This is a genomic window from Mycobacterium sp. NGS58 (assembly GCF_059812385.1).
Window position 1 is genome coordinate 173,014 of record NZ_JCALCO010000003.1, and the last position, 54,958, is coordinate 227,971.

The 54,958-nt window shown below is 66.8% G+C and carries 55 protein-coding genes, 1 tRNA gene, 2 pseudogenes and 1 riboswitch (2 of these 59 running past the window's edge); of the genes and pseudogenes, 28 read left to right on the plus strand and 30 right to left on the minus strand.

Going from position 1 to position 54,958, the window contains the following annotated elements; translation table 11 throughout:
* The 5 genes from AC5Y4H_RS04405 to AC5Y4H_RS04425 form a co-directional block, all read left to right on the plus strand.
* Window positions 1-503 carry the 3' portion of an Nramp family divalent metal transporter gene (locus tag AC5Y4H_RS04405; protein ID WP_499978863.1) on the plus strand. It extends 748 nt beyond the left edge of the window, so the window shows 503 of its 1,251 coding nt (coding positions 749-1,251); its start codon lies beyond the left edge, outside the window; its stop codon occupies window positions 501-503.
* Window positions 504-1,577: a poly-gamma-glutamate hydrolase family protein gene (locus AC5Y4H_RS04410; RefSeq protein ID WP_499978865.1), complete on the plus strand. Its 1,074-nt coding sequence runs from the start codon at window positions 504-506 to the stop codon at window positions 1,575-1,577.
* A gap of 7 nt (window positions 1,578-1,584) precedes the next feature.
* Window positions 1,585-2,409 carry an LLM class F420-dependent oxidoreductase gene (locus AC5Y4H_RS04415; RefSeq protein ID WP_499978866.1) on the plus strand — a complete coding sequence of 275 codons (825 nt, stop codon included), beginning with the start codon at window positions 1,585-1,587 and terminating at the stop codon, window positions 2,407-2,409.
* Between the two features lie 48 nt (window positions 2,410-2,457).
* A tRNA-Arg gene (locus AC5Y4H_RS04420) sits at window positions 2,458-2,530 on the plus strand.
* Window positions 2,531-2,802: 272 nt separating this feature from the next.
* A complete protein-coding gene (locus tag AC5Y4H_RS04425) occupies window positions 2,803-3,132 on the plus strand; it encodes a hypothetical protein (RefSeq protein WP_499978868.1) in 330 nt (109 codons plus the stop codon).
* A 34-nt stretch (window positions 3,133-3,166) separates the two neighbouring features.
* Here AC5Y4H_RS04425 and AC5Y4H_RS04430 read toward each other — a convergent pair whose 3' ends face one another.
* A complete protein-coding gene (locus AC5Y4H_RS04430) occupies window positions 3,167-3,514 on the minus strand; it encodes a WhiB family transcriptional regulator (protein WP_499978869.1) in 348 nt (115 codons plus the stop codon).
* 717 nt (window positions 3,515-4,231) lie between these two features.
* Here AC5Y4H_RS04430 and AC5Y4H_RS04435 point away from each other — a divergent pair.
* A pseudogene (locus tag AC5Y4H_RS04435) lies at window positions 4,232-4,978 on the plus strand (class I SAM-dependent methyltransferase); the annotation flags it as partial.
* A gap of 949 nt (window positions 4,979-5,927) precedes the next feature.
* Window positions 5,928-6,701 (plus strand): DUF4268 domain-containing protein, encoded by a 774-nt coding sequence (locus AC5Y4H_RS04440; RefSeq protein ID WP_499978871.1) that lies wholly within the window; start codon window positions 5,928-5,930, stop codon window positions 6,699-6,701.
* 7 nt (window positions 6,702-6,708) lie between these two features.
* Here AC5Y4H_RS04440 and AC5Y4H_RS04445 read toward each other — a convergent pair whose 3' ends face one another.
* From AC5Y4H_RS04445 to AC5Y4H_RS04455, 3 genes are all read right to left on the minus strand, one after another.
* Window positions 6,709-7,518, minus strand: a complete 810-nt coding sequence (locus tag AC5Y4H_RS04445) for a bestrophin-like domain (RefSeq protein ID WP_499978872.1) — start codon at window positions 7,516-7,518, stop codon at window positions 6,709-6,711.
* Between the two features lie 124 nt (window positions 7,519-7,642).
* Window positions 7,643-9,013 (minus strand): PPE family protein, encoded by a 1,371-nt coding sequence (locus tag AC5Y4H_RS04450; RefSeq protein WP_499978874.1) that lies wholly within the window; start codon window positions 9,011-9,013, stop codon window positions 7,643-7,645.
* A gap of 28 nt (window positions 9,014-9,041) precedes the next feature.
* Window positions 9,042-10,274 (minus strand): PPE family protein, encoded by a 1,233-nt coding sequence (locus tag AC5Y4H_RS04455; RefSeq protein WP_499978875.1) that lies wholly within the window; start codon window positions 10,272-10,274, stop codon window positions 9,042-9,044.
* A 928-nt stretch (window positions 10,275-11,202) separates the two neighbouring features.
* Here AC5Y4H_RS04455 and AC5Y4H_RS04460 point away from each other — a divergent pair.
* Complete coding sequence (locus AC5Y4H_RS04460; protein WP_499978877.1) at window positions 11,203-11,418, plus strand: hypothetical protein; 216 nt, start codon at window positions 11,203-11,205, stop codon at window positions 11,416-11,418.
* A gap of 171 nt (window positions 11,419-11,589) precedes the next feature.
* On the opposite strand, the gene AC5Y4H_RS04465 is transcribed toward AC5Y4H_RS04460, so the two are convergent.
* Entirely contained in the window at window positions 11,590-13,092 is a 1,503-nt protein-coding gene (locus AC5Y4H_RS04465) for a glycoside hydrolase family 183 protein (protein ID WP_499978882.1), read from the minus strand.
* An 830-nt stretch (window positions 13,093-13,922) separates the two neighbouring features.
* On the opposite strand from AC5Y4H_RS04465, the gene AC5Y4H_RS04470 reads away from it, so the two are divergent.
* Genes AC5Y4H_RS04470 through AC5Y4H_RS04480 form a run of 3 tightly spaced genes read left to right on the plus strand, consistent with a single transcriptional unit; the run spans window position 13,923 to window position 17,148 of the window.
* Window positions 13,923-15,149 carry an acetyl-CoA acetyltransferase gene (locus tag AC5Y4H_RS04470; RefSeq protein WP_499978884.1) on the plus strand — a complete coding sequence of 409 codons (1,227 nt, stop codon included), beginning with the start codon at window positions 13,923-13,925 and terminating at the stop codon, window positions 15,147-15,149.
* A gap of 2 nt (window positions 15,150-15,151) precedes the next feature.
* A complete protein-coding gene (locus AC5Y4H_RS04475) occupies window positions 15,152-16,666 on the plus strand; it encodes a carotenoid oxygenase family protein (RefSeq protein ID WP_499978886.1) in 1,515 nt (504 codons plus the stop codon).
* A complete protein-coding gene (locus AC5Y4H_RS04480) occupies window positions 16,666-17,148 on the plus strand; it encodes a VOC family protein (RefSeq protein ID WP_499978888.1) in 483 nt (160 codons plus the stop codon). Before AC5Y4H_RS04475 ends, AC5Y4H_RS04480 begins: the two co-directional genes overlap by 1 nt.
* A gap of 4 nt (window positions 17,149-17,152) precedes the next feature.
* Here AC5Y4H_RS04480 and AC5Y4H_RS04485 read toward each other — a convergent pair whose 3' ends face one another.
* The 8 genes from AC5Y4H_RS04485 to AC5Y4H_RS04520 all read right to left on the minus strand — a co-directional run bounded on the left by AC5Y4H_RS04485 (window position 17,153) and on the right by AC5Y4H_RS04520 (window position 25,113).
* Window positions 17,153-17,587: a hypothetical protein gene (locus AC5Y4H_RS04485; RefSeq protein WP_499978890.1), complete on the minus strand. Its 435-nt coding sequence runs from the start codon at window positions 17,585-17,587 to the stop codon at window positions 17,153-17,155.
* Window positions 17,588-17,673: 86 nt separating this feature from the next.
* Window positions 17,674-18,444: a VOC family protein gene (locus AC5Y4H_RS04490; RefSeq protein WP_499978894.1), complete on the minus strand. Its 771-nt coding sequence runs from the start codon at window positions 18,442-18,444 to the stop codon at window positions 17,674-17,676.
* A gap of 88 nt (window positions 18,445-18,532) precedes the next feature.
* Window positions 18,533-19,006 carry a type II toxin-antitoxin system Rv0910 family toxin gene (locus AC5Y4H_RS04495; protein ID WP_499978896.1) on the minus strand — a complete coding sequence of 158 codons (474 nt, stop codon included), beginning with the start codon at window positions 19,004-19,006 and terminating at the stop codon, window positions 18,533-18,535.
* Between the two features lie 3 nt (window positions 19,007-19,009).
* Complete coding sequence (locus tag AC5Y4H_RS04500) at window positions 19,010-19,195, minus strand: antitoxin (protein ID WP_499978898.1); 186 nt, start codon at window positions 19,193-19,195, stop codon at window positions 19,010-19,012.
* A gap of 66 nt (window positions 19,196-19,261) precedes the next feature.
* A complete protein-coding gene (locus AC5Y4H_RS04505) occupies window positions 19,262-21,649 on the minus strand; it encodes a cation-translocating P-type ATPase (protein WP_499978901.1) in 2,388 nt (795 codons plus the stop codon).
* Window positions 21,646-23,226, minus strand: coding sequence for a serine hydrolase (locus AC5Y4H_RS04510; protein ID WP_499978903.1), 1,581 nt, complete (start codon window positions 23,224-23,226; stop codon window positions 21,646-21,648). The genes AC5Y4H_RS04505 and AC5Y4H_RS04510 overlap by 4 nt, the downstream gene beginning before the upstream one ends.
* 40 nt (window positions 23,227-23,266) lie before the next feature.
* Window positions 23,267-24,376 (minus strand): MBL fold metallo-hydrolase, encoded by a 1,110-nt coding sequence (locus AC5Y4H_RS04515; protein WP_499978905.1) that lies wholly within the window; start codon window positions 24,374-24,376, stop codon window positions 23,267-23,269.
* Between the two features lie 5 nt (window positions 24,377-24,381).
* Window positions 24,382-25,113, minus strand: coding sequence for an enoyl-CoA hydratase (locus AC5Y4H_RS04520; protein ID WP_499978906.1), 732 nt, complete (start codon window positions 25,111-25,113; stop codon window positions 24,382-24,384).
* Window positions 25,114-25,140: 27 nt separating this feature from the next.
* Here AC5Y4H_RS04520 and AC5Y4H_RS04525 point away from each other — a divergent pair, with 27 nt between their 5' ends.
* The 3 genes from AC5Y4H_RS04525 (at window position 25,141) to AC5Y4H_RS04535 (ending at window position 28,776) form a co-directional block, all read left to right on the plus strand.
* Window positions 25,141-26,631 (plus strand): carboxyl transferase domain-containing protein, encoded by a 1,491-nt coding sequence (locus AC5Y4H_RS04525; protein WP_499978908.1) that lies wholly within the window; start codon window positions 25,141-25,143, stop codon window positions 26,629-26,631.
* A gap of 81 nt (window positions 26,632-26,712) precedes the next feature.
* A complete protein-coding gene (gene prrA / locus AC5Y4H_RS04530) occupies window positions 26,713-27,423 on the plus strand; it encodes a two-component system response regulator PrrA (protein ID WP_007777113.1) in 711 nt (236 codons plus the stop codon).
* 15 nt (window positions 27,424-27,438) lie between these two features.
* Window positions 27,439-28,776, plus strand: a complete 1,338-nt coding sequence (locus AC5Y4H_RS04535; RefSeq protein ID WP_499978909.1) for a sensor histidine kinase — start codon at window positions 27,439-27,441, stop codon at window positions 28,774-28,776.
* A gap of 4 nt (window positions 28,777-28,780) precedes the next feature.
* Here AC5Y4H_RS04535 and arfC read toward each other — a convergent pair whose 3' ends face one another.
* The 3 genes from arfC to arfA are packed head-to-tail and all read right to left on the minus strand — an operon-like array spanning window position 28,781 to window position 30,278.
* On the minus strand, window positions 28,781-29,260 hold the full coding sequence (gene arfC / locus AC5Y4H_RS04540; RefSeq protein WP_499978910.1) for a channel accessory protein ArfC, sunset domain variant: 480 nt from the start codon (window positions 29,258-29,260) through the stop codon (window positions 28,781-28,783).
* Complete coding sequence (gene arfB, locus AC5Y4H_RS04545; RefSeq protein ID WP_499978911.1) at window positions 29,257-29,370, minus strand: channel accessory protein ArfB; 114 nt, start codon at window positions 29,368-29,370, stop codon at window positions 29,257-29,259. Before arfB ends, arfC begins: the two co-directional genes overlap by 4 nt.
* An 11-nt stretch (window positions 29,371-29,381) precedes the next feature.
* Complete coding sequence (gene arfA, locus AC5Y4H_RS04550; RefSeq protein ID WP_499978912.1) at window positions 29,382-30,278, minus strand: channel-forming protein ArfA/OmpATb; 897 nt, start codon at window positions 30,276-30,278, stop codon at window positions 29,382-29,384.
* 87 nt (window positions 30,279-30,365) lie between these two features.
* On the opposite strand from arfA, the gene AC5Y4H_RS04555 reads away from it, so the two are divergent.
* Together AC5Y4H_RS04555 and AC5Y4H_RS04560 are read left to right on the plus strand one after the other, a co-directional pair.
* Window positions 30,366-30,629: a DUF2630 family protein gene (locus AC5Y4H_RS04555; RefSeq protein ID WP_499978914.1), complete on the plus strand. Its 264-nt coding sequence runs from the start codon at window positions 30,366-30,368 to the stop codon at window positions 30,627-30,629.
* The gene (locus AC5Y4H_RS04560; protein WP_499979178.1) at window positions 30,626-32,200 is read left to right on the plus strand and encodes a phytoene desaturase family protein; all 1,575 of its coding nucleotides are present in this window, start codon (window positions 30,626-30,628) and stop codon (window positions 32,198-32,200) included. The genes AC5Y4H_RS04555 and AC5Y4H_RS04560 overlap by 4 nt, the downstream gene beginning before the upstream one ends.
* A gap of 37 nt (window positions 32,201-32,237) precedes the next feature.
* Here AC5Y4H_RS04560 and AC5Y4H_RS04565 read toward each other — a convergent pair whose 3' ends face one another.
* Entirely contained in the window at window positions 32,238-33,536 is a 1,299-nt protein-coding gene (locus AC5Y4H_RS04565) for a citrate synthase (RefSeq protein ID WP_499978915.1), read from the minus strand.
* Between the two features lie 143 nt (window positions 33,537-33,679).
* Window positions 33,680-34,342: a pyridoxamine 5'-phosphate oxidase gene (gene pdxH / locus AC5Y4H_RS04570; RefSeq protein WP_499978917.1), complete on the minus strand. Its 663-nt coding sequence runs from the start codon at window positions 34,340-34,342 to the stop codon at window positions 33,680-33,682.
* Window positions 34,343-34,414: 72 nt separating this feature from the next.
* Between pdxH and AC5Y4H_RS04575 the strand changes: the two genes are divergently transcribed.
* Window positions 34,415-35,536, plus strand: a complete 1,122-nt coding sequence (locus AC5Y4H_RS04575) for a citrate synthase 2 (RefSeq protein ID WP_499978918.1) — start codon at window positions 34,415-34,417, stop codon at window positions 35,534-35,536.
* A gap of 129 nt (window positions 35,537-35,665) precedes the next feature.
* A complete protein-coding gene (locus AC5Y4H_RS04580; RefSeq protein ID WP_499978920.1) occupies window positions 35,666-36,124 on the plus strand; it encodes a VOC family protein in 459 nt (152 codons plus the stop codon).
* Here the strand turns inward: AC5Y4H_RS04580 and AC5Y4H_RS04585 are convergent.
* The gene (locus AC5Y4H_RS04585) at window positions 36,121-37,809 is read right to left on the minus strand and encodes a 4Fe-4S binding protein (RefSeq protein ID WP_499978922.1); all 1,689 of its coding nucleotides are present in this window, start codon (window positions 37,807-37,809) and stop codon (window positions 36,121-36,123) included. The genes AC5Y4H_RS04580 and AC5Y4H_RS04585 overlap by 4 nt on opposite strands.
* 17 nt (window positions 37,810-37,826) lie before the next feature.
* Window positions 37,827-38,852: an AurF N-oxygenase family protein gene (locus tag AC5Y4H_RS04590; protein WP_499978923.1), complete on the minus strand. Its 1,026-nt coding sequence runs from the start codon at window positions 38,850-38,852 to the stop codon at window positions 37,827-37,829.
* Between the two features lie 247 nt (window positions 38,853-39,099).
* On the opposite strand from AC5Y4H_RS04590, the gene serC reads away from it, so the two are divergent.
* Together serC and sepH are read left to right on the plus strand one after the other, a co-directional pair.
* On the plus strand, window positions 39,100-40,218 hold the full coding sequence (gene serC, locus AC5Y4H_RS04595; protein ID WP_499978924.1) for a phosphoserine transaminase: 1,119 nt from the start codon (window positions 39,100-39,102) through the stop codon (window positions 40,216-40,218).
* Window positions 40,219-40,340: 122 nt separating this feature from the next.
* Window positions 40,341-41,114, plus strand: a complete 774-nt coding sequence (gene sepH / locus AC5Y4H_RS04600; RefSeq protein ID WP_499978926.1) for a septation protein SepH — start codon at window positions 40,341-40,343, stop codon at window positions 41,112-41,114.
* Between the two features lie 10 nt (window positions 41,115-41,124).
* On the opposite strand, the gene AC5Y4H_RS04605 is transcribed toward sepH, so the two are convergent.
* Genes AC5Y4H_RS04605 through AC5Y4H_RS04615 form a run of 3 tightly spaced genes read right to left on the minus strand, consistent with a single transcriptional unit; the run spans window position 41,125 to window position 42,701 of the window.
* The gene (locus AC5Y4H_RS04605; protein ID WP_499978927.1) at window positions 41,125-41,403 is read right to left on the minus strand and encodes a DUF2537 domain-containing protein; all 279 of its coding nucleotides are present in this window, start codon (window positions 41,401-41,403) and stop codon (window positions 41,125-41,127) included.
* A 10-nt stretch (window positions 41,404-41,413) separates the two neighbouring features.
* Complete coding sequence (locus AC5Y4H_RS04610) at window positions 41,414-42,247, minus strand: TrmH family RNA methyltransferase (RefSeq protein WP_499978929.1); 834 nt, start codon at window positions 42,245-42,247, stop codon at window positions 41,414-41,416.
* Window positions 42,248-42,269: 22 nt separating this feature from the next.
* Entirely contained in the window at window positions 42,270-42,701 is a 432-nt protein-coding gene (locus AC5Y4H_RS04615; RefSeq protein WP_499978931.1) for an Rv0880 family HTH-type transcriptional regulator, read from the minus strand.
* A gap of 201 nt (window positions 42,702-42,902) precedes the next feature.
* On the opposite strand from AC5Y4H_RS04615, the gene AC5Y4H_RS04620 reads away from it, so the two are divergent.
* The gene (locus AC5Y4H_RS04620; protein WP_499978932.1) at window positions 42,903-43,178 is read left to right on the plus strand and encodes a DUF2530 domain-containing protein; all 276 of its coding nucleotides are present in this window, start codon (window positions 42,903-42,905) and stop codon (window positions 43,176-43,178) included.
* Between the two features lie 20 nt (window positions 43,179-43,198).
* Window positions 43,199-43,654: an SRPBCC family protein gene (locus AC5Y4H_RS04625; protein ID WP_499978933.1), complete on the plus strand. Its 456-nt coding sequence runs from the start codon at window positions 43,199-43,201 to the stop codon at window positions 43,652-43,654.
* Between the two features lie 164 nt (window positions 43,655-43,818).
* On the opposite strand, the pseudogene AC5Y4H_RS04630 reads toward AC5Y4H_RS04625, so the two are convergent.
* Window positions 43,819-44,631 (minus strand): annotated as a pseudogene (locus AC5Y4H_RS04630) (DUF3027 domain-containing protein); the annotation flags it as partial.
* 112 nt (window positions 44,632-44,743) lie between these two features.
* Here AC5Y4H_RS04630 and AC5Y4H_RS04635 point away from each other — a divergent pair.
* On the plus strand, window positions 44,744-46,393 hold the full coding sequence (locus tag AC5Y4H_RS04635) for an MFS transporter (protein WP_499978935.1): 1,650 nt from the start codon (window positions 44,744-44,746) through the stop codon (window positions 46,391-46,393).
* Window positions 46,390-46,890, plus strand: coding sequence for a DUF2771 domain-containing protein (locus tag AC5Y4H_RS04640; protein ID WP_499978937.1), 501 nt, complete (start codon window positions 46,390-46,392; stop codon window positions 46,888-46,890). The genes AC5Y4H_RS04635 and AC5Y4H_RS04640 overlap by 4 nt, the downstream gene beginning before the upstream one ends.
* Before the next feature lie 23 nt (window positions 46,891-46,913).
* Here the strand turns inward: AC5Y4H_RS04640 and AC5Y4H_RS04645 are convergent, their stop codons facing one another.
* From AC5Y4H_RS04645 to AC5Y4H_RS04655, 3 genes are all read right to left on the minus strand, one after another.
* Window positions 46,914-47,918 (minus strand): glutathione S-transferase family protein, encoded by a 1,005-nt coding sequence (locus tag AC5Y4H_RS04645; RefSeq protein WP_499978938.1) that lies wholly within the window; start codon window positions 47,916-47,918, stop codon window positions 46,914-46,916.
* A gap of 84 nt (window positions 47,919-48,002) precedes the next feature.
* The gene (locus AC5Y4H_RS04650; RefSeq protein ID WP_499978940.1) at window positions 48,003-49,931 is read right to left on the minus strand and encodes an acyl-CoA dehydrogenase family protein; all 1,929 of its coding nucleotides are present in this window, start codon (window positions 49,929-49,931) and stop codon (window positions 48,003-48,005) included.
* Window positions 49,932-50,071: 140 nt separating this feature from the next.
* Complete coding sequence (locus AC5Y4H_RS04655) at window positions 50,072-50,479, minus strand: cold-shock protein (protein ID WP_499978942.1); 408 nt, start codon at window positions 50,477-50,479, stop codon at window positions 50,072-50,074.
* 165 nt (window positions 50,480-50,644) lie between these two features.
* Between AC5Y4H_RS04655 and AC5Y4H_RS04660 the strand changes: the two genes are divergently transcribed.
* The 4 genes from AC5Y4H_RS04660 to AC5Y4H_RS04675 all read left to right on the plus strand — a co-directional run bounded on the left by AC5Y4H_RS04660 (window position 50,645) and on the right by AC5Y4H_RS04675 (window position 53,727).
* Complete coding sequence (locus AC5Y4H_RS04660) at window positions 50,645-51,052, plus strand: YccF domain-containing protein (RefSeq protein WP_499978943.1); 408 nt, start codon at window positions 50,645-50,647, stop codon at window positions 51,050-51,052.
* Window positions 51,049-52,131 (plus strand): GTP 3',8-cyclase MoaA, encoded by a 1,083-nt coding sequence (moaA, locus tag AC5Y4H_RS04665; protein WP_499978944.1) that lies wholly within the window; start codon window positions 51,049-51,051, stop codon window positions 52,129-52,131. Before AC5Y4H_RS04660 ends, moaA begins: the two co-directional genes overlap by 4 nt.
* A 4-nt stretch (window positions 52,132-52,135) precedes the next feature.
* Window positions 52,136-52,414, plus strand: a complete 279-nt coding sequence (locus AC5Y4H_RS04670; RefSeq protein WP_499979181.1) for a MoaD/ThiS family protein — start codon at window positions 52,136-52,138, stop codon at window positions 52,412-52,414.
* Between the two features lie 233 nt (window positions 52,415-52,647).
* Window positions 52,648-52,832, plus strand: a riboswitch (cyclic di-AMP (ydaO/yuaA leader).
* A 13-nt stretch (window positions 52,833-52,845) separates the two neighbouring features.
* Window positions 52,846-53,727 carry a transglycosylase family protein gene (locus AC5Y4H_RS04675; RefSeq protein WP_499978945.1) on the plus strand — a complete coding sequence of 294 codons (882 nt, stop codon included), beginning with the start codon at window positions 52,846-52,848 and terminating at the stop codon, window positions 53,725-53,727.
* Between the two features lie 92 nt (window positions 53,728-53,819).
* On the opposite strand, the gene AC5Y4H_RS04680 is transcribed toward AC5Y4H_RS04675, so the two are convergent.
* The 3 genes in view from AC5Y4H_RS04680 to moaC are tightly spaced (each overlapping or abutting the next) and all read right to left on the minus strand, a layout consistent with a single transcriptional unit that may run on beyond the window.
* Window positions 53,820-54,245 (minus strand): molybdenum cofactor biosynthesis protein MoaE, encoded by a 426-nt coding sequence (locus tag AC5Y4H_RS04680; protein ID WP_499978947.1) that lies wholly within the window; start codon window positions 54,243-54,245, stop codon window positions 53,820-53,822.
* Window positions 54,242-54,724, minus strand: coding sequence for a MogA/MoaB family molybdenum cofactor biosynthesis protein (locus AC5Y4H_RS04685; RefSeq protein WP_499978948.1), 483 nt, complete (start codon window positions 54,722-54,724; stop codon window positions 54,242-54,244). The genes AC5Y4H_RS04680 and AC5Y4H_RS04685 overlap by 4 nt, the downstream gene beginning before the upstream one ends.
* Window positions 54,721-54,958 carry the 3' end of a cyclic pyranopterin monophosphate synthase MoaC gene (moaC, locus tag AC5Y4H_RS04690; RefSeq protein WP_499978949.1) on the minus strand. The gene runs 293 nt beyond the window's last position, so only the last 238 of its 531 coding nucleotides appear in the window; its start codon lies beyond the right edge, outside the window; the stop codon is at window positions 54,721-54,723. The genes AC5Y4H_RS04685 and moaC overlap by 4 nt, the downstream gene beginning before the upstream one ends.

The window sequence follows — 54,958 nt, forward strand, 5'->3', positions numbered from 1 at the left end:
TGACTGTGGCCGGAACGGTGAACGCGGCGATGCTGCTGATCGCCGCGATCAACCTGCAACACCGCGACGTGAGCGCCTCCATCGAGGGCGCATATACCGCGATTCACAACACGCTGGGCGCGACCATCGCGGTGCTGTTTGCGGTCGGCTTGCTCGCATCGGGTCTGGCGTCGTCGTCGGTGGGTGCCTATGCCGGCGCCATGATCATGCAGGGGTTGCTGCACCGGTCGATTCCGATGCTGGTGCGCCGGGTGATCACCCTGGTGCCCGCCCTGGTGATCCTGGCGGTGGGGTTCGATCCCACCCGCGCGTTGGTGCTGTCGCAGGTGGTGCTGTCGTTCGGAATACCTTTTGCGGTGCTGCCTTTGATCAAGCTGACCAGCGATCGCGAGTTGATGGGTGGCGACGCCAATCACCGCATCACGACGATTGTTGGCTGGGCCGTCGGCGTATTGATTAGTCTGCTTAACGTGGTGCTCATCTGGCTGACGGTGACCGGCTGAATGCCGGCCCGCCGGCACCTCTACTTCGCATACGGGTCGAACCTGTGCGTCCGGCAGATGGCGCAACGCTGTCCCGACGCCGCGCAGCCACGACCGGCGGTATTGGCCGATCACGACTGGCTGATCAATCAGCGCGGCGTGGCCACCGTGGAACCACTCGCGGGCAACCAGGTATACGGGGTGGTTTGGCAGATCTCCGACGGCGACTTGGCGACGTTGGACAGCGCCGAGGGTGTGCCGGTGCGCTATCGGCGCGACGAGATGACCGTGCACACCGACGACGGGCCCGCGTCGGCCTGGGTGTACATCGACCACCGGGTGACGCCGGGCCCGCCCCGGCCGGGTTACCTGCCCAAGATCATCGACGGCGCCACGCAGCACGGGCTGCCGCAACGCTGGCTCGACTTCTTAAGCCGCTGGGATCCCGCTGGATGGCCCAGCCCGAAATCGTCGGCGTCCGGGCCTGGGCCACAGTCACTTTCGGCATTGCTGAGTGAGCCCGGGGTGAACGAGACGAGCCAATTGCGGTCGCGTTTCGGCTTTTTCGCGATCCACGGCGGCGGGCTGGAAGAGATGACCGATGTGATCGCCGAGCGCGCCGCCGAGGCCGCCGGCGCCTCGGTCTATGTGGTGCGCCATCCGGATCGCTACCCGCACCACCTGCCGTCGGCCCTTTTCGATCCGGCCGAGTCGCCGCGGCTCGCCGAATTCCTCGACCATGTCGACGTGGCGGTGTCGCTGCACGGGTATGGCCGCGATGGCCGCAGCACCCAGCTGTTGGCGGGTGGCCGCAATCGGGCATTGGCCGCTCACCTGGCCCGGCACATCCAGCTGACCGGCTATCAGGTGATCACCGATCTCGGCGACATCCCGCCGGAGCTGCGGGGCCTGCACCCGCGCAACCCGGTGAACCTGGTACGCGACGGCGGAACTCAGCTGGAGCTCTCGGCGCGGGTCAGGGGGATCAGCCCCCGCAGTCCGCTGCCGGGCGATGACGGCTTGTCGTCGGTGACCAGCGCGCTGGCCCAGGGACTGGTCGCGGCCGCCCAGAGTTGGTCAGTGTCGGATCGTTGAACGGAGAATGTTGGTGGCCAAGGATTTTCGCTTTGGAATGAGCATGCGGTTCTTCAAGTCGCGAGAGGCGCTGCTCGATAAGGCCAAGCGCGCCGAGGACGCTGGCTTCGACATTCTTTGTGTGCCTGACCATTTGGGTGCTGCGGCACCGTTCCCAACGCTGACCGCGGTCGCGATGGTGACGACGACGCTGCGGCTGAGCATGTACGTGCTGAACTCCGCGTTCTACAAGCCGGCCCTGCTCAGCCGGGACATGCAAGCCCTGGATCTGCTGAGCAACGGCCGCCTGGAAATCGGGCTTGGCACCGGTTATGTCCGTGAAGAATTCGAGGCCGCCGAGATTCCTTATCCCAGCGCAGGCGCCCGGGTCGACTACCTCGAGCACATGACGAAGTACTTGAAGGAACACCATCCGTCGACGCCACTCATCATCGCGGGCAATGGTGATCGGGTGCTGACCATCGCAGCCCGCAACGCCGACATCATCGGGTTGACGGGGTCCAAGGTACGCGACGTCGAGGATCCGTTCGCCGAACGCGTCGAGTTCGTCCGCAATGCGGCGGGAGAACGGTTCGACTCCCTCGAGCTGAACCTGGCGATCACGGCGATGCCACGTGACGGCGAGACCGAGCCCGACCTCAAGCTGACCCGCGCCTACTCGCCCAACCTGTCCGACGAGGAGATCCTGTGCCAACCATCGGTGCTCAGTGGTTCTCCCCGCGAGATCGCCGACACGTTGTCCGCGTACCGCGACAAATACGGCGTGTCGTCCTTCACCGTGCAGGACAACAACCTCGACAACTTCTCCAAGGTGATCGCCGAACTGCGCTGACCGCTGCGGCGATGACCCGCCGGCCTGCCGGTAAGCTCAGGCCGGTCCGCCCCCGTAGCTCAGGGGATAGAGCACGGCTCTCCTAAAGCCGGTGTCGCAGGTTCGAATCCTGCCGGGGGCACAAGCTTGCCGTATGACGTCGGTTGAAGCTGACGGCTCTATTTCGGGGGATGCCTGACAGTGTTTCGGCTGATCCTTGACAGTTGTTTCGGCTGATTCTTGAGACTCCATCAACCGACTCTGAACCGGGGCCAAAATCTGGCGGGCGGAAAACCTGGCATGTGCAAGATCGGCGCAATATCTGCCCGCGCTCGATTAGGTGCGTAATTCTGCGCATCGTGGCAATACCACAACGTTGAAAGAAAGATTGACGAGACGGGAGGACTGCGACGAATGAACCTCGGCATTTCGCGCGTTGGAGAACCCAAGCTGCTGCCCGGGTCGAGGGCCTTCTTCGGATCGATGTTGACGCAAGCGCGGAACGTGTACCAGATCGAGACCACACCGCTTCCCGCGTGGCCGAGAGGCGCCAACTGGCGCCAGCACTTCAAAAAGCAATTTTCCGGCGGCGACCGCTTCCGGGCTGAACATGACGGAGTCGACAAGATCGAGGCAGCATGTTGGCCGGACGATGATCCCCACTTGATCGAAGCGGTAGACGCTGCGATTGAGAAGGCCAACCAGGCAGAGGGAACCGTCCAGTACCCCGGCACGTCTGAATAGAGGCAGTTAAGCCGCTAGACAGCGGGCCTGGCCGTCATCCGACGGAGCGGGCATTGCGGCTTGTCGAAAAATCCACCCACGACACCACTTCGGGATGCTGCTTGAGCAGAGCCCTGCGCTGGCGCTCGGTCATGCCGCCCCATACCCCGAACTCGACCTTGTTATCGAGCGCCTCCGCCCCGCACTCCGTGATCACTGGGCAGCGACGGCAGATTGCCGCAGCCTCGCGTTGTTTTGCCCCCCGCACAAATAGTGCGTCGGGATCCGTTCCCCTACATAGCGCTTTCGCGGCCCAAGCGCGATCGTCTACGGCCACGACGCTCGCCCTATTGTTTGCGGGCACAAGATTTACGGGCCGTGCAACCCGTCTTTCTCCTGACAACGAGCCATTCCTTCGTCCCGGCCGGCCGCAACGAGTTGCCGCCGCCTCCCCTGCTGCTCGGGGTATGCGCCACATCGGCCCGGACGTGTGACTTGACCCACGTCACGTAAGTTATGCGATCCGGTGTCGATTGCGCAAACGATTGTGGCACGCACGTACCTTTCGGGGCGGGCGTTGGGATCAGCGAACGCAGTCGGCGCAGGCTCTGCGCCGTCCGGCTCGGTGGAGGGCGCGGGTTGCTGTGCTCGACAGACGGGGCGGATGGGCCGCCGCACGAGCGGTGGCATCGACCGAGGGGACGACCAACTCACCCCCAGAGATTTCACAAATCCCGTTGTAAGTAACGCCGGGGGCGCATAGGCTCCCCCTCGGCGCATCGGGAACGTCACCAAACGGCACCGTTGGGGGGCACGATGTCACCGCCCCCTTCATCGCAACAGGTATTGAGCGGGAGGGTGCCAGATGACCTTTCCCTATCCCCTGCTCGGTATATTTGCCGCCGTCACCGATTCGGCGAAATACAAACTGCGCCACGGGGGTCCTTCCAGGAACCGAAATAACGAATCCCTACACGAACAACTCGGTGTGTGTGCAGAAAAAACATTTCGCGTACGTGTAGGGTTCAGCTCCGCACGAATCGGGCAATGTCATGAGCTCACGAACGGGGTGCTTGGCTTGGTGTTGAACTTTTTGACCGGTTCAAAACGTGGTGCCAGGATGGCCGCGGAATGTTTCCAAATCGACCGCATGCCGCGCGGCGGGCCGGACGCGTCTTGGCTGGACCGGCGGCTGCAAACGGATCGCCTGGAATATCTCGACCGCGACGATACCGACGACCGCAAACGCAGGGTGGTCCGCTCCCTGGACCGCATGGAGAAGGCTTCCGGTTCGCAGAAGAAGTTCGCGCGCGTCGTGCTCGATGAGGTCGCGGACGTGCCCCACCCCAACATCCTCGAACTCGGTGCGGGCCACGGCGGGTTATCGCGAGCGATCTTGGAGATGCATCCCACCGCCCGAGTGACGGCCACCGACGTCGCTCCCGCATTTGTGGCCACCATCGCCGCAGGCGACCTGGGCAGTCACCCACGGGCGGTGGTTCGGGCGATGGACGCCACCAACATCGACGCGCCCAACGCGCATTACGACCTCGCAGTTTTCGCGTTGTCTTTGCACCACCTGCGGCCCTCCTTGGCTGCCCGGGTGTTCGCCGAAGGCACCCGCGTCGCGAACAAGTTGCTGATCATCGACGTGCCGCGCCCGCCGTCGTTACTGCACATTCTGCGATCGTTGCTGACCTTGCCGTTCGCGCCGATATCGCCGCTACATCACGACGGATTCATCAGCGGGCTGCGCGCCTACAGCCCGTCGGCACTGCGGGTGCTGGCAGGCCACGCCGATTCGGCGATCGCCGTCGAGCTGCGGGGTGGCAGGACATTCAGGCCGCAAATCGTGGTGGCGAGCCGCGTGCCCAGCCATCAATCGATGCCCACCCAGACTCAACTCCGTCGTCCAGAGGGCGCCAAGGGTCAGCCGAAGAAGCGTCGTCCGAAACTTCGCCGGGCGTCATCCGAGGACAAAATGCCGAGCACCACCTGACGTCATACGGCTGACACTTTCCCTTACACAGCGCCTTTCGGGGAAGTACCACTGTCGTATGGTGATCGCGGCCCGTGAGTCACCACTGAGAACCCCACAGCAACCAACGATCAACACCTTCCGAGCTGTGCGATTTTCAAGTCTTCCCGGGTCACCTGGGAATAACCTGCGATTATGAAACGAGAAATCGTTGGGTTAGCAACCATCATGCTAATGTCCGGCGGTTTGGGCGTGGCAGGCTTGGGGCCCGGCGCCGGAACCGCCCATGCATATACCTATGGCCCATTCCAATGGTGCCCAGGACAAGCCATGCCGAATGATCCACCGCGCTCGGATGCAGACCTGGTTTGGGATATGAGTGTCTGCCACACCTACTACTTCGCTTACGACGTGCGGACTCACGCCCCCGCGCACTATTGGGAGGGGCCCAACCTATTCCCAACGCCAATCCCGTCGCCGCCGCCGCAACCTCTACCACCGGATTGCCCGCCGTGGTCACCCATCTTGGCTCCCTCGCGGTGCGGTGGCCTCTGATCGGCAAGCGGGGAGGGACCGGGTTGCGCAAGTTTCGCAATTTCCCGTGTAACCGGCAGGGCAGGCACTTACGCTCGAATCGACGGGTCGGGCAACGTCACCAAGCTTGCATCACGAAAACCCGGAGGTTTGGGCGAGCATGTTGTCCCGCGGCGCATCTGACGACCACGACGACGTTCGGCAGTCACTCGTAGTAGCCGCCTCATGACCGCCCAGTCGATGAGCCGGCCTCGGTACGGATTTGCCGCTAGGTTCCGCCGGCTGGCTTTCGGGTGGTGACGTCATGGATGCGGCGAACTTCTTTTACATTCTGTTCCTCGTTTTCTTTGTCGCTATCGGCGGAATCGTGCTCGGGGCGTTAGTCGTTCAGACGAGGCCCGCGAAGGCGAGGGCCGCCAAGGCGAGGACCCGAGCGGCACGGGCTAGGAAAGCAGCCGCACCGGACGCCGATGTTCGCGCCGGCGGAGTCGAGACCGAGGTGGTTCAGGCCGATGGCTTCACCGTGGCGCCGGACTCCGACACGGTCAGGCAGCCAGCCAGGTTGGGAAGGCAGGGTAAGGCCGCGACGCTGACCGAGCGCTCCAAGCTGTATTGGGACTTCTGGGAGCAGTTCCTCAATCGCGTGGGCACGGAGCACCCCGGCTGGACAAAGCGGACAACACCGACACGCGCCGGGCGATACAACCTCCCCACCGGCACGAGCGCGGTTTCCTACTCCACCGCCTTCACTCACCACGGTCTCGTCGTGCAGCTCTACTTCAGCAGCCCCGACCCCCGCATCAACTTGGGCCGGTTCGAAGCACTCCGTGCGATAAAAGATGAATTCGAGCGGGCCCTGGGCCAGGTGGCCGAGTGGGACGACAAGCCGGGTAAGAAGGCCGCCGCAATCTGCGTGACATCGCGGTTCGACGATGTTGCGGACGTGGATCTTTGGCCCGCAATGCTCGACTGGGTGCTGGATCAGCATGGGCGGTTCAGGCAGGCGGTCGAAGCGGTCGGTGGGCTCGGGAGGCTCACAGCAACGACGCCCTCGTTGCGTTTGGCCGAAGCTGGTTAACTGGGCCTCACGTGGGACGAGGGATACCGTGCTCGTCGCACGGCGTGGTACCTCCGTGATCGATTCGCGCAAGCGTATGACGCATTTCGGTCGGTGCGATGCCGCCACTCTCTTTTGCGTACGGATGGTCGAGAAAAGCGACTACAAGCATGCCCGCGGTCACCATGGCGGTGACGAAACCGATGGGTATCGATTGCACGAAAAGCCCTTCGCGCCGGTCCGCCTGCGCGCACATGTAGACGATAGTGAGTGAAGCGCCGATTGCCAACACGAACCACAGGGAGAGCGGAACCAACGGGGTTGCCTCGGCAAGGCGCTCGCGCCGCCCTTCACGGCGCTGCGCCTGCTCGTCGAACCACTGTGAGTAGGCCGCCTCCTGCCGTGCCCCGTGAGGCTCTGCGCTTCGAAACGCTCCGTGCAACCTGTCAATCCACGACTCCACCCGCTCGCTGGAATGCCCTTCGCTCATCGCGGGCCATTCATCCTCGATTACCGCGCGCCCGTAGCAGATGAGTCCGCCCTGTAGCTGATCACGCGCCGGTGGCTCGAATACCGCAGCGACGGAATGGAGTTCGATAATGGCGATGGCTTCCTGACTCGACGCGTGCCGTGCTCGCTGGTAGCTCTGGAGCGCGAGGAAGATCACGAACGCGAGGATGACCGCGAACATCGTCCCGATAACCGACAGGGTGCCGGCGGAACGAGGTGAGTCGGCGAACCAGCCGCCCATGGGCGCGCGTCGACGGACAAGCAGCTTGACGGTGATCGCCCCGGCGACCACCAGCACGAGGATGAGTGCCGGGAGCCAGGTGCGCACGCCCAACTACTCTAAGCAAGCCGTCGGGTCCGCGGGCTCGCTTACACGAATCGAGTTGCGGTGACAGCGATGTTCCGGCCGCCGAATGAATCGGCCGACCGCAGCGCGGGTCCAGCGGGGTTTGTCATCCCCAGGTGGCCCGGGGCGGTGTGGCCTTGGATGTATCGGCCGAGGACAAGTGCACGGCATGGACGCCCGGCTTCTTGGACAGCTGATCTAACAAGCTTTCCAGATGCGCCTTGTCGGTGTGCCAATGCTGAACCGCCTCAGGAGCCTCCTGCAGTTCTGCGAGTACGGTCTTGAGCTTGTCCGGGGTCTTGTCATTGTCTGGCGAGCGGCGGCCCGGCGCCCGCACGGAGCCTCCGGTAAGCCCCCGGGGCACGGCACCGCCCAGGGCGCCTCCGACCAAGCCCGCCAACGCCATCTCGCTGGAGAAGCCACTCGCGGCCACCGTCACCGTCGGTGCGGCGCCGGTGCTAGTGCACTCCAACACGGTCGCGGCCAGCCTGACGGCGGGACTGGCCACGGCCCAGCTCGGCGGCACCGATAAGGCTCCTGCGAGGCCCGCGCTGCCGACACTCGCCGACACCGCACCGGCCGCGCCCACTGCCTGGGTGCTCGAGCCGAGCGCCGCGAACAGCGGCCCCTCCAGATCGACCGCTGTGTCACTCCAGGTCCGTGCCGTTGCCACCAGGCCCAAGCTGATGCTGAGCAAAGTGTCATTGACCGGCCGGATGCCTTTGGTGACGAATTCGATGTTCGCGGCAATCCTTGCCAACGGCGTGGAATTCAGGTTGTTCAGGAAGGTTGCCAATGACGACGGATCCGCCGCGGGCGCCGCCGCAGGCGATGCGAGGCTTTGCAGGGTTTGCGGAGTCGTCGACATCAACTGCGACAAGGCCGATTGTGCGTTGGCGGGCGCCGCGCCTGCGGCTTGGGCGACCGCGCCTGATTGCCGGACCACACCGGCGGGGTCGGTGGTTTGCGGCGGCTGGTTGAACGGCGACATCCCTGCGGCGGTCGCGGAGGAACCGGCATATCCGTACATGGCGGCCGCGTCCTGCGCCCACATCTGCCCGTACTCCGCCTCGGTGGCCGCGACCGCGGCGGTGTTCTGCCCCAAAATGTTTGTCGCAACCAGTGACGCCAACTGACTGCGATTTTCCGCGACCGCCGGCGGGGGAACGGTCGCCATGAACGCAGCCTCGTAGGCGGCAGCTGCCGCTCGGGCACGGGAGGCCGCCTGCTCGGCTTGCGCGGCGGTGACGCCCATCCATTCCACATACGCCGTCGCCGCAGCCGCCATGGCCGCCGACGACGGCCCCTGCCAACCGCTGGTCAGGTTCGAAATTACCGACCCATAGGCGGCTGCCGCGGAGTGCAACTGGGCGGCCAACCCATCCCATGCCGAGGCCGCGGCCAGCATCGATCCCGAACCCGGCCCGGCAAACATACGACCGGAGTTGAGCTCCGGTGGCAGCGCTCCGAAATCCATTGCTACTCCTTAGTGTTGGCGACCGCGACTATTCGTGCCCGTCGTCGGAGTTGATGACGATGATCGTGGCATGGGTGGCTGTCCGCCCGAAAGCGTTGCCCCCGAAGCTTATTCCGCGCGCAGGGCCAGCACCGGCACCTGCGGCGCGCCCGGCCAGACTGGAAGCGGCCATGTTGCTGAACAGCGAACCCTGCCCCTCCGCGGCAAGAGCCGCAGGAGCACCGGCAAGAGTGGACTGTGGCATCACCGCGGCGACCGTCCGGATTTCCGGGGCGGCGGCAACCCATCCCTGTGGCACCGACATACGCCCGACCACGCCGGCACGACCCATTCCCGTAGACATCCCGGCTCCGCCGGAGGGCATCGCGCGCACCGTCCGCGTCTCGGAGCCGAGGCCCCCGCCCAGCGACCGCAGCGCCGACCTATCCCTGTCGAGCCGCTGCCTCGCGCTGTTCACATTCGCCACGTTTTGGGGCACCAGATAGCTCTCGACGCCCAGCAGATAGGGACTGCCCCCGATGCCATACAACGAGACGGGACCCAAAGGACCCGTGAGAGCCGAGTTCAACGCTAACAGTAGCGACGGCGGGTCGGCTGCGGTTGCGGTCGGGGTTGTCAGGGATTGCAGAGACTGCGGGACGGCCGACATCAATTGCGGCAGTGTCGATTGCGTGTTGGTTACCACCGAGCCACCGGTGGCCTGTGCGACAGCGGCGGCCTGTCCCGCCGTCCCGGCCGGGTTGACGGTCTGCGGCGGCTGGCTGATCGGCGTCATCTCTGTGGCGGCCGCCGAGGAGCCTGCATAGCCGTACATCGCCGCGGCATCCTGGGCCCACATCTCGGCATATTCGGACTCGGTGGCCATAATCGCCGGTGTGTTCTGACCGAGAAGATTGGTCGCGATCAGCGCCATCAACCGCGCACGATTGGCCGCGACTATCGGCGGCGGCACAGTCGCAGCGAACGCGGCCTCGTAGGCGAGAGCCGCCGCACGCGCCTGGTTTGCGGTTTGCTCAGCCTGACCGGCGGTCGCACTCATCCAGGCCGTATATGGTGCCGCCGCGGTCACCATCGCAGTCGACGAAGGACCCCGCCAACCGCCGGTCAGGTTCGAGATCACCGACTCGTACGATGCCGCCGCGGAGTGCAGTTGGGCGGCCAACGCATCCCACGCCGCCGCGGCGGCCAGCATCGGCCCCGCCCCGGGGCCGGCGTAGATCCGGCCGGAATTGACCTCGGGTGGTAAACCTCCGAAATTCATTGCTATACCTCACGATTAATCGCGCTGCGAGCTTTCGTAAAGCGACTTGAGCGACGCCGCACCGCATCTTGATCTGATGCCCCCGCTTGTGACGCCGGGTTCCCTAACACCACTCCGCCGATGCGCTGTCGATACCCAGAGCTCCAACGCCGATTAGCTCGGCCAAAGCGCCACGCGCAGCGGAGAACCGCCTAGGCGAAGTTGATGTTCTGGCACGCGACAGTTCGGCGGATTACCCGCGGGTGAGGTGCCAGTGCCGTCGGAGTTGCTGCGCAAAGCCGACCAGGAAGTGAAAGCCTGACGCTCGAAAGGCTAGGATCCCCGGTTGCGCCACGGACGGTGTCGTCGGCGTTGCAGGTAGGACTCAACACGGCGGTTGTGCATCTTCGCAATGACTTCGATTGCGCGCCAGCTATCTTCGCGTGTCTGCTCGGAACTGACCGTGGCGAGGCAGGGACGTGCGTGCGTGACATGACGGGCGGCGGGCAGGCCGTGATTAAGGCGGCGCAAGGCTGACCCGGTGGCGCTCACGGCAAACGTCGATGGTGAGCTGCCATCGAGAGACCTCATCGCAATGCCCCTGCTTGCACGTCCCTGTGCCGCAACCAATTCCCCGCTCTCGAGGTTGATGACTGAAACCGATCGTACTTTTCGTTGTGACACCGTGTCCAGGTTGCGTTCATCAATTTCGCGTATTGTCCAGCGCTCTCGCCGAGGCGCCACCGGTATCAGGCCTCGACCGCTGCTATCGCCTCGGCGGCAACCCGCCGTCGGAGATATCGACACCGCGGGCGGCGACCGCACGCTGATCGGACAATCTCAAGTCCCACACAGCGCGGAAAAGAGGGCTAGCATCGATACCGTGCGTGTGAGGGAAGAAACGTAGCGCCCGACGCTTCGTCGGGGCATAAGACTCGTCGAGCTTGCGATGCGGAAGCTATTCGCGACACTGATGGCCCTTGGAGCCGTAACGTTCAGCGGGGCCATTGCCCACGCTGAGAACCAGCCGGCACCACCCCCTCCCGGCCCTTCGTTCTACGCACCGAAGTGCCTGAGTTTCGACCCCAACCCGCCGGCGCACTGGAACTACCTGCCGTGCGGTTGGACGACGGATGGCAAGCGGTGGATCCCGCTGCCGCCATAACCTCTGGCGCAGATCGCCGACGGCAGCGCCTGAAAAGCCTTCAGCGGATGGCTAAGTGCTTTGGCGGTGGATACCTGTTGGCAGCTCACGCCGCAGACGCCCGCATCCCCCCGGGCGTCTGCGGGCGACAGCGTTTGGCCACTCGACCGTCGTTGTTCGTCCGCAATGGGTCTACGGCAACACGGTGTGCATCAGCATGACGTCGTAGGCCGACCACAACGACAGGTTGAAGTACAAGTCTCGCCCCGACGACCAAGGATGGATCATCGGCGCATAGATACCCCCGGGCATCTGGAACGACGACACCAGCGGTTGCTCGGGGCTCCATGGTCCTTGCGGCGTCGGTGCGGTCCGTGCCACCACGTCGTTGCTGCCGCCGTCGGTGTACAGGACAAGGTATTGCTTGAGATAACTGTTGTACTGGGCCGACATTTCGCCAACCGGCCCCGGGAATATCGGCGTCGCCGCACCCGGGTTGTTCGCCACCCAATGGCCGCCGTTGTCGCCGTTCCAGTACTGGTACTTGGTCAGGTCGGGCAATTGGTTCGGCGGGACGCGCGAGAGAAAGGCCGCGCCGCCGCGTCCTGACGGGGTGCCGAACTGGTAGAGGTATCCGTCGTTCCCCTTCATGAACGCGCCCATTTGAAAGTTTTCATTTCCGGGCGTAAACCCTGCTCCGGGAATGGCATCCGGCGAGGCCGTACGAATGGTCGTCGGGAAGATCCCCCAGTTCTGGCCGTTGTCGTTGGACCTGGCGATCGCCGAGTAGTTCGTCGACCATTCGCCGTCACGGCCCCACTGGCGGATGGACATGTAGCTCATGTACTGGGTTCTGCCCATGGACATCGCCGCGGTCGGAATGATGCCCGTCTCGTGGGCGGCCTTGTGGATGGTGTTGACGACCTGCTTGGAAAGTCCGGGCGCCCACACCGGTGAACCTGAATACCTGTCATTCGGCACGCCGTCGGCGATGTGAATGCCCTTGGACAAGTCGTGATCGTTGCTGCGGAACAGGGTGTTGTAACGCCACTGCTGGCCGTGCACCTTGCAGTAGCCGAACGTGTCACCGAAAGCCATCAGCACCTGGCGGTTGGCGGGATCGCCGTTGTCCCAAGCAATCCCGAGGTCGGTGCCTGAGATGCTGAAACGTTGCAGGGTCTTGTTGGGGCCGTTCGGTCCAGTGACCCAGTCGACGAGCGACGTCGGGGCACCCGCGATCGACGGAGGCGGCGGTCCGGGCTCGGGCTGCGGCTGAGGCTGCGGCTGCGGAGGCGGCATCGGAACGGCGTTGGGCCGCAGCTGGTTTGCGTTGGGCGGTAGCGGGACTCCGGGCGCGGGCGGATTGGGCCCCGGCGGCAGCACCTCGGCTTGCGGGTGCAGCGGCGCGGCATACTGACGGCCCGGAGCAGCCGGTTTGAGCAGCGACGAGATCAGTGGGCCCAGCCTCGGTAGCGGCGCCTGGTCATTCGTGTGTGTGGGCCGCCGGCCGGTCGGCGGCTGCACGACCGGCTGAGGCGCGGGCATGGCCGGGGGCGCGGCGGGAGGATCCACGTTCGCTTCGGGTGCGCCACACGGTGTGGCGTTGGCAGTTGGCGCGGGCCCCACCACGAGGACGAAACCGATAGCGGCCGCCGACGCCATCGATAGCGACACACTTCGCAGAAACGCCGACATGAAGCACCTTTCGAGGGGTGGGACACCGCGTTGACGTCCCTTAGCTGGCCCATGTGACGATAGTGATCTACGGGGCGAATGTGACCAGTGATGAGCTGATAGGTACCCATCCGTGACCGTGTCGCAACGCCGCGTTTCCTGCTGCCGCCTCGCCCTCAACCGATTAGCTCACCGTCCATACCGCCAGATGGACAGCGTTGCGCGCTTTGCCAGTGCCGGCCCGAATCGGGCTAGCCGGTGCCCGACACGCTGCCAGGATGGACGCCGGGCGAGCGTCGTTGACTTAGCGGTGTCCGTGCGCCTTGGTGGGTTGCTGGTTGAGGCCGACCACTGATCGCAGGCCCTCCGGCATCCGGCGCGGCGGTCGAGGAACGCAGAACTAAGCGACATCGCCGCTTTGCTGGGCGGCCGCACAATCCGCCGACCGCACGGCCGCGCGCACAGGGGTGCGTGGCGCCCAGCCTCGGTCCGACACGAGCCGCCAATCGGTACAAGCGCACCACATTGCCGCAGCTCAGCCTTCCAGCGCCGCAACCATCGAAGCTCTATTGCACATGCGCGTAACGGAAATCGTCGATCGCCGGGCACAGTGCCGGCGGCATCTCGCATTCGAACAAGTTGCGGTCCGCATGTTTGTCGACCCTCCCGGGTGGCAATGATCCAACAGAGGCGTGTGCGTCGGCCGGCCTTCGCACCCGTCTAGGTCCCGTCGGTTCAGCCCGAGAGCCGACGGGGCCGCCCTTTTTTGGGGCCGCTTCTGACCTAGACCGCTCCGGGTCGGGTGCTCGATAGGCCTGAACAACCCCAGCCCGCGGGAGTACCGTCGGCGTATGGATCACTCGGCCGGTGTGTGGATTCTCGGTGGATATCAAAGCGATTTCGCTCGCAACCTCACCAGAGAAGGCCGTGACTTCGCCGCGTTGACCGCCGAGGTCGTCGACGCCACGCTGATCGCAGCCAAGGTCGACGCCGCCGACATCGAGGTGGTGCACGTCGGCAACGCCTTCGGCGAGCTGTTCGCGCGCCAGGGCCACCTTGGGGCGATGCCGGCTACGGTGTGCGACGGCCTCTGGGATACACCGGCTTCACGACACGAGGCGGCGTGCGCCTCCGGCAGCGTGGCGGCGCTCTCGGCATTGGCCGACCTTCGCTCGGGTGCCTACGATGCCGCACTGGTGGTGGGCATCGAGTTGGAAAAGACCGTCCCCGGCGACACCGCCGCGCAGCATCTGGGTGCGGCCGCGTGGACCGGGCACGAGGGGGCCGACGCCCGGTACCTGTGGCCATCCATGTTCGCTCAGGTGGCCGACGAGTACGCCCGGCGGTACGGCCTGGACGACGCGCACCTGCGGGCTATCGCACAGCTGAACTTCGCCAACGCGCGGCGTAACCCGAACGCTCAAACCCGGGAATGGGCCGTTCCCGACCCGATCGTCGACGACGACGCGAGCAACCCGATCACCGAAGGCCGGTTGCGCCGATTCGACTGCAGCCAAATGACCGACGGCGGCGCGGGATTAGTACTCGTCAACGACGCGTATCTGCGCGATCACCCGGATGCGCGCGCGATCGCCCGGATCGACGGGTGGGGCCATCGCACCGTCGGCTTGGGATTGCAACAGAAACTGGATCGCGCTGACGGCGACCCGTACGTCCTCCCCCATGTGCGCGTCGCGGTACTCGACGCACTGCGCCGGGCACAGCGCAGCCTCGACGACGTGGACGGATTCGAAGTGCATGACTGCTTCACCCCCAGCGAGTACCTGGCGATCGACCACATCGGGCTGACCGGCCCGGGCGAGTCGTGGAAAGCGATCGAGAACGGTGAGATCGAGATCGGCGGTCGGTTGCCGATCAACCCCAGCGGAGGGCTGATCGGCGGCGGACATCCGGTCGGAGCCTCCGGCGTGCGGATGCTGCTTGACGCGGCCAAGCAGGTCAGCGACGACGCCGGTGAGTACCAGGTCGAGGGCGCCCAGACCTTCGGCACCCTGAACTTCGGCGGCAGTACCGCCACCACAGTGAGTTTCGTCGTCAGCGGCACCGGAGGCGTGTGACCATGGATGTTGAAATCGTCGGTAAATTTCTGTCCACGCTGCCCGAAGACGACGAGCACCCGTACCGCACCGGCCCGTGGCGCCCCCAGACGACCGAGTGGGATGCCGACGACCTCATCGCTGTCGAGGGCGAAATCCCGAGCGATCTGGACGGTGTCTACCTGCGCAACACCGAGAACCCACTGCACCCGGCGCTGAAGACCTATCACCCGTTCGACGGCGACGGCATGGTGCACGTGGTCGGCTTCCGTGACGGAAAGGCCTTCTACCGCAACCGATTCATCCGCACCGATGGATTCCTGGCCGAGAACGAGGCCGGCGAGCCGCTGTGGCCGGGTCTGGCCGAGCCGGTGCAACTGGCGCGGCGGCAGCACGGGTGGGGCGCTCGTACCAAGATGAAGGACGCGTCGAGCACGGACGTCATCGTCCACCGCGGAATCGCGCTGACTAGTTTCTACCAGTGCGGTGACCTGTACCGGATCGATCCGTATTCGGGCGACACGCTGGGCAAGGAGTCCTGGAACGGCGGCTTTCCGGCCGAGTGGGGTGTATCGGCACATCCCAAGGTGGACAACAAAACCGGTGAACTACTGTTCTTCAACTACAGCAAGCAAGAGCCGTACATGCATTACGGCGTGGTCGACGACCGCAACGAGCTCGCGCACTATGTCGACATCCCGCTGCCCGGCCCGCGTCTCCCGCACGACATGGCGTTTACCGAGAACTACGCCATCCTCAACGATTTCCCGTTGTTCTGGGATCCCCAGCTACTCGAGCACGACGTGCACCTGCCGCGCTTCTATCCGGACATCCCGTCGCGGTTCGCGGTGATCCCGCGCCGCGGCGGCACTAGCGACATTCGCTGGTTCGAGGCCGACCCCACCTTCGTGCTGCACTTCACCAACGCTTACGAGGATGGCGACGAAATCGTGCTCGACGGCTTCTTCGAGGGTGACCCATCCCCGCTTGATACCGGAGGAACAAAGTGGGAGAAGCTGTTTCGCTTCCTCGCCCTGGATCGCCTGCAGGCCCGGCTGCACAGGTGGCGCTTCAATCTGGTCACCGGGGCGGTACGGGAAGAGCGGCTCTCGGAGTCCATCACCGAGTTCGGCACGATCAATCCCGAGTGCGCCGGCGGCGACTACCGCTACACCTATGCCGCAACCGGCAGGCCGGGCTGGTTCTTGTTCGACGGCCTGGTCAAACATGACCTGGGCACCGGAACCGAGGAGAGCTTCTCGTTCGGTGACGGCGTCTACGGCAGCGAGACCGCGATGGCGCCGCGCGTGGGGGCCACCGGTGAGGACGACGGTTACCTGGTCACCCTCACCACCGACATGAACAGCGACGCCTCCTACTGCCTGGTCTTCGACGCCGCCCGGGTGGGCGACGGCCCGGTCTGCAAACTTCAGCTGCCCGAACGCATTTCCAGCGGCACCCACTCCACGTGGGCGCCCGGTGCCCACTTGCGGCGCTGGGACACCGCCGAATCGGCCGCTAGCGCGATCGGACTGTAATGCGCACCGGCAAGCACCACCACACGACGCACTGGCCGATACAACTGGCGCCGATCGGCGCCATCCGTTTCGCGCGCCGCTCCACGCATTTCGCGGAAACGGTGCAGTTCTACCGCGATCTGGTGGGGCTGCCGCTCTACGAGACGTTCGGGAACAGCTACGGAAGCAACGGCGCCATCTTCGGGTTGCCCAGCTGGAACCTCACCATGGAAATCGTGGAGGCCGTCGACCCCGTGGCTGTCGACCATCACGAACAACTGTGTCTGTACTTTCCCGACCAACCGGCGCAGCAAGCCGCCCTCGCGCGCCTGCGCGACGCGGGCGTCGAACCCGTGGAACAGCACCCCTACTGGGAGGCCACCGGCGCGGTCACCTTCCGCGACCCGGACGGACGTGAAATCGTGTTCGCGCCCTTCGTATTCGGTGTCAACGAGCCCGGCGACAGCGCCGCGTCGGGAACGCACGAATTCCCGTCGGCCTGACCGTTCAGCGGCCGGACCGTCCGGAGGCCACGGCGGCGACGACGGCCACCAGCGAGCAGGCGACCGCACAGACCGCGGCGCCCGCGCCGACGTACAGCCCGTATTCGGCCGACACCGGCGGGTTTACGTTGAGCTTGTAGTACCACACGGTCAACGCCACGATCAGCAACGAAATCAGCAGCGCGGCAATCGAAGCGAGCCTAACCGACAGACCGCGACCGATCATCGCGCCGACCACGAGCAGCGTCGAGGCCAACAGCACGATGAGCTGGCCCGCACCGAACCCCCGGGGCAGTACCAGGTTGCCATGGGCGCCGCCGATGGCGTTGGCCCAGCCCCCGCCGTTCACCCGCGTCCGCAGCCACGGCAGCCATGCGCTGGTCGACACGATGACCGCGAAAAGCGCCACCAGCCAACCGGGGCGCAGTCGGCGAGTCATGCTAGCGAGACTAACGGACCCCGACCCCGGCCCGCGTGAGCGAGCGCCCCGCTAGCGTGGCGCCCGCGCCGGTGATGCCTCGGACGCTAAGTCCGCAGAGAGGACAGATTGAAGACGGCACCCATCGGATCGCCCGCCGCGGCCAGCCGCCCGTACGGGGTGTCCTCGGCGTCGCGCACCACCGTGCCGCCGTTGTCGGCGATCACCCGCAGGGTCTTGTCGACGTCCTCGGCACCGAAGAAGATCACCCAGTTCGACGGGACGTCTTCTGGCAGGAATGCGGCGCCGTCCATCACACCGAGCAATTGCTCCTCACCGAACCGCGCTGTGCTGTAACGGAATCCGTCGGTGTCGGAGACGGGCTCGGTCTGCCATCCAAACACGTCGCGGTAGAAGTCGAGGGCGGCTGCGTAACCGCGGGTGGTCAGCTGGTGCCACACGGGGGCGCCCGCCGCCCCGATGAGGTCGAAGCCGCGGTGGCCCAGCGGCTGCCAGAGGCCGAACACCGCGCCGGCGGGGTCGGTCACCACAGCCATATGGCCTTTGGCGGGCACCTCCATCGCCATGCACACCGAACCACCGGCCTTATTCACGCCGGCGAGGGTGGTTTCGATCGCGGCGGTGTGGAAGTAGGTGGCCCAGTGGTCGGGCGACTCGGCTTCGGGCCGGTTGGCCATGATGCCGGCCACCGAGTGGCCGTCCTTGGCGGCATTCACGTAGCCGCCGTACTCGGGTCCGGCGGACTCGAACGTCCAGCCGAAGACCGTGCCGTAGAACTCCTGTGCGCGCGCGACGTCGGACGTGGTCAGATCGATCCAGCATGGGGCGCCCAACGGAGCGCAGTCGCGGATGGGCATGGTGACCTCCTGGTGGTGTCCTGGCCCCGAAGGTATGGGCTTCACACTATGGACTGCCGCCAAGCCTGAAACTCATCGGCGCCGGCGATCAGCGATGAGCCCCACCGTCTCCGTTCGTGCTCGGGTCGGCTCGGGTGAACACGGTGACGAAGTTCTCCAGCGATTGGTTGATGTCGCCACGCAGGGCGGCGGCGACGATCATGCCGATGGGACCGAACAGCGCAGGACCGCCCAGATGCACGTCGAAACTGACGATGGCGCCGTCTTCCTTGGGCGCGATCCTGGCCATCAGCTTGACCTTGACCCCGCCGACGCCGTCGCCGTTCAGCGTCATGCCCTCGGGCGGCTTGTAACGCACCACCGTCCATTTGATCCGGTTGTACATGCCCTTGACCTCGACGATCGACTCGACGACCGTGCCCTTTTCTATCTCGTCGGGCAGGATGCTGCGCCACACCCGATGAATGGTCAGCCAGTCCTTGTACCTGGACAGGTCGGAGGCGTGTTGCCAGGCCACCTCGGGCGGCAGCGGGACATCGATGGATCCGGAAAGCTTCGCCATCGCTCAGTTCTGTTGGTCGCCGGTGTCGGCGCCGGTGGCCTTCTTGGCCTGCTCCTGCACCTGGTGGATGGTGTCGGTGTACTTGCCCTGCGTCTTCTCGTCGACCAACTCGCCGGCCTTGTCGATCGCCGTCTCGACCTTGTCGGCGTTCTGCGACAGCAGATCCTTTGCCTTGTCCAGGAAACCCATGCGCCCTCCCTTTTCCCGGCATCGTACTTGGCCGCCGAGAACCCGCTGCGGGTGAGTTCGGCGCGCTCAGCGCCACAACCGCGGCTGCACGCCCAGCACTTTGGCGCGGATCCACCACGTGGCCTCGATGGCGGCGGCGCCCAACAGACCGATGCCCAGCGCGGTCGATGTCACCGCGACATTGGACGGGTCGAGCAGGAACTCCTTGCGCGCCAGCGGCAGGCTGAAAATCACGACATAGGCCAGGCCCGAGGCGATTACCAGTGCCACCCGCCACCACTGGTAGGGCCGGGCCACCACCGCCAGCACCCACAGCGCCGTCATCAGCAACGTGATCAAAGCCGCCGTGGACGCCTGATCCTGTTGGGCGAAGCTGGCGTGACGACCGTGATACGCCAGCAGGTAGGAGGCGAACGTCGCGATGCCGACGATCAAACCGCAGGGCAGCGCGGACGAGAGAACCCGGCGCACGAAGCCCGCGTGGGCGCGTTCGTTGTTGGGCGCCAGCGACAGGATGAACGACGGTATGCCGATGGTGAACCAGGCCGCGATGGTGACGTGGATAGGCTGGAACGGATACAGCAGCGGATCGACCCCGAGCGGTTTGGCCAGCAGGCATTCGACGCCCACCAGTAACGCCAGCAGGACCGAGTACACCGTTTTGGTCAAGAACAGGTTGGCGACACGTTCGATGTTGCCAATCACCCGTCTGCCCTCACCGACGACGTAGGGCAGCGTCGCAAATCTGTTGTCCAGCAGCACTATTTGCGCGACAGCGCGCGCCGCGGGGCTGCCAGCGCCCATCGCGACACCGATGTCGGCATCCTTGAGGGCCAGCACGTCGTTGACACCGTCGCCCGTCATCGCGACGGTATGCCCGTGCGTTTGCAAGGCACGCACCATGGCGCGTTTCTGATCCGGCCGCACCCTGCCGAAGGTGCTGTGGGTGTCCAGCGCGTCGGCCAATTGCCCGGGCTCCGAGGGCGATTGGCGCGCATCCATCGTCTCGCCGCGCAGCCCGAGCTTTTCTGCGACCGCACCGACCGAAACCGCGTTGTCACCGGACAACACCTTGACAGCCACACCCTGCTCGGCAAAGTAATTCAGCGTCTCGCGCGCGTCCGGGCGCATCTTCTGCTCGAGGACCACCAGCGCGGCGGGGGTGACGTGACCCGGCGCGTCAGGGTGGTCGACAGCGACGTCACCCGTGCCGATCAACAGCACCCGCAGCCCCTGCGCCCCGATCCGCTCGGCCCGTTCGGCCGCCGGTGATGCCGGCTCGAGCAACACGTCCGGAGCCCCCATCACCCAGTTCCCGTGGTCCCGGAAAGAAACGCCGCTCCATTTGGTGGCGGACTTGAAAGGTGCTGTCGCCGTGGCGGTCCAGCCAGGAGGCTGATGGTAGGTTCCGGCGATGGCTCGCATACTCGCATTGGGCCGCGGATCGGCGGCGGCCAACGAGGCCAGGACGTCGGCGATCAGCTCCCGGTCCGCCGGATGGTCGAGTTCCTCCACGCTCGCCACCCGCATACCGCTCTCGGTCAGGGTGCCCGTCTTGTCCGCGCAGACCACGTCGACGCGCGCCAGTCCCTCGATGGCGGGCAACTCCTGCACCAGGCACCGGCGCTGACCGAGCCGCACGACCCCGACCGCGAACGCGACCGACGTCAACAACACCAGCCCTTCGGGAACCATGGGCACCAGTGCACCGACCGTGCGCAGCACGGCCTGACGCCAGTCCGCGCGGGTGGTGAAGAGCTGGGTGTAGATCGTGAGCAGTCCGGCGGGCACCAACAGGTAGGTGATGAACTGCAAGATGCGGTTAATGCCGTTGCGCAGTTCTGATTTCACCAAGGTGAACTTGCTGGCCTCCTCGGCGAGCTTGGACGCGTACGCGTCCGGACCCACCTTTGTGGCGCGGTACGCGCCGCTGCCCGCGACGACGAAGCTGCCCGACATCACCGCATCGCCGACGTCCTTGGCGATCGGGTCGGCCTCCCCGGTCAGCAGCGACTCGTCGACTTCCAGGTTCGCCTCCTCGACGATCTCGCCGTCGACCACCACCTGATCGCCGGGGCCCAGCTCGATGATGTCGTCAAGCACCACCTCACCGGGCGGTACCGCCTTGGTCCCGGATTGCCGACGCACCAACGGTTTCGCCTGCCCCACGATGGCGAGCTTGTCCAGGGTCTGCTTGGCCCTGATCTCTTGAACCATGCCGACGACGCTGTTGGCGATGATCAACAGCCCGAACATCCCGTTGATCACCGAACCCGTAGCGAGCACGATCAGCAGCAGCACCCCCAGGATCGCGTTGATCCGCGTGAACACGTTGGCCCGAACGATGTCGGTGATGCTGCGCGTGGCGCGTTCCCGTATAGCGTTGCTCTTGCCGTCGGCCAGCCGCTGGGCCACTTCGGCGTCGGTGAGGCCAGAGGCGTGAGCAAGAGTCATCGCGTGAAGGTTCCCAGCTTGCCCGAGTCGTAGTACTCCAAGTTCAGCGTATGGTCGCCGAAAACGGCTTTGGAAACCGTTCCGGGCGGGGCGTTTTCGTCGGTCAGCGCGAAGGTGAAGGTGTCCCCGTCCCAGTGGGTGAGGGTGGCGGTCCGGTTTTTCGGACCCATCTGCAGTTGCAGCGCGCCGTCGCGTTCGGACACGATGGCCGGTCCCCAGTAGTCGCTGGCGTAGGTGCCGGCGTAGTCGCTGAGCGGTCTCGCCGGGGCGGGGTTGGCCGGGAGCGGCTTGCCGACCAGCGAGCCGAGCGGGTTGTTCAGCCAGCCGATCGCCTTCTTGTACAAGGGCCCCCAGTCCTCGCGGATTTGACCGTACTGAACCAGGTCCATGAATTCGGCGGTGATCGTTTCCGGGATGCCGTAGGGCGCGGCGTTGGTCAGTGCGACGATGCCCAGATCCTCGGACGGCAGGACCACGAAGTTGGTGGCCGCGCCCAGATCGAAAGCGCCGGAGTGACTGTACTCGGTGCGGCCTGACGAATCGACCGAGGAGTTGAAGCCGTATCCGTAAAAACCGGTGCGCGCCTGCGGCGTTTTCGCGGGCGATGACACCATCTGCGGGCTGATGGCCGGCAGCAGGGCCTCCGGCGACGTGATCCGGTGGCCGTCGTAGGTTCCATTGCCCAGCAACATCAATATCCAGCGCGTCATGTCGTTCACCGATGAGCTCACGCCGCCCGCCGGCGACTGGGGATCCGGGTCGCGCTGGAAGCGGGCCTGCCATGTGCCGTCGATCTTGATGTGGTTGACCGCATGGTTGGGCCGGGCGATGAAGTCGGCGAACCGCGAACTCGTCGACGCCATCCCCAGCGGGCGGTAGAGCACCTCGTCGGACAGGTCCTCCCATGGCTTGCCCGCCGCGGCCGCAACCGCCTCGGCACCGGCGGTAATCCCATAGTTGGTGTAGGCGTAGCTGATTCGGAACGGATCCAGGGGCAGGTACTTGAGCCGCTCCAGCGTTTGCCGGCGGTCGTAGCCCAGGTCTTCGAGCTTGTCACCCGCGTGGTCCGGCAACCCGGAGCGATGTGAGTACAGGTCGCCGATTGTCACATGACTCGTGACGTAGGGATCGTTCAACGTGAACCACGGCAGCTTGGACGCGACGGGCGTGTCCCACGCGACGACGCCGTCGGTGACCTCGTGCGCGATCACCGTCGCGCCTACGGATTTCGACACCGAGGCGAGCTGAAAGACGGTGTCGGCGTCCACCTTGTTGTCCTGGCCCTGCCCCTTGCTGGCATCCTTTATGCCGAAGCCTTTGGCGTACAACACCTTTCCACCGTGCACGACGGCTACGGCCATCCCTGGGACGCCGGTGCTTTTCATCAGGTCTCCGACCAGTCCGTCCAGCTTGGCGACGGCCTCGTCGATGCGGCCGGTGGGTATCGACACGCCGGAAACCTGGTTGGGCGGGGCGTCGGACAGTGTGGACGGCGGACCGGCTGTCGGCTGTGCCGGGCCGCATGCCGTCAACCCGAGCAGCGCCACGGCAAGGGCGGCGGCGGCGCGTGTGGTCATGCGCGAACCCTAGCGCGGAGACGATGCGTGCCGCGGGAACCTACAGCCGCCACCAGGGGCCGGGTTTCTCCGGTGCCGCGGGATCGATGCGTTGACCTGGCTGCGGCACCGCCACATTCACCCGTTCCGGCTCGGCGGCGGTGAGCAGACGCTCAACCGGTTCCGACCACGGGTGCGGGGCCAATCGGAAAGTGCCCCAATGGATCGGCACCAGCAGTCCGCCGTCGGTGACGTCCAGATGAGCCCGCACCGCCTCCTCGGGGTTCATGTGTACGTCGGGCCACGCCGTGTTGTAGGCCCCGATCGGCAGCAGGGTCAGGTCGAACGGCCCGTGATCGGCGCCGATCTGCTCGAAACTCTTGGTGTAGCCGGTGTCGCCGCCGAAGTACGCCCGATGCTTCGGGCCGACGAACGCCCACGACGCCCACAGCGTCGTATTGCGGTCGAGAAAGCGTCCCGAGAAGTGCCGCGCCGGCACGCAGACCACCTCGAGGTCGTCGACCTTGGCGCTCTCATGCCAGTCGAGCTCGACGATGCGCTGCTCGGGTATCCCCCACCGGCGCAGGTGGGCCCCGATGCCAAGCGGCACGAAGAACGGTGCCCGTTGAGTGCGGGCCAGCGCCCTGACCGTGTCGATGTCGAGGTGGTCGTAATGGTCATGGCTGATCACCACCGCGTCGACGGCGGGCAGCGCCTCGAGCTGGAGCGGCGGCGGATGCAGGCGCTGCGGGCCGACGACGTCCGACGGCGAACACCGGTCGCTCCACACGGGATCGGTGAGCACCCGGTAACCGTCGATCTCCAGCAGCGCCGTGGAATGGCCGAACCAGCTGACGGCCAGCCGGCTGGGGTCGGCGTCGAGCATCCCCGGGAAGGCCAGCGGGATCGGCCCCTTCGGCCGGCTGCCGCCCCGATTGCCGATCAGCTCCCACGCGATGAGCCGCAGTTGTTCGCGGTCCATCTTGACTTCGGAGGCGGGCTCGAGGTTGACGAAGACACCGTCACGGTAGTGCGGCGACCCGGCGGCCGCCTCGGCGATCGAGGCCGGGTGGGCGCCGAGCGCGTCCGGCGCGCCGTGCAGCGCTCGCACCAGCCAGCTACCGGCCGCCAGCGACGCCGTACCGGCGACCAGCCGTAGCGTCCCCCGCATAGTTGTCAGGCCCCCCGGAACTTCGGCGGCCGCTTCTCGATACGGGCGACCTGGGCCTCGACAACGTCTTGGCTGCTCCAGGCTTTGTCGAAGAGTTCCTTGTGCACCGGCCCGGCCTCTTCGATGGCGCCGTCGTCGTTGAGCACCCGCTTGGCGTGCTGGATTGCCAGCGGTGCGAGGCCGGCGATTTCGGCGGCCCAGGCTTGGGCGTCGGTGAGGGTCCCGATGCGATTGGCCATCCCGGTCTGCAGCGCCACGTCGGCGGTCAACTTCTCGGCCGTGAGCAGCATCGCCCGGGCCCGGCCGTGACCGACGAGCGAGGATAGTCGCCGGATGCTCCAGTTATCTAGGGCCAGGCCATATTTCGAAGTCGGAAACTGGAAGAACGCGTCGGGTGCGACCACCCGCAGATCGCATTGCATGGCCAGCTGCAGGCCGGCGCCGATGGCCGGGCCGTTGATCGCCCCGATCACGGGAATCAGCGTGGCATCGAGCACCTTGTGCAGCTCGACGAGCCGGTCGGGATAGTCGGCCGCGAAGGCGTCACCGCTGAGGTCTGCGCCCGCGCAGAACACCGTGCCCTGACCCGTCAACACGATCGCGCGGGTGGAGCCGTCACCGGCTTTCAGCACGGCCTCGCGCAACTCCTCGACCAGCTGGGAGTTCAGCGCATTGCGGCGCTCGGGACGCTGCAGCTCGATCGTCATGACGGCTTCGGCCCGGGTAATACCGATCATGGCAGCCACCCTATATAGCCTCGTCACGTGAGTCGTATTACGGCTGGTCAACTACGCGACGCGGTGCTGGACGAGAATTCCTTCGTCCGCTGGGACAGCGAACCGCTCGGCGTGCCCGTCGGCGCGTCCTACGGCCAAGAGCTTGCCGACGCCCGGGCCGCGACCGGTCTGGACGAATCGGTGCTCACCGGCGAGGGGCGCGTCTTCGGCCGCCGGGTCGCGGTGGTGGTCTGCGAGTTCGGCTTCCTGGGCGGGTCCATCGGGGTGGCCGCGGCCGAGCGGATCACCGCGGCGGTGCAACGGGCGACGGCCGAGGGGTTGCCGCTACTGGCCTCGCCCAGCTCCGGCGGCACCCGCATGCAAGAGGGCACGGTCGCGTTTCTACAGATGGTGAAGATCGCCGCGGCCGTCCGGCTGCACAAACAGGCGCACCTGCCCTACCTGGTCTATCTGCGCAATCCGACCACCGGCGGGGTATTCGCCTCCTGGGGGTCGCTGGGCCATGTGACGGTCGCTGAGCCGGGCGCGTTGATCGGCTTCCTCGGCCCGCGCGTGTACCGGCTCCTCTACGACGAACCCTTCCCCGAAGGCGTGCAAACCGCGGAGAACCTTCAGCGGCACGGCGTGATCGACGGCGTCGTCCGGCTCGATGAAGTGCGCCGCACGCTGGACCGTGCCATGACCGTCATCGTCGACGCCCCCGGGCCGCTGCCCGCGCCGGCGCCACCCGAACCGACGCCCGACGTCGCCGCCTGGGACTCGGTGCTGGCGTCGCGACGGCCCGACCGGCCCGGGGTCGGCCAGTTGCTGCGGCACGGTGCCACCGATCGGGTGCTGCTGTCGGGCACCGGCCAGGGCGAGGCGGCGACCACCCTGTTGGCACTGGCCCGCTTCGCCGGCCAGCCCGTCGTGGTGCTGGGCCAGCAGCGGCTGACGGGCGGCTTGGTGGGGCCCGCCGCACTGCGCGAAGCCCGGCGCGGCATGGCGCTGGCCGCCGAGTTGCGCCTGCCGCTGGTGTTGGCGATCGACACCGCGGGGCCGGCGCTGTCGGCCGAAGCCGAACAGGGCGGTCTCGCCGGACAGATTGCGCAATGCCTGGCCGAGCTGGTGACGTTGGATACCCCGACGGTGTCGGTGCTGCTGGGCCAGGGCAGCGGCGGGCCTGCGCTGGCGATGGTGCCCGCCGACCGGGTGCTGGCGGCGTTGCACGGCTGGCTGGCGCCGCTACCGCCGGAGGGCGCCAGCGCGATCGTATTCCGCGATACCGCGCATGCCGCCGAACTCGCTGCGGCACAAGGCATCCGATCGGCTGACCTGCTGAAGTCGGGAATCGTCGACGCCGTCGTGCCGGAGTATCCCGACGCCGCCGACGAGCCGGTCGAGTTCGCGCAGCGACTGTCGCGGGCCATCGCCGCCGAGGTGCACGCGCTGCGCGAGCTCCCCGACGCCGAGCGGCTGGCCACCCGGTTGCGTCGCTACCGCAACATCGGTTTGCCCGAATCCCGCCGCGACACATAAGCCGCGCACAAGGCGCAACGACGGTCGGCCGCACATTTGGGTTGTGCAGCCTCCCACAGCCATAGTCGACAATCAGGCAAAATGGGCGGCATGGACACTGGAGCTAGCTCACCGCGGGTCTTGGTCGTCGATGACGATTCGGATGTGCTCGCGTCGCTCGAACGCGGTCTGCGGCTGTCCGGATTCGAGGTGTCGACGGCGGTCGACGGCGCCGAGGCATTGCGCAGCGCGACCGAGACGCGCCCGGACGCGATCGTGCTCGACATCAACATGCCGGTGCTGGACGGCGTCAGCGTCGTCACGGCGCTGCGCGCCATGGACAACGACGTGCCGGTCTGTGTGCTGTCCGCCCGCAGCTCGGTCGACGATCGGGTGGCGGGCCTGGAGGCCGGCGCCGACGACTACCTGGTCAAACCCTTCGTGCTGGCCGAGCTGGTCGCGCGGGTCAAGGCGCTGCTGCGCCGCCGCGGCGCCACCGCCACGTCCTCCTCGGAAACCATCACGGTCGGCCCGCTGGAAGTCGATATCCCGGGCCGACGCGCCCGGGTCAACGGCGTCGACGTCGATCTGACCAAGCGGGAATTCGACCTGCTGGCGGTGCTGGCCGAACACAAGACGGCGGTGTTGTCCCGCGCGCAGCTGCTCGAGCTGGTGTGGGGTTACGACTTCGCCGCCGACACCAACGTCGTCGACGTGTTCATCGGATATCTGCGCCGCAAGCTGGAGGCGAACGGTGGCCCCCGGCTGCTGCACACCGTCCGCGGAGTGGGATTCGTACTGCGCATGCAGTAAGCAGGTCGACCGGCAATGAACTTCCTGTCCCGGATCGCGACCCGTACGCCATCGCTACGGGCGCGGGTGGCGGTCGCGACGGCCATCGGCACCGCCATCGTGGTAGTGATCGCGGGGGCCGTCGTGTGGTTCGGCATCACCAGCGCCTGGAAGGAACGGCTTGATCGCCGCCTGGATGAGGCGGCGGGCTTCGCCCTCCCCTTCCTGCCGCGTGGACTCGGCGACATTCCGCGCACCCCCAATGACCAGGACACCGTCATCACGGTCCGGCGCGAGGGCCAGGTGATGTCCAACTCGGACGTCACGCTGCCGCCGCTGGATGTCGGCTATGCCGACACCTACATCAACGGGGTGCGCTATCGGGTGCGGACCCTGGAGGTCCGCACGCCGCAGCCCGCAACGGTGGCGGTGGGTGCGACCTACGACGACACGATCGCCCAGACCAACAACTTGCATCGCCGGGTGATTTTGATCTGTGCGCTCTCGATCGGCGCGGCAGCGGTATTCGCTTGGCTGCTGGCGGCTTTCGCGGTGCGGCCGTTCAAACGCCTTGCCCAGCAAGCCCGCTCGATCGATGCCGATGAGCGCCCACAGGTGGCGGTCCGCGGCGCCAGCGAGGCTGTCGAGATCGCCGAGGCCATGCGGGGCATGCTGCAGCGCATCTGGACCGAACAGGACCGGACCAAGGATGCCCTCGCCTCGGCGCGCGACTTCGCCGCCGTGTCCTCGCACGAACTGCGCACTCCGTTGACCGCGATGCGCACCAACCTCGAAGTGCTGTCCACCCTGGACATGCCCGACGAACAACGCAAAGAGGTGCTGGGCGACGTCATCCGCACCCAGTCGCGGATCGAGGCAACGCTGACCGCGCTCGAGCGGCTGGCCCAGGGGGAATTGTCGACGGCTGACGATCACGTGCCGGTCGACATCACCGAGCTGCTCGACCGCGCGGCCCATGACGCCACCCGGATCTTTCCCGGGGTCGACGTTTCGCTGGTGCCCTCACCCACCTGCATCATCGTCGGGTTGCCTGCCGGGTTGCGCCTCACCGTCGACAACGCGATCGCTAATGCCGTCAAGCATGGCGGCGCCACCCAGGTCCAGCTGTCGGCGGTCAGCTCGCGCGCCGGCGTGGAGATCGCCATCGACGACAACGGCAGCGGCGTGCCCGAGGACGAGCGCCGGGTGGTGTTCGACCGGTTTTCCCGCGGGTCGACGGCCTCCCATTCCGGGTCGGGGCTGGGCCTGGCGCTGGTTGCCCAACAGGCCCAGCTGCACGGTGGGACGGCGGCGCTGGAGAACAGCCCATTGGGTGGGGCACGGCTGGTGCTGCGGCTCCCCGGCCCGAGCTAACGGCCTATCGCCGGCGGGGGTTGTCGGAGCTGTCGCGCCATGGCGTGAAACCGGCTTGTTCCGCGGACTTCTCGTCGCTGAACCAGAGCTCGGCGGTGGTGGAGTCGTATGCCGGATCATCGGGCGTCAGATACACCTTGCCGTCGGCACGCGCTTTGACCAGGTATCCCGCCGGTCCCTCGCCATCGGGACCGGCATCGGCAGATCCCGGACCATATGGCGCCCGCGGCGAAACCCGAATCTTGGTGGTTGGCAATTCTTTTGGTACTCGGATCTTGGTGGTGCGCCGTTCGGTGACCGGAATTCTCGTGGTGCGCTTCTCGGTGACGGGGATCGTTGTTGTCGCGGACTCCGGCGTCGCCGGCTCGTTGGATGACTTCGACACCGCTGCTTGGCTTTTGCCGACAGCCAGCAGCCGCGTGAGCGTCAGCGCCAACCCCAGCCCGAAGGACAGGCCGAAAAGCCACCAATGCACGTGGCTCATCGCCGCGCCCCCTTCCCGGGGCGGCGGAGCAACGTGGCAATCGCCCAGGCCACAACCGATCCCGCCACGAAAGCGAGCAGGTACCACAACCACTGGAAGACGAAGTCCACGTCGAATCCCCCTAGCTGACCACGATTTCGACCCTGCGATTCTGGGCGCGACCGTCGTCCGTGCCGTTCGGGGCGATCGGGTTGGCCGAGCCGAAACCGGTGGTGCTCAAGCGGTCGCCGGGCACGCCGTGGGCTTCCAAAAACCCCGCGACGGTTTGCGCGCGCTCCTCACTCAACGGAACGTTCAGGCTCGCATTACCGGTGCTGTCGGCGTAGCCGTTGATGGTCGCGTGCGCGTTCGGGCACGCCTTGAGTTTGTCCGCGATGCGGGTCAGGACCTGCTCGTCAGACGCGGTCAGACTGCCGAGGTTCGATTCGAAGGTGAGTGCGCCGTCGGTCAGGGTATTGATCGCCGATTGCAGGTTGCCGCACGACGCGGCGGCGGTGGGCGACGGCGACGCTGTCGGTGCGTTAACCGCAAGATTGTCAACGACTTTCAGGTTGGACCAGATCCGCTTGGCATCGGCGACGACGGTGTCCTTCTGGCCGGGCGACGCCGCGGTGCCCGCCAGCGTGATGGTGTCTCCGCGCACCGTGACGGCGAAATCGGCGATCGACGCGCTGTCGGAGAAAACGGGCTTGGCCTTGGCGAAATCGAGTGCGTCGACGGTGGGATCGATGCGGATCTCGTCGACGATGTCGACGCCGGGTCCCAATGCGTTGTTGAGCACCTTCAGCAGTGCCGCTTTCGCGGACTCGTCGGGGAAGTCTCCGGTCAAGGTGACGCTGTTGCCGCTGCGGGTCATGGAAAACGCCGCCAGCGAAAACCTCGGCGCACTGGTCGAAGGTGCCGACGACACTCGACCGGACGGGTGGCGTGCGGACATTTCGTAGCCGATCACGGCCATCAGAAGCGGAATGACCACCAGGGCGATCAGCCAGGGCAGGCCGAGGCGTTTGACGCTCACGTCGGCCCTCCGTCCTGTCGCCCGCCCTTTCCCAGGCGATACGCAGCCTACCGATTCACTGACTCCGCAGTCGGGCACACTGGAGCGATGGCCAATGGCAGTAAACCGATCGACAACGACACGCTGGCAGTGATTCGTGACCTGGTCGCCGAGGAGAAAGCGTTGCGGGCCCAGCTGCAGCGCGGGGACATCGACACGTCGGAAGAACATGATCGCCTCCGGAAGGTGGAGGTGGAACTCGACCAGTGCTGGGACCTGCTGCGACAGCGCCGCGCCCTACGTGAGACCGGCGGGGACCCGAAGGAGGCGGAGGTGCGTCCGCCCGACGAGGTCGAGGGCTACCTGAGCTGACCGATCACGCGACCCAAGCCGACGCTGTAGTTATCGGAGGCGGCCACAACGGCCTGGTCGCGGCCGCCTACCTGGCCCGCGTGGGCCTGCGGGTGCGCTTGCTGGAACGGCTCGACCACACCGGCGGCGCGGCCGTCTCGACGCAAGCCTTCGATGGCGTCGACGTTCGGGTGTCGCGCTACTCCTATCTGGTCAGCCTGCTGCCCGCGCGAATCGTGCGGGAGCTGGGCGCTGACGTGCGGTTGGCCCGGCGGCCGTTTTCGTCCTACACACCCGATCCCGCGACCGGCGGCCGCAGCGGCCTGTTGATCGGGTCGGACGGTGACGGCTTCGCCGGCATCGGGGCCGCCGACGATGCGCAGGGGTTCGCCGACTTCTACGACCGCTGCCGGTTGATCACCGAACGATTGTGGCCGACATTGCTCGAACCGCTGCGCACCCGCGAGGGTGCCCGCCGGCACGTGGTGGGAGGCGGCGATCGCCGCGCGGCCGCCGCGTGGCAGGCGGTGATCGAGAACCCGATCGGACACGCCATCGCCGACGCGGTGCGCAACGACGTGGTGCGGGGGGTGATCGCGACCGACGCACTGATCGGCACGTTCGCCCGTCTCGATGACCCTTCGCTGACCCAGAACGTCTGCTTCCTGTATCACGTGCTCGGCGGCGGCACCGGAGACTGGGACGTCCCGATCGGCGGGATGGGCGCGGTGACCACGGCCCTGGCCGCGGCGGCGGTCCGCCATGGGGCCGAAATCACCACCGGTGCAGAGGTTTACGCGGTCGATCCCGACGGGGAGGTGCGGTTTCGCGCCGCCGACGACGAGCATCGAATCCGGGCGGAGTTCGTGCTCGCCGGCGTCACACCGACGGTCCTGGCCGGCCTTCTCGGGGAACGACCGGCGGCCCCGACCCAAGGCGCGCAGGTCAAGGTCAACATGGTGCTGCGGAGATTGCCCCGGCTGCGCGATGAGAATGTGAGACCCGAGCACGCATTCGCCGGGACCTTCCACGCGAACGAAACCTGGACGCAACTGGACGCGGCGTATTCGCGCGCGGCGACCGGGCAGATCCCCAATCCGCTGCCCTGCGAAGCCTATTGCCACTCGCTCGCCGACCCGAGCATCCTGTCGGCCGGCCTACGCGACTCGGGCGCGCACACGATGACGGTATTCGGCCTGCACACCCCGCACGCGCTCTTCGACGGCACCTATTCCGGCGCCCTGCGCGACCGGCTGACCGACGCCGTACTTGAGTCGCTGAATTCCGTTCTGGCCGAACCGATTCAAGAGGTTCTGATGAGCGACGCGCACGGCCGGCCTTGCATCGAGACGACGACCACCCTGGACTTGCACCGCAGCCTGGCTATGACGGCGGGCAACATCTTCCACGGCGGCCTGTCATGGCCGTTCGCCGAAGACGACGACCCACTGGACACCGCTGCACGGCAATGGGGCGTGGCCACCGCGCACGAAAGGATCATGCTGTGCGGCTCCGGCGCACGCCGGGGCGGGGCGGTTTCGGGCGTCGGCGGGCACAACGCCGCGATGGCGGTGCTGGCATCGCTCACATAGCGGATGCGATTGCCGCGCTTGCGGATCCGCCTACTTGCTACTTGCGCGCGTCGATGGTGACGTAGTCGCGTTCGGTGTAACCGGTGTAGATCTGGCGCGGGCGGCCGATTTTGCTGTCGCCCTCGTCGTGCATCTCGCGCCAGTGCGCAATCCAACCGGGCAGCCGCCCCAGCGCGAACAGGACGGTGAACATCCGCGTCGGGAAGCCCAGTGCGCGGTAGATCAGGCCGGTGTAGAAGTCGACGTTGGGGTAGAGCTTGCGCTCGACGAAGTAGTCGTCGGTGAGCGCCGCCTCTTCGAGTTCTTTGGCGATGCTCAGCAGGTCGTCGTCGCCGCCCAGCTTGGCCAGGATCTTGTCGGCCTGCTCCTTGACGATGCGCGCGCGGGGGTCGTAGTTCTTGTACACCCGGTGACCGAAGCCCATCAGCTTCACGCCCTCTTCGCGGTTCTTGACCTTACGCACGAATTCGCTGACGTCGTCGTCGCTTCGGCGGATCTTCTCGAGCATTTCGAGCACCGCCTGGTTGGCGCCGCCGTGCAGCGGACCCCACAGCGCGTTGATGCCACCGGAGATGGAGGTGAACAGGTTGGCCTGCGACGACCCCACCAGCCGGACCGTCGACGTCGAACAGTTCTGCTCGTGGTCGGCGTGCAGGATGAGCAGCATGTCCAGCGCCCGAACGATTTCGGGATCCGCGTGGTAGGGCTCCGCGGGCAGCCCGAACGTCATGCGCAGGAAATTCTCCACCAGCGACAGCGAGTTGTCCGGGTAAAGGAAGGGCTGGCCGACCGACTTCTTGTAGGCGTAGGCCGCGATGGTCGGCAGCTTGGCCAGCAACCGGATCGTCGACAGCTCGACGTCCTCGCTGTCCATCGGGTCAAGCGAATCGGGGTAGTAGGCCGAGAGTGCGTTGACGGCACTGGACAGCACCGGCATCGGGTGGGCGTTGCGCGGGAAGCCGTCGAAGAATCGCTTGAGATCCTCGTGCAGCATGGTGTGCAGCTGGATCTGCTTGGTGAAATCGGCCAGCTGCTCCTTATTGGGCAGTTCGCCATAGATCAAGAGGTAGCTCACCTCGATGAAGGTCGACTTCTCGGCGAGCTGCTCGATCGGGATGCCGCGGTAGCGCAGAATGCCCGCGTCGCCGTCGATGTAGGTGATGGAGCTCTTGCACGCGGCGGTGTTGACGAACCCGTTGTCGAAGGTGGTGTAGCCGGTCTTGGACAACAACGAGCCCAGCGCAATGCCGTCAGCGCCCTCGGTGGCGCTGACGATCTGCAGGTCGGTCTCGCCGCCCGGGTACTTCAATGTGGCGGTGTCGTCGGTGTCTGCCACGAGAACCCCTTTGCGCTCTGGCTGATATGGCTGCTGACTTGGTGCTTACTGCAAAAGGTAGTCGTTATGAGGAGAAGGCGCCCGTCCGGGGTCGGGTCTGCTGGTCACGCCAGCAATCGATCACGTACGCCGGCGCGACAGGGTCAAGGCTGGAGGCGCTCCACTCGATCGCCGGTGATGCGGATGCGGTTGTGCAATCGGTTTTCCCGGCCCTGCCAGAACTCAATCAGGTCCGGAGCAATGAGATAGCCACCCCAACCCGGCGGGACCGGGACCTGGTCGCGGTCGGCGAACCGCGCGGTCACCTCGCTCAGCTGGTCGAGCAGGGCCGCTCGTGACGCGATCGGTTGCGATTGGCGCGACGCCCAAGCACCAAGCTGCGACCCGCGCGGCCGCTTGGACCAGTAGTCCTCGGTGACCTGCGCGCTGACCTTGCTCACCGGCCCGCGGATGTGGACCTGCCGGCCCAGCTGGTACCAGGGAAATGTCGCCGAGGCGTACGCCGTCGCCGCGAGATCGTCGGCCTTGGCCGAGTCATAGTTGGTGAAAAAAGTGATTCCCGTCTCGTCCACGCTCTTGCACAACACCGACCGGCTCGCCGGTTTGCCGTCGGCGGTGACGGTGGCCAGCACGAACGCGTTGGGTTCGGCGACACCCGATCGCTCGGCGTCGTCGATCCATTTGCGCAACAACGAAACCCAGCCGTCACTCAGCCAATCCGCGTCGAGATCTGGACTGCCGTCTTTTTCCACTGACCCGTACTCCACACGCATTCGTTGCAGGTGCTCGTCGTCTGGTCCTGCCATCGCGTCAACGCTACCGGCGCTTGCTACCGGCCGGTAGCGTCGGCCCGATCAGGGGGTGCGAGAATTTTCGGTATGACTGTGGTCCCCGAAGACTTCGTCCCCGGCCTGGAGGGCGTCGTAGCCTTCACCACCGAAATCGCCGAACCGGACAAGGACGGCGGCGCGCTGCGCTATCGCGGTGTCGACATCGAGGACCTGGTGACCCAGCAAGTCACGTTCGGCGACGTGTGGGCACTGCTGGTCGACGGCAAGTTCGGCCGCGGGCTGCCGCCCGCCGAGCCGTTCCCGCTGCCCATCCACACCGGCGACGTCCGCGTCGACGTGCAGGCCGGCCTGGCGATGCTCGCCCCGATCTGGGGATACAAGCCGCTGCTGGACACCGAGGAGACCGTCGCACGCGACCAGCTGGCCCGGGCGTCGGTGATGGCGCTGTCGTACGTCGCGCAGTCCGCGCGCGGCATCTACCAGCCCGCCGTCCCGCAGCGGGTCATCGACGAATGCGATACCGTCACCGCCCGTTTCATGACGCGGTGGCAGGGCGAGCCGGACCCACGGCACGTCGAGGCGATTGACGCCTACTGGGTCTCGGCCGCCGAGCACGGCATGAACGCCTCGACGTTCACCGCACGGGTGATCGCCTCGACCGGCGCCGACGTGGCGGCGGCGCTGTCCGGCGCGATCGGCGCGATGAGCGGCCCGCTGCACGGCGGGGCGCCGGCGCGGGTGCTGCCGATGATCGAGGAGGTCGAGCGCACCGGCGACGCGCGTGGCCTGGTGAAGAAGATCCTGGACAGCGGCGACAAGCTGATGGGCTTCGGGCATCGGGTCTACCGCGCTGAGGACCCGCGGGCCCGGGTGCTGCGCGCTACCGCCGAACGGTTGGGTGCGCCACGCCACGAGGTAGCCGTCGCGCTCGAGCAGGCGGCGTTGGCGGAGCTGCGCGAGCGTCGTCCGGACCGGGCGATCGAGACCAACGTCGAGTTCTGGGCCGCGGTGATGCTGGACTTCGCCCGGGTGCCGGCAAACATGATGCCCGCAATGTTCACCTGCGGCCGTACCGCGGGGTGGTGCGCCCACATCCTCGAGCAGAAACGGCTGGGCAAGCTGGTCCGGCCGTCGGCCATCTACGTGGGCCCGGGCCCGCGCAGCCCGGAAACCGTCGAGGGCTGGGACCGCAGCCTCACCAACGCCTGAGCCGCTCGGTTGTCGGTACCCGGCGATCTAATGGTTGCCGTCGCGATGATTTTTCGTCGCTGACGCAGTCATAAATCGTGAACCTGCCCGCCCCCCGGACAGGAGAGGGAACCGATAAGGAGTAGCAGCATGGCGATCAACATCGAACCGGCACTGTCCCCACACCTGGTGGTCGACGATGCCGCCGCGGCAATCGACTTCTACGTCAAAGCTTTTGGGGCACAGGAAATAGGGCGCGTGCCGCGCCCCGATGGCAAACTGGTGCACGCCGCGGTGCGCATCAATGGCTTCACGGTGATGCTCAACGACGACTTCCCCGAAGTGTGTGGGGGCAAATCGATGACACCGACGTCGCTGGGCGGCACCCCTGTCACGATCCACCTGACGGTCACCGACGCCGACGCCAGCTTCCAGCGCGCGCTGGACGCGGGTGCCACGGTGGTGACCCCGCTCGCCGACCAGTTCTGGGGCGACCGCTACGGCATGGTCGCCGACCCGTTCGGCCATCACTGGTCACTGGGACAACCGGTCCGCGAGGTCAGCATGGACGAGATCTCGGCGGCGATGGCCGGGCAGGGCGCCGGCTAGCTGAGCAGCCGATCCAGCAGTCGGCGTCGCGGTGGCGGCGCCGGCTGTGCGGCGGCGGCCGCGGCGAGCATGGCCGACACGTCGGTGAACTTTTTGCGGGGCCGGCCCTCATCGCTGCCGCGCGCGATCTCGGCGGCGTCGATGGCGCGCCATCCCGCCGCGTCGATCGCGTCGGGCTGACGGTCGTGCACCAGGCGCGCCAGGGCGTCGGGCTTGCCGGCCGGATCGGTCAGCTTGCCGGCGTTGAAATCGGCGACCAGGGACTGCACGGTCTCAAACGAGCAGGACTTGTTCGTGCCAATGAACCCACTGGGTCCCCGTTTGATCCAGCCCGCGACGTATGCGCCGGGTACCGGTTCCCCGGAAGCGGGCTCGACGACGCGACCCCCGTCGTTCGGCACGACGGCCGATGATTCGTCATAAGGAAGATCGCGAATCGGCTTGCCGCGGTAGCCAATCGATGTCAGCACCAGACCCGTTGCCAGAGTGCGCGTCTCGTCGGTGCCGGTGACCGAGAACTCCATGCCGGTGGCTCGCCGCTCCCCCAACACGCGGCTCGGAGTGAGCCGATAAGCCAGCCTGATCCTCGGGCGCGATGGCGGGGCCGAATCGTCGCCGAGCGTGCTCAGAATTTCCAGCTTGCGCTTGGTTAAAGTGTTCGACGCGGTCGCGAGATCGGCCACCACCAGCCGATGATCGGCCGCGCTGAGCACCACCTCGGAGCTGCCGGTAAGTCCGATCAACTCGGGCAACGTGAACGCCGAGTCCGCGGGGCCGCGCCGGGCGGCGATCACCACCTCGCGCACCGCCGAGCCCCGGAAGGCCGCCAGCGCGTGGTCGGCGATGTCGGTGCGGGCCAGGTCGTCGGGATCCGCGGTCAACACCCGGGCAACATCGAGCGCGACGTTGCCGTTGCCGACGATCACCACCCGCTCGTGGCTGAGATCGACTGGCAGGTCTGCGAACTCGGGATGCCCGTTGATCCACGCCACCAGTTCGGTTGCGGTGCCGGTCCCCGGCAGGCCCATGCCCTCGATGTCCAGCCGGCGGTCATCGGGCGCACCGACGGCGTACAGCACGGCGTGGTGGTGAGCCAGCAGGTCCGCATGGCTCAGCTGCTTGCCGACCTCGACGTTGAGATAGAACCGAAACCGGCGGTCACCGGCGACCTTGTCGAAAAGGCGGGTGACCCTCTTGGTGTTCTGGTGATCGGGCGCCACCCCGGCCCGCACTAAACCGTAAGGCGTGGGTAGCTTTTCGAAGACGTTGACGCGGACGCGCTGCTGGGTCAGCAGTTCGTCGGCGGCATACATCGCCGCGGGCCCCGATCCGACGATGGCCACGGTCAGCGGTCTTCGGCGGGCGTGTACCTCGGCGGCCGGGATGACGGGAGCCAGCTTCGATGTCGGCGGCAGCTTCTCGTCCTTCGGCCGGTCCGGATAGAAGGAGGCGTTGATTTCGATGAAAGGCAGCTGCTTGGAGTCCAGCCGGGTGTCGGGTGCGATCGCGCCGACGGGACACGCGCTCACACACGCACCGCAGTCCACGCACGCCTCCGGATCGATGTAGAGCATCTCCGAGGTGGCGAAGCCCGGCTCGTCCGGTGACGGGTGAATGCAATTCACCGGGCACGCGAAAACACAGGACCCGTCGTTACAGCACGACTGGGTAATAACGTGCGGCATAAAGAATCTCGCAGTTATTAGGCGGCCGGGACCGCGGCAAGGTGCTGGCGCTGCGGCTCGCTGCGGTAACGCGACGGCTTGCCGTTGATCTTGCACAACCGCCACATCAACCGCGCCGAGCGCGTCTCCATCAAGCCGGTGTCATAAGCCAGCATCCGCACGTCGCCGAACATGTCGCTGAGCCACTTTCGCGATTCCGGCGAGCGGAAGAACAGTTCTTTCTTCACGTCACGTGGGATATCGAACTCGCGCCAGAACGCCTTGGGCGGCACCACGATTGCGCGGCAGAGCGCCTTCATGGTCAGCGGCAGGTACAGCGCGGTCCAGAATCGCTGCCTCTTGGTCAATTCCGGCACCCGCTTGCGCAGGAATTCGTGGGCGAACGAGATGTGGCGCGCCTCCTCGGCCACGTGAATGGCCATCACGCGCTCCATGATCGGGTGCAGCGACTTGCCCTCGCGCAGAACGTTTTTCTGCGTGTGGTCAATGGGCTCCTCGCCGGCGAGCACGCCGATGAAGAATGCCACCGGCAGCGGGCCGGCCACCAGCGGGACCAACGGCGAGAGCCACTTGAGCATCCGCGGCATGCCCGGGACGTCGGCGCCGATGCGGTTGACCATCTCCTGGAACATCATGGTGTGGTTGCACTCTTCAACCGACTCGTGCAGGCAGTACCGGTACTCCGGCGACCCGTTGGGCACCCAGAATGTGTAGTTCATCAGGCCGCGGATCAGGATGGACTCGAAGTGCAGTCCCACCTTGGCCACGTTGGCCTGGCGCCACATCCCGATCTTGATCTTGCGCTCGTCCGACTGCGCCAGATACCAGGGATGGCGACCCAGCGGATCGGTGTCCGGCAGGATCCACCGCGGATCGTTTTCCGTGACGGCGAATTCTGGGGATTCCCAATCGATATCGGTGTACGGATTGAAGTTACGCCGCACCGACCCCTCGGACAGTGTGGCAAGCATGTTGACGTATTCGGCGTCGTCGCGCACTTCCATGTTGCTGCGCCAGCGCCGGACCAATCGCGTCCTAGCCATATCCATAGCCTCCCCAACGAGGTTTACATTTGGACGTGCTTTGTCCAGACAGTACCGCAGGTACCGGATATTCTCTAGACCCCTCGTAGGCAGTGTGACCTGACCGGTGGTCATAAATTTTTTATGCCCCAGATCACACTTGGCCAAACGCGCGGCAGCACCCGAACAGGCCTTTCGACCCCACCGCGGGGGTCCGCGGACGGGCCGCCGCACCGACCCGTCTGGTCGGCTCACTACCCTGATGAGCATGGCTGACCAGCTCGAGATCCCCGCTGACATCAAACCCCGCGACGGCCGCTTCGGCTGCGGACCGTCGAAGGTCCGGCCCGAACAGCTGCAGGCGCTGAGTACGACCGCCGCCCCGCTGTTCGGCACCTCGCACCGGCAGGCGCCGGTCAAGAATCTGGTGGGGCGGCTGCGGTCCGGGCTCCGCGATCTGTTCTCCGTGCCGGACGGCTACGAGGTCATTCTCGGCAACGGCGGGGCGACCGCGTTTTGGGATGCCGCGGCCTTCGGCCTGATCGACAAGCGTTCGTTGCACCTGTCGTTCGGCGAGTTCAGCTCCAAGTTCGCCTCCGCGGTCGCCAAAAACCCCTTCGTCGGCGATCCCGTCGTCATCAAGGCGGACGCCGGCAGCGCCCCGGAGCCCCAGGGCGACCCCTCGGTGGACGTCATCGCCTGGGCGCACAACGAGACATCCACCGGCGTGGCGGTGCCGATCGGCCGGCCGGCAGATTCCGGCGACGCGCTGATCGTCATCGATGCGACCTCGGGCGCCGGCGGGCTGCCCGTCGACATCGCCGAGACCGACGCCTACTACTTCTCCCCGCAGAAGAATTTCGCCAGCGACGGCGGCCTGTGGCTGGCCGTCATGAGCCCGGCGGCGCTGGCCCGCGTCGAGTCCGTCGCCGACTCCGGCCGCTGGGTTCCCGACTTCCTGTCGCTGCCCATCGCGGTGGAGAACAGCCTGAAGGACCAGACCTACAACACCCCGGCAGTCGGCACCCTGGCGCTGATGGCCGAGCAGGTCGACTGGATGCTGGGCAACGGCGGACTGGACTGGGCCGTCAAGCGCACCGCGGACTCCTCGGGCCGGCTGTACTCCTGGGCGGAGGAGCGGTCCTACACGACGCCATTCGTCACCGACCCGAAGCTGCGCTCGCAGGTGGTAGGCACCATCGACTTCGCCGACGAGGTCGACGCCGCGGCCGTGGCGAAGATTCTGCGGGCGAACGGCGTCGTCGACACCGAGCCGTACCGCAAACTCGGCCGCAACCAGCTGCGGGTGGGGATGTTCCCCGCGGTGGACCCCGACGACGTCAGCGCACTCACTCAATGCATCGATTGGGTCGTCGAGCGCTTGTAACCGACTGGCAATCAGGGCGCAACCGCACAGCGTGTCAGCACAGGTGATGGACGGTTGCTGGACTACAGTGCGCACGTGACGGGTCCGTCGCTGACCTGCACGGAGCCTGCGAGGAGATAACCATGCGGGAACTCAAAGTGGTTGGGCTGGATGCCGACAGCAAATACGTCGTCTGCGAGGGTGACGATCCCGCGGAGCAGTTCAAGTTGGCGGCCGACGACCGCCTGCGAGCGCTGCTGCGTGACGCAGCCCTGTCCCCTGAGCAACCGCAGCTCGAGATTGAAGTCACCAATATGCTGAGCCCCAAGGAAATTCAAGCAAAGATCCGGGCCGGCGCGTCCGTCGAGCAGGTCGCCGCGGCGTCCGGCTCGGAGGTGTCGCGGATCCGCCGCTTCGCCCACCCGGTGCTGTTGGAACGGTTCCGCGCCGCGGAGCTGGCAACCGCCGCGCACCCGATGCTGGCCGACGGTCCGGCCGTGCTGACCCTGCTGGAGACGGTCAGCGCCGCGCTGGTGACCCGAGGTCTCAGCCACGACAAGCTGAGCTGGGACGCCTGGCGCAACGAAGACAACCGCTGGACGGTGCAGCTCGCGTGGAAGGTCGGCCGGTCCGACAACCTCGCGCATTTCTCCTTCTCCCCCGGTGCCCACGGCGGAACGGTCACCGCCATCGACGACGCGGCCACCGCGCTGATCGACCCCAGCTTCGAACTTCCGCTGCGCCCGCTGGCCCGGGTTGCCCACGTCGACTTCGAAGAGCCCGCCAAGCCGCCCGTCGCGGAACCACCGGTGGCCGCAGAGCCCGAGGAAAAGCCCGTGCACAGCCGCCGGGGCAAGCCGGTCATTCCGGCGTGGGAAGACGTATTGCTCGGCGTGCGCTCCGGCGGACAGCGCTAAGCGCGACCCACTAGGCCCTGCCCGCCGCCGTCAAGGCGAGCAGCACCACCCAGGCCCCCACGACGCCCACCCCCGCACCCAGCACGAACCAGCGCAGCACCGGGGTGCGTCGCCATCCCCACAAGGTCGGTGCCAGCCCTCCGGCGGCCACGACGTTGAGCCCGACAGCCAGCAGCGCGTGCACTCGGAGCAGCCCCAGACTGAGCACCACAATCGCGGCGGCGGTGACCGTGGCAACGAATGCGGTCACCGTCAAACCCGTTGCCCAGGGCACGGACTCGTCTCGCATCAGCCGGAGCCTAGTCTGACTGTCCATCGCCGCCTCTCCCCATCGAGCGGGCCCGCTCGTAGAACGCCAATGCCGCCGCCGTCGCGACGTTGAGCGAGTCGGTGCCTCGCGACATCGGGATGCGCACCCGCACGTCACTAAACCGCAGGGTAGCCGGCGTCAGTCCCGGCCCCTCGGCGCCCACCAACACCGCGACGCGTTCGTCGCGCGCGGCCGCCATCGCCTCGGGCAAGGCGCACGCAGTGCCTTGCGGAGTCATCGCCATGAGCCGAAAACCGTTGTCGCGCAATCTTTTGAGGTCGGCGGGCCAGCAGGCCGCGCGCGCGAACGGCACCAGCAGCGCGTGGCCCATCGACACCCGGACCGCGCGGCGGTACAGCGGGTCGGCACAGCCGCTGCCGAATACCACCGCGTCGACACCGAGGCCCGCCGCGTTGCGGAAAATCGAGCCGAGATTCTCGTGATCGTTGACCCCTTCGAGCACCGCGACGGTGCGGGCCCCCGCGATCACCTCGGCGACACTGGGTTCGGCAACTCGCCGGGCCGCGGCCAGCACGCCGCGGTTGAGGTGGAAGCCGACCACATGGGCCATGACGTCGGCGGAGGTCCGGTAGCACGGCACGGCGCTGCCGGCCAGGTCGTCCTCGAGTTCGGCGAGCCGGCGGTCGGTGCCCAGTAGGGCGTGCGGTCTGAAGCGTGACGCGAGCATGCGCTGCACCACCAGCACGCCCTCGGCGATCACCAGCCCTTTGCCGGACGGCAGATCTGGACGACGGTCAACGCTGTTCAGGTCGCGGAAATCGTCGAGCCTCGGATCGTCGGGGTCGTCAACGTCGGTGATCATTCTCCGGCTTCGGTGGTGTGGCTCACGGGCCTTCGTCGACCAGGGCCAGCATCAGATCGGCCGCGTTGCGCAGGGTGTCGCGCTGCCCGCTGTCCAGCGTCGCCAGCCGCTTGGCCAGCCACTCCTGACGCGCGCGGCGGTTTGCCTTGACCAGCTCGGCCCCGGACTCGGAGACCGAGACGAGCACCTGCCGGCCGTCGACCGGATGTGGGGCGCGGTCCACCAGACCCATCTCGGCCAGCGACGCGATCACCCGTGTCATCGACGGCGGCCGGACCCGCTCGCGAATCGCCAGGGCTCCGGGTGTCATCGGGCCTTCGTTGGTCAGCATCGCCAGCGCCGACAGCTGGGACAACGAAACCGGCGACGACGGATTGCGAAACCGCAGTTGGCGGGCCAGCCGCATCACTGCCAGTGACAGGTCGCTGGCCAGCCGCGCATCGCTGTCAGGCATGGCGCGAGGTTACACGGCAGGCTCACAAACCCGGACACGAACCCGCCAACGACGGGTATGGATCCGCCTTGCTAACCGGTGGAAATTTTCATCGAAACGCTTATCCGCGCGCGTATCCCGCTTTGCTCCGTGGTTTTCGGTCATCGTCTTCGGCGAGTGGGTGCGCCGCGGGGACGCCTGCGGCGGGTTATGTTAATCGCGATGTCTGCCGAACCCGGTCGCAACCGCACGGCACCGCCGTTGCCGGCTGCGCTGCTGCGCGCGTGGCCGTTCATCACGCTCGGTGCGCTGGGTTGGCTGATCGCGGTGGGCGCCGCTTTCCTGGTGCCCTCGCTGCAGAGCTGGCGCCCGGTGAGCCTGGCCGGGCTGGGCGTGGGGGCGCTGGGCACGACTATCTTTTTGCTGCAGCTCGCCGCGGCCCGCCGCGGCGCGCGCGGCGCTCAGGCCGGGCTGGAGAATTTTCTCGACCACAAGTAATTCGCAGACCTGGAGGAGCGATGGTAGCCCCGCTTTTGCAAGCGCATGTCGAGATCGACGCACCGGTGGCCAAGGTATGGGAATTGGTTTCCGATCTGCGGCGAATGCCGCAGTGGAGTCCACAGTGCCGGTGGATGAAGCCGTTCGGCCCGGTCCGTCGGGGCACCCGGACACTCAACCTCAACCGCCGCAAGCGGTTGTTCTGGCCGACCACCTGCACGGTCGTCGAGATCGATCCCGACCGCAGGCTCGCGTTCCGTGTCGACACGAACAACACCATCTGGACCTATGAGCTCGAGCCCAGCGGCGAGGGCACCCGGCTGATCGAGAGCCGTCACGCCGAAAACGGCGTCACGGCATTTTCGAATCTGTCGGTGAATGCACTCTTCGGCGGGACCACCAAGTTCGAGCGCGAATTGCTCGACGGCATGAACGCCTCGCTGGCGCGCATCAAGGCCGCCGCCGAAACCGGTTAGTCGGGCGTCTCGTCCTGCGGCTGCTGCCCGGCCTCCGGGGCCTCGGACACGGGCTCGACTTCCGGTGTTTCGGCCTGCGTCTCGGCTTCGGTCGTCTCGGGCTGTGGCTGCCCGGCCTCGGGCTCCGGCCGTGCCTCCGCGGCCTCCGATGGCGGCGCGGACGGCTCGACCGGTGTCTGGGTGACATCCAACAGCCCGTCGTCGTACGGCTCGTAGGCCGGCGAGCCCGTGCCCGCCGGGGCGGGAGTGTCCGAGTGGGCACCGCAGCCGTACAGCTTGTCGACGATGTGCCCATCCGCCGACAATTCGTTGCCGCACACCCCGAACAGCGCACCCAGGGAACCCGACAGCGGCAGGAAGAAGCCGCAGTCCCGGCAGACCCGCTTGGTGGATCGCGCCATCGGCGAATCGGGGCCGTAATCACCGGTGCGCCAGCGTTCGGCCGCCTCCGCGCGGCCCTCGGCGCTCATCACCCAACGACGGCCCAGCCCGATTTCCGCGGCGGTCTCGTCGACCTGGGGATCCCCACTGGCGGTGTAGCCGGGGACCAGCCGAGGATCGTCCGCGGCGGGCGCCAACAGGTCACCGGGGCTGAGGTCTCCAGGCCGGACCCGTTCCTCCCACGGCACCCATTCGGGCGCCAGCAATGCCGTCGGCCCCGGCACCAGCACCACCTCGCTGATGGTGGCGTGCTCGGCGCCCGGATAGGCGGCCACCACGACCGCCCATTGCCACCCCTGGTAACCGGGCAAATGCGCCAGGAACCGGTGGGTGGCGGTGTTCGGGTCTTCGTAGCCGGCGCCCAGATGGTCGCCGACCATCTCCGGCCCGCTGAACTCCACGACGGCGGCCCTGGCCTGGTCCGCCGCGCCCGTGAGCACCGCCGCCAACCCCTCGGGCCAGTCGCCGACGGTCGCCACGGCGTAGTCCACGGTGGGCTCCTCGATGGGTCGGGTCACGCTGTCTTCTTTCTGCATCGCGTTTCCAATACTAGGTTGACGAGCCACACCCCGTTGCCTGCAGACGCATGCAGTCGGCATAGGGGAGAATCGGGACGTGTCTGGAAGGCGGCAAAACAATCCGGGCCGTATGGCCTCTCAGCCCGGCCGCCGGCCCCGCAACGGCGCTGCCGCCCAGCATCCGGGTGCCGCGAATTACCCCGCCGGCGGCGCCGCCGATCGGCGCAGCCGCCGCCCCTCGCCGATGCCGAGCGCCAACCGCTATCTGCCGCCCCTGGACCATCAGCCGGAGCTGGAACCCAACGGTGGCGCGGCGCCTCGCGGCCCCGCCGCCGGCGAGCGGATCACCGTCACCCGCGCCGCGGCGCTGCGCAGCCGCGAAATGGGTTCGCGGATGTACTGGATGGTGCAGCGCGCCGCGACCGCCGACGGCGCCGACAAGTCAGGTCTGACGGCGCTGACGTGGCCGGTGGTGGCCAACTTTGCTGTGGACGCCGCGATGGCCGTCGCGCTGGCCAACACGTTGTTCTTCGCCGCGGCGACCGGCGAGAGCAAGGGCCGGGTCGCGCTGTACCTGTTGATCACCATCGCGCCGTTCGCGGTGATCGCGCCGCTGATCGGTCCGGCCCTGGACCGGCTGCAGCACGGTCGCCGCGTCGCCCTGGCCGCGTCGTTCGCCCTTCGCACCGCCTTGGCCGTGCTGCTGGTGATGAACTACGACGGCGCTAGCGGCAGTTTCCCGTCGTGGGTGCTCTATCCGTGCGCGCTGGCGATGATGGTGTTCTCGAAGTCGTTCAGCGTGCTGCGCAGCGCGGTGACACCGCGGGTGATGCCACCGACCATCGACCTGGTGCGGGTGAACGCCCGGCTGACCATGTTCGGTCTGCTGGGCGGCACCATCGTCGGCGGAGCTATCGCGGGTGGCGTCGAGTTCGTCTGCACTCACCTGTTCAAGCTGCCCGGCGCGTTGTTCGTGGTGATCGCGGTGACGATCGCCGGCGCCCTGCTGTCCATGCGGATACCGCGCTGGGTAGAGGTGACCACCGGTGAGGTTCCCGCCACGCTGAGCTATCGCCAGGACAGCGAACCGCAGCGGCGCAGCTGGCACAAGGAAGTCAGCGGGGCACTGCGACAGCCGTTGGGCCGCAACATCATCACCTCGCTGTGGGGTAACTGCACCATCAAAGTCATGGTGGGCTTCCTGTTTCTATATCCCGCATTCGTCGCCAAGGCCCATCAGGCCAATGGCTGGGCCCAGGTCGCGATGCTCGGGGTGATCGGCGCCGCGGCCGGGATCGGCAATTTCGTCGGCAATTTCACGAGCGCGCGCCTGAAGCTGGGGCGGCCCGCCGTGCTGGTGGTGCGGTGCACGGTGGCGGTGAGCGCGGTTGCGCTGGCCGCCTCGGTGGCCGGCAACCTGGTGCTGGCCGTGATCGCCACGCTGGTCACGTCCGGGTCCAGCGCCATCGCGAAGGCGTCCCTGGACGCGTCACTGCAAAACGACCTGCCGGAGGAATCCCGCGCATCGGGCTTCGGGCGCTCGGAGTCGACATTGCAACTGGCCTGGGTCCTCGGCGGCGCGCTGGGGGTGTTGGTGTACACCGAACTGTGGGTCGGCTTTACCGCGGTCACTGCGCTGCTCATCCTGGGTCTGGCGCAGACTCTGGTCAGCTTCCGCGGCAACTCACTGATTCCCGGCCTGGGAGGAAATAGGCCGATCATGGTCGAGCAGGAGGGCAAGCGCCGCGGTGTCGGCGCTCCGGCGGTGGTTGCCGAGTGAAACCCCGAAGCAAGCGCGGTGCAGCCGTGCTGCTCGCCTGCCTGGTCGCCGTGCTCTGCGTCGGAGCCGGCGTCGGCGCCTGGTTGCTGGTGGGCCGCTCCGGACCACGGCACCCCGAGATCAGCGCGTACTCACACGGGCACCTCACCCGGGTAGGGCCCTACCTGTACTGCAACGTGCTCAACCTCGAAGACTGTGAGACGCCGCAGAACCAGGGCGAGTTGAAGGTCAGCGAGCGTTACCCGATTCAGCTCTCGGTGCCCGATGCCATTTACCGGGCACCCTGGCGGCTGCTGCAGGTGTACGACGACCCCACCAACACGACCAGCACGATTTTCCGGCCGGGCACCCGCTTCGCCGTGACGATCCCGTCGGTCGACCCGCATCGCGGGCGTTTGGCCGGCATCGTCGTGCAGTTGCTGACCTTGGCGGTGGATCCCGCAGGCGAGCTGCGCGATGTGCCGCACGCGGAATGGTCGGTGCGGCTGACCTTCTGAGGGTCCGCCGTCACGCTCGCGACTCAGGCGCCGTGGCCGGCGGGGACGCGCTCGCCCTCGACCGGCGGCCCGGGCGGTGTTCCCTGTCCGAATGGCTTGCCGCCCAGGCTTTCTCGCCCGTGCGGCGATAACCAGTTAGTCAGGTCCGGGCCCTTGGGCACGATCCTGGTCGGGTTGATGTCGGCGTGCACGATGTAGTAATGCTGCTTGATCTGGACGAAGTCGACGGTGTCACCGAATCCGGGCGTCTGGAACAGGTCGCGCGCGTAGGCCCACAGCACCGGCATTTCGCTCAGTTTGCTGCGATTGCATTTGAAATGCCCGTGATACACCGGGTCGAAGCGGGCCAGGGTGGTGAACAACCGCACGTCGGCCTCGGTGATGGTGTCGCCCACCAGGAAGCGCTGATTGCTCAGCCGTTCGCTCACCCAGTCCAGCGCGGTGAACAACCGATCGTAGGCCGCATCGTAGGCCTCCTGCGAACCGGCGAAACCGCACCGGTAGACGCCATTGTTGATCTCGGTGTAGATCTTCCTGCTCACCTCGTCGATCTCCGCGCGCAGCTGGTCGGGATACAGCTCGGGGGCCCCGGCGCGGTGGTATGCCGACCATTCCGTCGACAGATCCAGGGTCATCTGCGCGAAGTCGTTGGTGACCACCTCACCGGTTTCGACGTCGACGATCGCCGGGACCGTGATGCCTTTGGCGTAGTCCGGAAAACGCTTGAAGTAGGCGTCCTGCAGCCGCGGGATCTTCAGCACCGGGTCGACGCCGCCCGGGTCGAGATCGAACGTCCAACTGCGCTCGTCGTGCGTGGGACCGCAGAAGCCAATGGAGAGAGCACTTTCCAGCCCAAGCAGGCGGCGCACGATGATCGCGCGGTTCGCCCATGGGCACGCCCGGGCCACGACCAGCCGGTATCGACCCGGCTCGACCGGATAGCCGTCGCGCCCATCGGCGGTGATGCGGGTGGTGATGTAGTTGGTGTCGCGGGTGAATTCGCCGGCCGGGGCAACATAGGAAGACATATCTCCCATATTCGCTCAACATCGATTCATTGCCAGCGACGGCCGGGATTTCGGCGAGATCGGCGCTGGTTTCGACCGTGCGCCTCAGGTCGTGAGGAATCTCCGAGCCAAGTTGTTCTCGGTCGATGCCCCCTCGTCCCAGTCGGCGATCCATGGCCCGGTGCCCTCGGACTGATCGATGACCCCGTCTTCGAGCCAGCTGTACCGCCCCTGCAGCAGGTTCCGGGTGAGCTCGACATCGCGGCCGTCGGTGTTGTCCCACAAGGCATGAAACAGCGCCTCCACCCGCAAGGCCGCTTGCTGGCAGAACGTTTCGGCCAGCTCGTACGCCTGCTGACCGACCGCCGGATCGGCGGCGCGTTGCGACTCCGCCCGCACGCACGCCGCGGACATCGCAAACAGCTCGGCACCGATATCGACGACGCGTCCGAGGAAGCCCTGCCGCTGCTCCAGCTTGGCTTGCCAACGTGCCATCCCGTAGAAGGTGTTGCGGGCCAGCTTGCGACTGGAGCGTTCGATGAAGCGGAGGTGCGACGCCAGCGGGCCGAACTCGTGGTAGGCCCGCGGTCGCTGTCCTTCACCGAAAACCAGCTGCGGCAACCACTTTGCGTAGAATCCGCTTGCCCCGACGGCCGCGGCCGCCTTCTCCCGCAAGCCGGTGTCGGGCTTCGCGAGGTCACCGGCCGCGGTGAGGTGGGCATCGACCGCTTCGCGCGCGATGAGCAGCCGCATGATCTCGCTGGATCCTTCGAAGATGCGATTGATCCGCAGGTCCCGCAGCGCCTGCTCGACGGGCACCGCACGTTCGCCGCGCGCGGCCAGCGACTCCGCCGTCTCGTACCCGCGCCCGCCCCGAATCTGCATTACTTCATCGGCGATCAGGCAGGCCATCTCGCTGGACCATAACTTGGCCAATGCCGCTTCGATGCGGATGTCGTTGCGGCCCTCATCGGCCATTTGGGCGGACAGCTCGAGCACCGCGTCAAGGGCGTAGTTCGTCGCGGCGATGAACGAGAGCTTGCGTGCCACCGCCTCGTGTTCTGCCAGTGGTTTGCCCCACTGCACACGCTCACCGGACCATTCGCGCGCGATCTTCAGCGCCCATTTCGACGAGCCCGTCGCGCTGGCGGGAATCGACAACCGTCCGGCGTTGAGGGTGGTCAGCGCGATCTTCAAGCCGTCGCCTTCGGCGCCGATCAGGTTTTCGCTCGGAACCCGAACCTTGTGCATCCTGGTCACACCGTTCTCGATGCCGCGCAGCCCCATGAACTTGTTGCGTCGCTCCACGGTGATGCCGGGCGAATCGGCCTCGACGACGAAGGCGCTGATGCCGCCTCGATGGCCGTCGCCCTTGGGCACCCGGGCCATCACCACCAGCAGCTCTGCGACCACGCCGTTCGTGGTCCACAACTTCACGCCATCGAGTTCGTAGGCCTTCCCGTCCTCGACCGGCGTGGCCGTCGAGGCCAGTCGTGCCGGGTCGGAGCCGACATCGGGTTCGGTGAGAAGGAATGCCGATATGGCCCCAGCGGCGCAGCGCGGCAAGAACTTACGTTTCTGCTCGGGTGTCCCGGCAAGCTTGAGCGGCTCGGGTACGCCGATCGATTGATGAGCCGATAGCAATGCGCCCAGACTGGGATGAACGCTCGTCACCATCATCAGGGCCCGGTTGTAGGCGACTTGCGACATGTTCAGGCCGCCGTAATCGGACGGTATTTTCATTCCGAAACAGCCCAGATCGGCTAAACCCTTCACGTACTCGTCCGGGATTTGCGCATCGCGTTCGATGACGCTGCCATCTACGGTGCCCAGAAATTCTCGTAGCCGGTCGAGGAACTCACGGGTGCGCGCCTCGTCGCTCTCCGACGGTGTGGGAAACGGGTGGATCAACTCCAGCGGAAACCGGCCCAGAAATAATTCTTTGGCGAAAGACGGCTTTTCCCAACCTGTTTCGCGTGACTCCTCGGCGAGAGCTCTCGCTTCCTCTTCGGTGACCTGCGTTTGCTGCGCCATCACAGCCTCCTTGCTCGATGACCGTCGTGAAATGCGAGTACCCCGTGCAGGCGTCGCCACCCTCCGTCGGTGTAGACGGTGGTTATTCTAGTTGGCCACGTAGCAGACTGGCGTGGCTCGACGCAGGCGTGCAGCCAGCGTCAGGCGTCGAGCTCGCGGGCCACGGCCTTGACGACCTCGGAAACCCGGCGGGCGGTCTTGCGGTCCGGGTAGCGGCCCTTGCGCAACTCGGGCTGCACCGCGCCTTCCAGCAGCGTGATCATGTCCTCGACCATGCCGTGCAGCTCGTCGGGGCTGTGCTTGTGCTCGGCGGGCACCTCGCGACGCGCCTTGGTCAGGCTGGGCGGCGGCTCAATCAGCTTGAGGCTCAACGCTTGCGGTCCGCGCCGTCCGGAGGCGATGCCGAACTCGACACGCTGGCCCGCCTTGAGGCCCTCGACCCCGGCGGGCAACGCCGACGAGCGAACGTAGACGTCTTCGCCGTCCTCTTGCGACAGGAAGCCGAAGCCCTTGTCAGCGTCGTACCACTTCACCTTGCCCGTCGGCACTGGTCTCACCTGCTTGTCTAACGAATCAGTAGAAATCGGCAACACAATAAGCGTCCCGCCTGCGCAGGACGCCGTATTAGGAGTCTGATCCTACTCGGAAGCCCACATGAGGAGCACCCCCGTTATTGGGCACTCGGTACGCTGGGGAGTAACCGCGGAGGAGATATGCGCCTGATCTTGAACGTCATCTGGCTAGTCTTCGGCGGCCTCTGGATGGCCGTCGGCTACCTGGCTGCGGCGATCGTCAGCTTCGTGCTGATCATCACCATTCCGTTCGGCTTCGCCTCGCTGCGCATCGCTTCTTACGCGCTGTGGCCGTTCGGCCGCACGATCGTGGACAAGCCGACGGCGGGGTCGGGCGCCTTGGTCGGAAACGTCATCTGGATCGTGCTTTTCGGCTGGTGGCTGGCGATCGGTCATCTGGTCAGCGCGGCGGCGATGGCGCTCACGATCGTCGGCCTCCCGCTGGCGCTCGCCAACCTGAAACTGATCCCGGTGTCGTTGGTGCCATTGGGCAAGCAGATCGTGCCGGTCAGCTCGCCTACCCACTACGCGCCGCCGGCGGCCGCATGACCCTGACGACGCTGGGCCTACCTTCGGTGCCGCGCCGCGACGGCGGCGCGGCCGTTCCCGCCGATGCCCCGACCACCGGCCCGCTGGTGGACACCTATGGCCGGGTCGCCACCGATCTGCGGATCTCGCTGACCGACCGCTGCAACCTGCGGTGCACTTATTGCATGCCGGCGGAAGGCCTGAACTGGCTGCCGGGCGAACAGCTGCTGAGTGCTCCCGAGCTGGCCAGGTTGATGCGCATCGCGGTCACCCGGTTGGGGGTGACCAGCGTGCGGTTCACGGGTGGCGAACCCCTGCTGGCGCGCCACCTCGAAGAGGTGGTCGCCGAGGCCGCCTCTCTGCAGCCCCGCCCCGAGATTTCGCTGACCACCAACGGTGTCGGGCTGGCGCGGCGCGCGGCCGGGCTCGCCGCGGCCGGCCTGAATCGGGTCAACGTCTCGCTGGACAGCGTGGATCGCGCGAATTTCGCGGCCATCACCCGTCGCGACCGGCTCACCGACGTGCTGGATGGGCTGGCCGCCGCAAGCGACGCCGGCCTGACGCCGGTGAAGGTGAACGCCGTGTTGGACCCCGGCACCGGCCGCGAGGACGTGGTGGGGCTGTTGCGGTTCTGCCTAGAGCACGGCTACCAATTGCGCGTCATCGAGCAGATGCCGCTGGATGCCGGGCACCAGTGGCGACGAGACGCGGCGCTGAGCGCCGACGACGTGCTGGCCGCGCTGCGCCCGCACTTCCGGCTGCGGCCCGACCCGGCGCCGCGCGGATCGGCCCCCGCCGAGCTCTGGCTGGTCGATACCGGCCCGGACACTCCGAGCGGCAAGTTCGGTGTCATCGCATCGGTCTCGCACGCCTTCTGCGGGGCGTGTGACCGCACCCGGTTGACGGCCGACGGCCAGATCCGCAGCTGCCTGTTCGCCAAGCAGGAAACCGACTTACGCGGGCTGCTGCGCGGCGGTGCGCCCGACGAGGCGATCGAGGCGGCGTGGCGCACCGCGATGTGGGGTAAGCCCGCCGGTCACGGCATCAACGATCCGAACTTCATCCAGCCCGACCGCCCGATGAGCGCGATCGGTGGCTAGTCCGATGGGACAGCCCCCTGTCCAGACCGACGGCATCCAGGTGACGGTGCGCTACTTCGCGGCCGCCCGAGCCGCTGCGGGCGTCGATTCGGAGGCCGTGGTGCTGCGCCCGGGCACCACGGTCGGCGAACTGGTTGAGCGGCTCGCCGTCCGAGGGTCTCGCCTGGCCACCGTTTTGACCCGATGCTCGTACCTGCGCGACGGGATCGCGGTGCGCGACGAGACCGCGGCGTTGCAACCCGGTGACACGATCGATGTTCTGCCGCCGTTTTCCGGCGGTTGAAACTGTGACATATCTCACGTAACGGAACGATAACGGCGCGATCACGCTCCGATATCGCGCATTCCGACCTGCGCAAACACTATGTGTTCCTGCGGTTTTCGCGGATGGCTGAGAGGGAAACGCCGGGTTTCCCTAGACGTGACGAGACCAACAGAAACGGTTAACGTCTCCGGAGGCTCGCCAGCCGTCCCGATTGGCGGACCTCCCCTCCCTATCGCGCCGAGCTCCATCCAATAGGCGGGGGGCCTCCGAAACACATGGATGGAGACGGGGGACCCACCGGTCCACCGTGATCGGATTGGGGCCGCTCGCGGCTCCTAGGGGTGAAGTCGGTGTCGTCTCTTTGAGACAGCCGGCCGGGTGGCCTCTCCAACCCGAACCCGACAGCTGACCTCGCAGGCGCGTGACGAGAGAGGAATAAATCGGCGCGTATGAGTGGACGTCACCGTAAGCCCAGCAGTTCAAACATCAGCGTCGCCAAGATCGCCGTCACCGGCGCGGTTCTTGGTGGCGGCAGCATCGCCCTCGCCGCCCAAGCGGCCGCGGCCACCGACGGAGAATGGGATCAGGTAGCCCGTTGCGAGTCCGGCGGCAACTGGGCCATCAACACCGGCAACGGCTACCACGGCGGCGTGCAGTTCAGCGCAAGCACGTGGGCCTCGCACGGCGGCGGCCAGTACGCCCCGTCGGCCGAACTCGCCACCAGGGACCAGCAGATCGCCGTCGCCGAGCGGGTGCTCGCCACCCAGGGCCGCGGCGCGTGGCCCGTGTGCGGTGGCCCCCTGTCGGGTCCCAGCCAGCGCGACGTGCCGGCTCCGGCCGGCCTGGACGCGCCCGGTATCAACGGTGCCCCGGCACCGCTGGCCCCGCCCGCGGACGCACCCGCGCCTCCCCCGCCCGCTCCCGTGCAACTGGCCGGGTTTGACCGGCCGGCACCCCCGGACGCTCCTCCCCCGGCCGACGCCCCGCCGCCGGCCGACGCGATGCCGCCCGCGCCACCCGTGGACCTGCCGCCGGCTCCCCCGGCCGACGCCCCGCCGCCGGCCGACGCGATGCCGCCCGCGCCTCCGGCAGACCTGCCGCCGGCTCCTCCGGCCGACGCTCCGCCGCCGGCCGACGCGATGCCGCCCGCACCTCCGGCGGACGCGCCGCCCGTCGTGGACACGGACTTCCACGGTTCCGCGCCGGAAGGTATGCCGCAGCAGGCTTCCGACACTGGCTACCTCGTGAAGCTGTGGGAGGCGATCCGGGCCCAGGACGTTCACGGAAACGACGCGCTGGACGCACTCGCTCAGCCGTCTCCGCAAGCCTGACGCCGCCTTACCCCCCGCACGCCCCGAAACCCCTCCTTTTCGGGGCGTGTCGGGCTGGGCACACCATTCCGGTGCCCGGCGTGCCTAGGGCCTCAGGCCGAGCCCACCCACTCTTCGGTTCCGTCGGTGAAGAACTGGTGCTTCCACACCGGTAGCCGCGCTTTGATGGTGTCCACCAGGTGCGCGCAGGTGGCGAATGCCGCCTGCCTGTGGTCGGCGGCGACGGCCGCAACCAGCGCCGCCTCTCCGATGCGCAGCGCGCCGACGCGGTGGCTGGCGGCGACGGCCCGCACCCCGCTGGACTGCTCGGTCACCTCGGCCACGACATCGGCGATGACCTGTTCGGCGGACGGGTGAGCGGAATATTCGAGTCGCACCACCCGCCGTCCGCCGTCATGGTCGCGGATCATGCCGACAAACCCGACGATGGCACCGGCCGACTGATGACCCACCAACTCCTCATGCTCCGCCAGTGAAATCGGGTGTTCGGTCATGGCGGCGCGCACCACGAGCGTCATCGGCGGTGATCTTTGCCGGCGAGTTGGTCGAGTGCGTGGTCCAGCACATCGGCGAGCACGCCGAGCCCGTCGCGAACCCCTCCGGGCGAACCAGGCAGGTTGACGATCAGGGTCTGGCCGGCCACACCGCACACCCCGCGCGACAGGACCGACGTCGGCACCTTCGGCAGACCCGACTGGCGGATCGCCTCCGCCAAACCCGGAATCAGGTAGTCAACGACCGCCACCGTGTGGTCCGGTGTGCTGTCGCTGGGCGAGATGCCCGTGCCGCCGGAGGTGATGATGACGTCGACGCCGGCGTCGATCGCGGTGCGCAGCGCGTCGCCGACCGGCGGCCCATCGGCCACCACCTCCGGAGGCGGTGCCGAAAAGCCGCGCTCTGCCAGCCATTCGGCGATGATCGGGCCGCAGCGGTCGTCGTACACTCCTGACGACGCGCGGGTCGAGGCGATGATGATACGGGCGGAACGGGTGCTCATGGACGCGCCCACCTTCCGGTCTTGCCGCCTTCCTTGCGCAGCACTCGAATGTCGTCGATTCGTGCGGCCGGGTCGACGGCCTTGATCATGTCGTAGAGCGTCAGGCCAGCGACGCTGACCGCCGTCAGCGCTTCCATCTCCACCCCCGTGCGGTCGGTGCTTCGCACCGTAGCGATGATCTCGACCTCAGACTCTCCCACGGTGAAGTCGATGTCGACCCCTGTGAGGGCGAGT

Bases quoted from the DNA above. Each gene is read 5' to 3' on its own strand.
- AC5Y4H_RS04410 (WP_499978865.1), top strand. From the start codon at position 504: ATGCCGGCCCGCCGGCACCTCTACTTCGCATACGGGTCGAACCTGTGC.
- moaA (WP_499978944.1), top strand. From the start codon at position 51,049: ATGACCCTGACGACGCTGGGCCTACCTTCGGTGCCGCGCCGCGACGGC.
- AC5Y4H_RS04515 (WP_499978905.1), bottom strand. From the start codon at position 24,376: ATGCGGGGGACGCTACGGCTGGTCGCCGGTACGGCGTCGCTGGCGGCC.
- AC5Y4H_RS04460 (WP_499978877.1), top strand. From the start codon at position 11,203: ATGCGGAAGCTATTCGCGACACTGATGGCCCTTGGAGCCGTAACGTTC.
- AC5Y4H_RS04465 (WP_499978882.1), bottom strand. From the start codon at position 13,092: ATGTCGGCGTTTCTGCGAAGTGTGTCGCTATCGATGGCGTCGGCGGCC.
- serC (WP_499978924.1), top strand. From the start codon at position 39,100: ATGGCTGACCAGCTCGAGATCCCCGCTGACATCAAACCCCGCGACGGC.
- sepH (WP_499978926.1), top strand. From the start codon at position 40,341: ATGCGGGAACTCAAAGTGGTTGGGCTGGATGCCGACAGCAAATACGTC.
- AC5Y4H_RS04590 (WP_499978923.1), bottom strand. From the start codon at position 38,852: ATGGCTAGGACGCGATTGGTCCGGCGCTGGCGCAGCAACATGGAAGTG.
- AC5Y4H_RS04455 (WP_499978875.1), bottom strand. From the start codon at position 10,274: ATGAATTTCGGAGGTTTACCACCCGAGGTCAATTCCGGCCGGATCTAC.
- AC5Y4H_RS04645 (WP_499978938.1), bottom strand. From the start codon at position 47,918: ATGTCTTCCTATGTTGCCCCGGCCGGCGAATTCACCCGCGACACCAAC.
- prrA (WP_007777113.1), top strand. From the start codon at position 26,713: ATGGGCGGCATGGACACTGGAGCTAGCTCACCGCGGGTCTTGGTCGTC.
- AC5Y4H_RS04670 (WP_499979181.1), top strand. From the start codon at position 52,136: ATGGGACAGCCCCCTGTCCAGACCGACGGCATCCAGGTGACGGTGCGC.
- AC5Y4H_RS04470 (WP_499978884.1), top strand. From the start codon at position 13,923: ATGGATCACTCGGCCGGTGTGTGGATTCTCGGTGGATATCAAAGCGAT.
- AC5Y4H_RS04490 (WP_499978894.1), bottom strand. From the start codon at position 18,444: ATGCCCATCCGCGACTGCGCTCCGTTGGGCGCCCCATGCTGGATCGAT.
- AC5Y4H_RS04660 (WP_499978943.1), top strand. From the start codon at position 50,645: ATGCGCCTGATCTTGAACGTCATCTGGCTAGTCTTCGGCGGCCTCTGG.
- AC5Y4H_RS04625 (WP_499978933.1), top strand. From the start codon at position 43,199: ATGGTAGCCCCGCTTTTGCAAGCGCATGTCGAGATCGACGCACCGGTG.
- AC5Y4H_RS04415 (WP_499978866.1), top strand. From the start codon at position 1,585: ATGTTGGTGGCCAAGGATTTTCGCTTTGGAATGAGCATGCGGTTCTTC.
- AC5Y4H_RS04650 (WP_499978940.1), bottom strand. From the start codon at position 49,931: ATGGCGCAGCAAACGCAGGTCACCGAAGAGGAAGCGAGAGCTCTCGCC.
- AC5Y4H_RS04495 (WP_499978896.1), bottom strand. From the start codon at position 19,006: ATGGCGAAGCTTTCCGGATCCATCGATGTCCCGCTGCCGCCCGAGGTG.
- AC5Y4H_RS04585 (WP_499978922.1), bottom strand. From the start codon at position 37,809: ATGCCGCACGTTATTACCCAGTCGTGCTGTAACGACGGGTCCTGTGTT.
- pdxH (WP_499978917.1), bottom strand. From the start codon at position 34,342: ATGGCAGGACCAGACGACGAGCACCTGCAACGAATGCGTGTGGAGTAC.
- AC5Y4H_RS04500 (WP_499978898.1), bottom strand. From the start codon at position 19,195: ATGGGTTTCCTGGACAAGGCAAAGGATCTGCTGTCGCAGAACGCCGAC.
- AC5Y4H_RS04450 (WP_499978874.1), bottom strand. From the start codon at position 9,013: ATGGATTTCGGAGCGCTGCCACCGGAGCTCAACTCCGGTCGTATGTTT.
- AC5Y4H_RS04580 (WP_499978920.1), top strand. From the start codon at position 35,666: ATGGCGATCAACATCGAACCGGCACTGTCCCCACACCTGGTGGTCGAC.
- AC5Y4H_RS04680 (WP_499978947.1), bottom strand. From the start codon at position 54,245: ATGACGCTCGTGGTGCGCGCCGCCATGACCGAACACCCGATTTCACTG.
- AC5Y4H_RS04510 (WP_499978903.1), bottom strand. From the start codon at position 23,226: ATGACCACACGCGCCGCCGCCGCCCTTGCCGTGGCGCTGCTCGGGTTG.
- AC5Y4H_RS04620 (WP_499978932.1), top strand. From the start codon at position 42,903: ATGTCTGCCGAACCCGGTCGCAACCGCACGGCACCGCCGTTGCCGGCT.
- AC5Y4H_RS04520 (WP_499978906.1), bottom strand. From the start codon at position 25,113: ATGATCGGTATTACCCGGGCCGAAGCCGTCATGACGATCGAGCTGCAG.
- AC5Y4H_RS04425 (WP_499978868.1), top strand. From the start codon at position 2,803: ATGAACCTCGGCATTTCGCGCGTTGGAGAACCCAAGCTGCTGCCCGGG.
- AC5Y4H_RS04535 (WP_499978909.1), top strand. From the start codon at position 27,439: ATGAACTTCCTGTCCCGGATCGCGACCCGTACGCCATCGCTACGGGCG.
- AC5Y4H_RS04575 (WP_499978918.1), top strand. From the start codon at position 34,415: ATGACTGTGGTCCCCGAAGACTTCGTCCCCGGCCTGGAGGGCGTCGTA.
- AC5Y4H_RS04615 (WP_499978931.1), bottom strand. From the start codon at position 42,701: ATGCCTGACAGCGATGCGCGGCTGGCCAGCGACCTGTCACTGGCAGTG.
- AC5Y4H_RS04480 (WP_499978888.1), top strand. From the start codon at position 16,666: ATGCGCACCGGCAAGCACCACCACACGACGCACTGGCCGATACAACTG.
- AC5Y4H_RS04505 (WP_499978901.1), bottom strand. From the start codon at position 21,649: ATGACTCTTGCTCACGCCTCTGGCCTCACCGACGCCGAAGTGGCCCAG.
- AC5Y4H_RS04685 (WP_499978948.1), bottom strand. From the start codon at position 54,724: ATGAGCACCCGTTCCGCCCGTATCATCATCGCCTCGACCCGCGCGTCG.
- AC5Y4H_RS04440 (WP_499978871.1), top strand. From the start codon at position 5,928: ATGGATGCGGCGAACTTCTTTTACATTCTGTTCCTCGTTTTCTTTGTC.
- AC5Y4H_RS04485 (WP_499978890.1), bottom strand. From the start codon at position 17,587: ATGACTCGCCGACTGCGCCCCGGTTGGCTGGTGGCGCTTTTCGCGGTC.
- AC5Y4H_RS04635 (WP_499978935.1), top strand. From the start codon at position 44,744: ATGGCCTCTCAGCCCGGCCGCCGGCCCCGCAACGGCGCTGCCGCCCAG.
- AC5Y4H_RS04475 (WP_499978886.1), top strand. From the start codon at position 15,152: ATGGATGTTGAAATCGTCGGTAAATTTCTGTCCACGCTGCCCGAAGAC.
- AC5Y4H_RS04610 (WP_499978929.1), bottom strand. From the start codon at position 42,247: ATGATCACCGACGTTGACGACCCCGACGATCCGAGGCTCGACGATTTC.
- AC5Y4H_RS04605 (WP_499978927.1), bottom strand. From the start codon at position 41,403: ATGCGAGACGAGTCCGTGCCCTGGGCAACGGGTTTGACGGTGACCGCA.
- arfC (WP_499978910.1), bottom strand. From the start codon at position 29,260: ATGAGCCACGTGCATTGGTGGCTTTTCGGCCTGTCCTTCGGGCTGGGG.
- AC5Y4H_RS04675 (WP_499978945.1), top strand. From the start codon at position 52,846: ATGAGTGGACGTCACCGTAAGCCCAGCAGTTCAAACATCAGCGTCGCC.
- AC5Y4H_RS04555 (WP_499978914.1), top strand. From the start codon at position 30,366: ATGGCCAATGGCAGTAAACCGATCGACAACGACACGCTGGCAGTGATT.